General features: G+C 65.9%; 43 protein-coding genes, 1 tRNA gene and 1 other RNA gene. 29 read left to right on the plus strand and 16 right to left on the minus strand.

Translation table 11 applies throughout. The annotated features are described in order from the left end of the window. Nucleotides 1-450: 450 nt before the first annotated feature. The gene (locus tag PHE40_RS00930; RefSeq protein ID WP_299956694.1) at nucleotides 451-777 is read right to left on the minus strand and encodes an FYDLN acid domain-containing protein; all 327 of its coding nucleotides are present in this window, start codon (nucleotides 775-777) and stop codon (nucleotides 451-453) included. Nucleotides 778-875: 98 nt separating this feature from the next. Here PHE40_RS00930 and aroA point away from each other — a divergent pair, with 98 nt between their 5' ends. Together aroA and cmk are read left to right on the plus strand one after the other, a co-directional pair. Further along, nucleotides 876-2210: a 3-phosphoshikimate 1-carboxyvinyltransferase gene (gene aroA / locus PHE40_RS00935; RefSeq protein ID WP_299956697.1), complete on the plus strand. Its 1335-nt coding sequence runs from the start codon at nucleotides 876-878 to the stop codon at nucleotides 2208-2210. After that, the gene (gene cmk, locus PHE40_RS00940; RefSeq protein WP_299956699.1) at nucleotides 2207-2827 is read left to right on the plus strand and encodes a (d)CMP kinase; all 621 of its coding nucleotides are present in this window, start codon (nucleotides 2207-2209) and stop codon (nucleotides 2825-2827) included. The genes aroA and cmk overlap by 4 nt, the downstream gene beginning before the upstream one ends. A 90-nt stretch (nucleotides 2828-2917) precedes the next feature. Here cmk and PHE40_RS00945 read toward each other — a convergent pair whose 3' ends face one another. Together PHE40_RS00945 and PHE40_RS00950 are read right to left on the minus strand one after the other, a co-directional pair. Next, nucleotides 2918-5713 (minus strand): AsmA family protein, encoded by a 2796-nt coding sequence (locus PHE40_RS00945; RefSeq protein WP_299956702.1) that lies wholly within the window; start codon nucleotides 5711-5713, stop codon nucleotides 2918-2920. Further along, nucleotides 5710-9297, minus strand: a complete 3588-nt coding sequence (locus PHE40_RS00950) for a hydantoinase B/oxoprolinase family protein (RefSeq protein ID WP_299956705.1) — start codon at nucleotides 9295-9297, stop codon at nucleotides 5710-5712. Before PHE40_RS00950 ends, PHE40_RS00945 begins: the two co-directional genes overlap by 4 nt. Nucleotides 9298-9378: 81 nt before the next feature. Between PHE40_RS00950 and PHE40_RS00955 the strand changes: the two genes are divergently transcribed. The 20 genes from PHE40_RS00955 to lpxC all read left to right on the plus strand — a co-directional run bounded on the left by PHE40_RS00955 (nucleotide 9379) and on the right by lpxC (nucleotide 31049). Next, the gene (locus tag PHE40_RS00955) at nucleotides 9379-10152 is read left to right on the plus strand and encodes a TerB family tellurite resistance protein (RefSeq protein WP_299956708.1); all 774 of its coding nucleotides are present in this window, start codon (nucleotides 9379-9381) and stop codon (nucleotides 10150-10152) included. Continuing rightward, nucleotides 10149-10817 carry an N-acetylmuramoyl-L-alanine amidase gene (locus tag PHE40_RS00960; protein WP_299956710.1) on the plus strand — a complete coding sequence of 223 codons (669 nt, stop codon included), beginning with the start codon at nucleotides 10149-10151 and terminating at the stop codon, nucleotides 10815-10817. The genes PHE40_RS00955 and PHE40_RS00960 overlap by 4 nt, the downstream gene beginning before the upstream one ends. 21 nt (nucleotides 10818-10838) lie before the next feature. Then, nucleotides 10839-11229: RNase P RNA component class A (rnpB, locus tag PHE40_RS00965), an RNA gene on the plus strand. Nucleotides 11230-11438: 209 nt separating this feature from the next. Further along, nucleotides 11439-11876: a division/cell wall cluster transcriptional repressor MraZ gene (locus tag PHE40_RS00970; RefSeq protein WP_299956713.1), complete on the plus strand. Its 438-nt coding sequence runs from the start codon at nucleotides 11439-11441 to the stop codon at nucleotides 11874-11876. Next, nucleotides 11873-12808: a 16S rRNA (cytosine(1402)-N(4))-methyltransferase RsmH gene (gene rsmH, locus PHE40_RS00975; RefSeq protein WP_299956716.1), complete on the plus strand. Its 936-nt coding sequence runs from the start codon at nucleotides 11873-11875 to the stop codon at nucleotides 12806-12808. Before PHE40_RS00970 ends, rsmH begins: the two co-directional genes overlap by 4 nt. Beyond that, nucleotides 12805-13581 (plus strand): hypothetical protein, encoded by a 777-nt coding sequence (locus PHE40_RS00980; protein WP_299956719.1) that lies wholly within the window; start codon nucleotides 12805-12807, stop codon nucleotides 13579-13581. Before rsmH ends, PHE40_RS00980 begins: the two co-directional genes overlap by 4 nt. Continuing rightward, nucleotides 13578-15617 (plus strand): penicillin-binding protein 2, encoded by a 2040-nt coding sequence (locus PHE40_RS00985; protein ID WP_299956722.1) that lies wholly within the window; start codon nucleotides 13578-13580, stop codon nucleotides 15615-15617. The genes PHE40_RS00980 and PHE40_RS00985 overlap by 4 nt, the downstream gene beginning before the upstream one ends. Then, complete coding sequence (locus PHE40_RS00990) at nucleotides 15604-17004, plus strand: UDP-N-acetylmuramoyl-L-alanyl-D-glutamate--2,6-diaminopimelate ligase (RefSeq protein ID WP_299956725.1); 1401 nt, start codon at nucleotides 15604-15606, stop codon at nucleotides 17002-17004. Before PHE40_RS00985 ends, PHE40_RS00990 begins: the two co-directional genes overlap by 14 nt. After that, complete coding sequence (gene murF, locus PHE40_RS00995) at nucleotides 17001-18344, plus strand: UDP-N-acetylmuramoyl-tripeptide--D-alanyl-D-alanine ligase (protein WP_299956727.1); 1344 nt, start codon at nucleotides 17001-17003, stop codon at nucleotides 18342-18344. The genes PHE40_RS00990 and murF overlap by 4 nt, the downstream gene beginning before the upstream one ends. Then, on the plus strand, nucleotides 18344-19432 hold the full coding sequence (gene mraY / locus PHE40_RS01000) for a phospho-N-acetylmuramoyl-pentapeptide-transferase (protein ID WP_299956730.1): 1089 nt from the start codon (nucleotides 18344-18346) through the stop codon (nucleotides 19430-19432). Before murF ends, mraY begins: the two co-directional genes overlap by 1 nt. Then, nucleotides 19429-20724 carry a UDP-N-acetylmuramoyl-L-alanine--D-glutamate ligase gene (murD, locus tag PHE40_RS01005; protein ID WP_299956732.1) on the plus strand — a complete coding sequence of 432 codons (1296 nt, stop codon included), beginning with the start codon at nucleotides 19429-19431 and terminating at the stop codon, nucleotides 20722-20724. The genes mraY and murD overlap by 4 nt, the downstream gene beginning before the upstream one ends. Beyond that, entirely contained in the window at nucleotides 20724-21845 is a 1122-nt protein-coding gene (locus PHE40_RS01010) for an FtsW/RodA/SpoVE family cell cycle protein (protein WP_299956734.1), read from the plus strand. Before murD ends, PHE40_RS01010 begins: the two co-directional genes overlap by 1 nt. Then, a complete protein-coding gene (gene murG / locus PHE40_RS01015) occupies nucleotides 21842-22933 on the plus strand; it encodes an undecaprenyldiphospho-muramoylpentapeptide beta-N-acetylglucosaminyltransferase (protein ID WP_299956736.1) in 1092 nt (363 codons plus the stop codon). The genes PHE40_RS01010 and murG overlap by 4 nt, the downstream gene beginning before the upstream one ends. Continuing rightward, nucleotides 22930-24363 carry a UDP-N-acetylmuramate--L-alanine ligase gene (gene murC, locus PHE40_RS01020; RefSeq protein WP_299956738.1) on the plus strand — a complete coding sequence of 478 codons (1434 nt, stop codon included), beginning with the start codon at nucleotides 22930-22932 and terminating at the stop codon, nucleotides 24361-24363. Before murG ends, murC begins: the two co-directional genes overlap by 4 nt. Next, entirely contained in the window at nucleotides 24363-25256 is an 894-nt protein-coding gene (murB, locus tag PHE40_RS01025) for a UDP-N-acetylmuramate dehydrogenase (RefSeq protein WP_299956740.1), read from the plus strand. Before murC ends, murB begins: the two co-directional genes overlap by 1 nt. Beyond that, nucleotides 25253-26158, plus strand: coding sequence for a D-alanine--D-alanine ligase (locus PHE40_RS01030; protein ID WP_299956742.1), 906 nt, complete (start codon nucleotides 25253-25255; stop codon nucleotides 26156-26158). Before murB ends, PHE40_RS01030 begins: the two co-directional genes overlap by 4 nt. Continuing rightward, complete coding sequence (locus PHE40_RS01035; protein ID WP_299956744.1) at nucleotides 26146-27096, plus strand: cell division protein FtsQ/DivIB; 951 nt, start codon at nucleotides 26146-26148, stop codon at nucleotides 27094-27096. Before PHE40_RS01030 ends, PHE40_RS01035 begins: the two co-directional genes overlap by 13 nt. A 16-nt stretch (nucleotides 27097-27112) precedes the next feature. Then, nucleotides 27113-28420, plus strand: coding sequence for a cell division protein FtsA (gene ftsA, locus PHE40_RS01040; RefSeq protein WP_408838263.1), 1308 nt, complete (start codon nucleotides 27113-27115; stop codon nucleotides 28418-28420). Between the two features lie 48 nt (nucleotides 28421-28468). Further along, complete coding sequence (gene ftsZ, locus PHE40_RS01045; protein WP_299956745.1) at nucleotides 28469-29932, plus strand: cell division protein FtsZ; 1464 nt, start codon at nucleotides 28469-28471, stop codon at nucleotides 29930-29932. A 175-nt stretch (nucleotides 29933-30107) separates the two neighbouring features. Continuing rightward, nucleotides 30108-31049, plus strand: coding sequence for a UDP-3-O-acyl-N-acetylglucosamine deacetylase (lpxC, locus tag PHE40_RS01050; RefSeq protein ID WP_299956747.1), 942 nt, complete (start codon nucleotides 30108-30110; stop codon nucleotides 31047-31049). 71 nt (nucleotides 31050-31120) lie between these two features. Here lpxC and PHE40_RS01055 read toward each other — a convergent pair whose 3' ends face one another. The 11 genes from PHE40_RS01055 to PHE40_RS01105 all read right to left on the minus strand — a co-directional run bounded on the left by PHE40_RS01055 (nucleotide 31121) and on the right by PHE40_RS01105 (nucleotide 46265). Then, complete coding sequence (locus tag PHE40_RS01055; RefSeq protein WP_299956750.1) at nucleotides 31121-33832, minus strand: DEAD/DEAH box helicase; 2712 nt, start codon at nucleotides 33830-33832, stop codon at nucleotides 31121-31123. A gap of 152 nt (nucleotides 33833-33984) precedes the next feature. Then, nucleotides 33985-35649: an NAD+ synthase gene (locus PHE40_RS01060; protein WP_299956753.1), complete on the minus strand. Its 1665-nt coding sequence runs from the start codon at nucleotides 35647-35649 to the stop codon at nucleotides 33985-33987. Nucleotides 35650-35711: 62 nt separating this feature from the next. Continuing rightward, a complete protein-coding gene (locus PHE40_RS01065; protein ID WP_299956756.1) occupies nucleotides 35712-36854 on the minus strand; it encodes a nicotinate phosphoribosyltransferase in 1143 nt (380 codons plus the stop codon). Next, nucleotides 36851-38242: a class II 3-deoxy-7-phosphoheptulonate synthase gene (locus PHE40_RS01070; RefSeq protein WP_299956759.1), complete on the minus strand. Its 1392-nt coding sequence runs from the start codon at nucleotides 38240-38242 to the stop codon at nucleotides 36851-36853. The genes PHE40_RS01065 and PHE40_RS01070 overlap by 4 nt, the downstream gene beginning before the upstream one ends. A gap of 54 nt (nucleotides 38243-38296) precedes the next feature. Beyond that, nucleotides 38297-39664, minus strand: coding sequence for a glutathione-disulfide reductase (gene gorA / locus PHE40_RS01075; protein ID WP_299956762.1), 1368 nt, complete (start codon nucleotides 39662-39664; stop codon nucleotides 38297-38299). A 170-nt stretch (nucleotides 39665-39834) separates the two neighbouring features. Further along, nucleotides 39835-40650 (minus strand): aminotransferase class IV, encoded by an 816-nt coding sequence (locus tag PHE40_RS01080; protein WP_299956765.1) that lies wholly within the window; start codon nucleotides 40648-40650, stop codon nucleotides 39835-39837. After that, nucleotides 40643-41944, minus strand: a complete 1302-nt coding sequence (gene pabB / locus PHE40_RS01085; protein WP_299956768.1) for an aminodeoxychorismate synthase component I — start codon at nucleotides 41942-41944, stop codon at nucleotides 40643-40645. The genes PHE40_RS01080 and pabB overlap by 8 nt, the downstream gene beginning before the upstream one ends. A gap of 11 nt (nucleotides 41945-41955) precedes the next feature. Next, nucleotides 41956-42801: a carboxylating nicotinate-nucleotide diphosphorylase gene (gene nadC / locus PHE40_RS01090; protein WP_299956771.1), complete on the minus strand. Its 846-nt coding sequence runs from the start codon at nucleotides 42799-42801 to the stop codon at nucleotides 41956-41958. After that, nucleotides 42798-44261 (minus strand): L-aspartate oxidase, encoded by a 1464-nt coding sequence (locus PHE40_RS01095; RefSeq protein ID WP_299956774.1) that lies wholly within the window; start codon nucleotides 44259-44261, stop codon nucleotides 42798-42800. Before PHE40_RS01095 ends, nadC begins: the two co-directional genes overlap by 4 nt. Further along, nucleotides 44258-45226 carry a quinolinate synthase NadA gene (gene nadA / locus PHE40_RS01100; protein WP_299956777.1) on the minus strand — a complete coding sequence of 323 codons (969 nt, stop codon included), beginning with the start codon at nucleotides 45224-45226 and terminating at the stop codon, nucleotides 44258-44260. Before nadA ends, PHE40_RS01095 begins: the two co-directional genes overlap by 4 nt. A 100-nt stretch (nucleotides 45227-45326) precedes the next feature. Continuing rightward, nucleotides 45327-46265: an NrtR DNA-binding winged helix domain-containing protein gene (locus PHE40_RS01105; RefSeq protein ID WP_299956780.1), complete on the minus strand. Its 939-nt coding sequence runs from the start codon at nucleotides 46263-46265 to the stop codon at nucleotides 45327-45329. A gap of 144 nt (nucleotides 46266-46409) precedes the next feature. On the opposite strand from PHE40_RS01105, the gene PHE40_RS01110 reads away from it, so the two are divergent. Beyond that, nucleotides 46410-46955: a glutathione peroxidase gene (locus tag PHE40_RS01110; protein WP_299956783.1), complete on the plus strand. Its 546-nt coding sequence runs from the start codon at nucleotides 46410-46412 to the stop codon at nucleotides 46953-46955. A 10-nt stretch (nucleotides 46956-46965) separates the two neighbouring features. On the opposite strand, the gene PHE40_RS01115 is transcribed toward PHE40_RS01110, so the two are convergent. After that, a complete protein-coding gene (locus tag PHE40_RS01115) occupies nucleotides 46966-47178 on the minus strand; it encodes a hypothetical protein (RefSeq protein ID WP_299956785.1) in 213 nt (70 codons plus the stop codon). A 140-nt stretch (nucleotides 47179-47318) separates the two neighbouring features. Continuing rightward, entirely contained in the window at nucleotides 47319-48056 is a 738-nt protein-coding gene (locus PHE40_RS01120) for an SDR family oxidoreductase (RefSeq protein ID WP_299956788.1), read from the minus strand. Between the two features lie 38 nt (nucleotides 48057-48094). Here PHE40_RS01120 and PHE40_RS01125 point away from each other — a divergent pair, with 38 nt between their 5' ends. From PHE40_RS01125 to PHE40_RS01150, 6 genes are all read left to right on the plus strand, one after another. After that, on the plus strand, nucleotides 48095-48997 hold the full coding sequence (locus PHE40_RS01125) for a YicC/YloC family endoribonuclease (RefSeq protein WP_299956791.1): 903 nt from the start codon (nucleotides 48095-48097) through the stop codon (nucleotides 48995-48997). Further along, a complete protein-coding gene (gene gmk / locus PHE40_RS01130; protein WP_299956794.1) occupies nucleotides 48990-49589 on the plus strand; it encodes a guanylate kinase in 600 nt (199 codons plus the stop codon). Before PHE40_RS01125 ends, gmk begins: the two co-directional genes overlap by 8 nt. Nucleotides 49590-49707: 118 nt before the next feature. Continuing rightward, entirely contained in the window at nucleotides 49708-52431 is a 2724-nt protein-coding gene (gene gyrA / locus PHE40_RS01135; protein ID WP_299956797.1) for a DNA gyrase subunit A, read from the plus strand. After that, nucleotides 52424-52927 (plus strand): pantetheine-phosphate adenylyltransferase, encoded by a 504-nt coding sequence (gene coaD, locus PHE40_RS01140; RefSeq protein WP_299956799.1) that lies wholly within the window; start codon nucleotides 52424-52426, stop codon nucleotides 52925-52927. The genes gyrA and coaD overlap by 8 nt, the downstream gene beginning before the upstream one ends. 65 nt (nucleotides 52928-52992) lie before the next feature. Beyond that, nucleotides 52993-53481 (plus strand): peptidylprolyl isomerase, encoded by a 489-nt coding sequence (locus tag PHE40_RS01145; RefSeq protein ID WP_291425826.1) that lies wholly within the window; start codon nucleotides 52993-52995, stop codon nucleotides 53479-53481. A 113-nt stretch (nucleotides 53482-53594) separates the two neighbouring features. Continuing rightward, nucleotides 53595-53669: transfer RNA gene (locus tag PHE40_RS01150), tRNA-Lys, on the plus strand. Nucleotides 53670-53727 lie beyond the last annotated feature (58 nt).

A 53727-nucleotide genomic window follows, 5' to 3' on the forward strand; every position in this document is an offset into this window, starting at 1 on the left:
TGGTATAAGCTCTTGATTTTGCGCGCGGCCGCCCCACCAGCCCCGCGCGCATACCAGTCAGCCTTAAGGCTGACTGGTATAACATCGCCCAAGCCGCAGGCATATTCAGCCGGATCATCGCGCGAAACATTGCACGGCAATATCAATTGGCATCGCCGGATGGCGAAACCGATTGACCCAGCCATGCCGGGTAGCGGCCCTGGGTTGTCCTTGGCCGAGGCGAGAGAACGGCTACGCCAGTCTCGCCGGCTTCGCACCAATCGCACGGGAAAGCGGCAACTGGCGCTGCAAACGCTCTACTCAAAGCAGGATGGCATTGGGGCAAAAAAGCCGCTTGATCACAACGGATACTCTAGCCAGGCGCTCCGGCCCGGATAACGCCTGAAATAAAAAACCTCCGGTCAGCGCAATGGGCGACGGCCGGAGGTTTTTTGTGGCCGGATAAACGGTTTAGCGTTCGGCGTCGTCGGATTCTGGCTGCACGTCGATATCGGCGTCGAGCACGTCGGCATCGTCGTCCAGATCGTCATCTTCCAGGATATCCTCATCGTCACCGTCATCGACGACCTCGACATCCACATCGTCCGGGTTAACCGCCGCCGGTTTGATGACTTTCTTCACTTCCTCGGGCAGCGGCGCGGCGCGCTTGAGGCGCGGCTGCTCGGCAGGCTGCTCGGTCGCGCATTTCGGGCAGACCGCCGGCTCTTTGCCGAGATCGAAAAACCGAGCCCCGCAGGACACGCAGGTGTGTTTTGATCCTAGTTCCGGTTTCGCCATGCCCAACCTCTGCTCTGAACGCGATTTCAACAAGGGCGGCGCGATGCCATGCCCAGCCAGCTATGTCAAACCGCTAAGCTTATGCTAAGCGGCGCGGCATGGAGACTCAACCCGCACGGCCATTGGCTGCCAACCGTCCCAAAAACCCGCTCATCGGGGAAATCGCTGTTCCCGGCGACAAATCGATCAGCCACCGGGCCTTGATGTTCGGCGCCCTGGCGGTTGGCCAGACGCGCATAACAGGGCTGCTGGAGGGGGAGGATGTTTTGCGCACCGCCGCCGCGATGCGCGCCCTGGGCGCCGAGATTACCCGCGATGGCGCCGACTGGCTGGTATCGGGCCGGGGAATCGGCGGGCTGACGCCGCCGGAGGATGTGCTGGACATGGGCAATTCCGGCACCGCGGCGCGGCTGCTGACGGGAATTCTGGCAACGCATGATTTTTCCTCGGTGATGACCGGCGATGCGAGCCTGCGCAAGAGGCCGATGGGACGGGTGATAGAGCCGCTCAAGGCTTCCGGGGCGGTGTTCATCGCCCGGGAGGGGAATAGGCTGCCGTTGACCATCCAGGGCGCGCGGGATGCCCTGCCGATTACCTATCGGTTGCCGGTGGCCTCGGCGCAAGTAAAATCGGCGATTTTGCTGGCGGGGCTGAATGCCCGGGGCATCACCGAGGTGGAGGAGCCGGAGCCGACGCGCGACCATTCGGAGAACATGCTCACGCATTTTGGCGCGCAGGTGCAGGTGACGCAGGCCGGGCGGGGGCGTTTGATCCGACTGACCGGCCAGCCGGAGCTGCGCGCGGCCGATGTGGCGGTGCCGGGTGATCCCTCCTCGGCGGCGTTTCCGCTGGTGGCGGGGCTGTTGGTGCCGGGCTCGAAGCTGGTGATCAGCGGTGTCGGGCTGAATCCGCTGCGCACCGGGTTGTTTGATACTTTGCGTGAGATGGGCGCGGCGCTGGAGATCCGCAATTTCCGGATTCAGGGTGGCGAGAGCGTTGGCGATATTCATGTTGAGCATACCGCGCTGGTGGCGGTTGATGTGCCTGCTGCGCGGGCGCCGAGCATGATTGATGAATATCCGGTGCTGGCGGTGGCTTGCGCCTGCGCGCGCGGGGTGTCGCGGTTCCGGGGGTTGTCGGAGCTGCGGGTGAAGGAGAGCGACCGGCTGGCCTCAACCGCCGCCATGCTGCGGGCGGGGGCCGTGCGGGTCGAGATCGAGGGGGACGACCTGATCGTGCATGGCAGCGCGCAGCCCGCGGGCGGCGGGCTGGTGGAGACCCATATGGACCACCGGCTGGCGATGAGCGCGCTGGTGTTCGGCCAGGCCACCCGCGCGCCGATGCGCATTGACGATGCGCGTTTCATCGATACCTCGTTTCCGGGGTTTGTGACGCTGATGCGCCGGCTGGGCGCGGATATTCTGGCGCCATGATCATCGCCATCGACGGCCCAGCGGCGGCGGGCAAGGGCACGCTGGCGCGCCGGATCGCGGCGGCGCTGGGGTTGCCGTATCTCGACACCGGGCTGCTCTACCGCGCGGTGGGGCGGCTGGTGCTGGAGGCGGGGGGTGATCCGGCTGACCCGGTGGCGGCAACGGCGGCGGCGCGGGCGCTGCGGGCGGAGGATTTCGCCAGGGGCGATCTGCGCGATGCGGCGGCGAGCAAGGCGGCGAGCCAGGTGGCGTCAATCCCTGAGGTGCGGGCGGCGCTGCTGGCGTTTCAGCGGCGGTTCGGCAATGAAAACGGCGCGGTGCTGGATGGGCGCGATATCGGGACGATTATTTTCCCCGAGGCTGAGATAAAATTATTCGTGACGGCGAGCCTGGCGGCGCGGGCGGGACGGCGGCATGCCGAGCTGCGGGCCAAGGGCGATGAGGTGACGCTGGAGGCGGTGCGCGCCGATCTGGCGGCGCGTGATGAGGCGGATGCCAGGCGGGCGGCGGCGCCACTGGTGGCCGCGGCAGATGCGATTTTGTTTGATACCACCGAGATGGATGCGGATGCGGCGTTTAGCCGCGCGCTGGCGTTGATAAAAGCGCGCGCCGGGTAGCGGGCGCTTCACGGGGAGCGTTTGTGAGGATTTTTACATAATACCAGCCCGCCACCAAACCCAGAGAGTCAAGCTCTTGGCGGGCTGGTATTATTGCGGCGGCGCGGGGATTGGCGGTGCAGGAAGCGGCGGCGCGGGGGGCACCCAGTCCAGAGCGGGTTTGAGCCGCGGATATTGTTTCGGCTTTGTCCAACTGCCGAGCAACATGGTGTTGATGGTAAGCGGCGGGGTGACGCGGGGGCTTAGGGCCAGGCGCAGGGCGAGGGTATTGCCAAAAACATCGATACTGCCGGTGGCGCTGGCGTTGCCCGCCGGGCTGGTGAGGCTGGCGTTGCTCAAAGTGCAGTTGCCATGGCTGAATGTGCCAGAGAACGCCAGAGCGGTGAAGCTGGTGGCGCCGCTGGTCAGTGCGGTGTGCAGGGCTTTGGCGCGGTCTGGCGTGTGCAGGGCATGGGCCAGCCCGGCGAGGGTGAAGCCGTTAAGCTGGCCATTGCCGGCATCCAGGCTGAGGCTGCCGCCAAGCGTGGCGGCCCAGGTTTTGGGGGTGTAGCCGCTGGCGGTGAGGGCGGCTGAGGCGTTAAAATTTCCGGAGAGCTTGTAGGGGAAGGCCAGCGGCAGGTTGAGCTGCGTGGAGTCGATATGGCTGGCGGTGAACTGCGCTGTCAGCGCCGGGGGCTGGTTGCCGGCGGTGGTTGCCGTGAGGCTGCCAGCCAGCGTGCCGCCTGCGAGACTGGCCTGGGAGAGCGCCAGGGTGAGGCGGCTGCCGGGGGCGAAAGTGAGGCTGGCGGCGGTGGCGCCGAGGATGGGCTTGCCGCCGTAGAGCACGCGGTCCGCCGTGATGCTGATTTTGCCCTGGGCGGCGGCGAGCGCGGACCAGGGCGGCGCGTAACCGGCTGGGATGGGTGGCAGGGCGAGGGTGCCGGCGGCGATCTGGCCGGAGATGATGCCCTTGTTGCTCATGAGCTGGCCGTCTGCCATGAGGCTGCCGAAGGAGAGGATGAAATTTGGCAGGCCGAAGCTGGTTGGAACGGCCATGAAATCAGCCCGCAGCGCGATGGAGCCGGCGCCGGGATAGGTGAGCCCCTGCGAGAGACCGAAGATGTTGAGCGCGGCGATGGCGCTTGGGTGCTGCAAGGAGATGGCGCCCGAGGCGCTGGGCTGGATGAGGTTGATGACCGGGGTGGCGGTGAGGGTGAAGGCGCCCAGGGTGGCGACGGCGCTGGCGGCGAGCGCATTGGCCGGGCCACGGGCGGCCAGGGTGAGGTTGAGGCGCGGTTGCACCAGGGCGGCGGGCAGGTGCGGCCAGGAAGCGGGCGCCAGCGCGGCCAGCGGGGCGGCGGAGGGCAGCGAGAGGAAGCCGCGCGCGGCGGTGATGTTGCCCTGGGCATCCAGCGTGACGCTGCCGGCGGCGAGACCGCCCAGCATGTTGGCGGAGATGCGGCGGATGTTGAGCTGGTGGTTCAACGCGCCGTCCAGCAACAGATGCGTGAGAGGCAGCGGGCCGAGCGTGGCGTGCGCGGCGGTGATCTGGCCGTCGGCGGTGAAATGGCCGGGACGCTGGCCGCGCCAGGATAGCAGGGGGGTGAGGTCCAGACGGTCAAAATTGAGGGCGCCGGTGGCGTGGTGGCCGGTGATGATGAGGCCGCCGGAGAGATGGCTGGGGCCCAGGCTGCCGGTGAGGTTGTTCAGGTAAAGCTGGCTGGTGGTGCCCGAAAGGCCGGTGGAGAGCGTAGCCGAGGTCCAGGCCGGGGGTGGGGCGAGGCCGTAGGCGGCGAGCAGGCTGGGCAGATCCGGGCTGTTGAGGCTGGCATGGCCGGTGATTGCTCCGGCGGTGGAGATTTGCAGGCTGGCGGCCAGGGTGGTGGCGCCGGGCAATGTGGCCTTCAGGGATTGCACGTTCAGGCCGTTGGGGGAGAGGTTGAGGCTGGTGGTGAGCGCGGGAAGGCTCTGGCCGTTGTAGGTGATGTTGCTGGCGGTGAGCGCGAGCGTTGCGGGCAGGCTGGGCCAGGCCGGGAGCAGCTGTTGCAGGAGCAGATGTTGCAGTGGCGTGAGGTCAAGATTGCGGGCGTCCAGCGTGGCGGTGAGGGCGGGCTGGGAGAAATCCAGCGCGGCGCTGCCGGTGAGGCTGGCTTTGGCGATGTTGAGATGCAGGGCATCGGCGGTGGCCGCGGTGGCGGTGACGGTGAGATTGGCGTTGCCGGAGGTGCCGGGGGCGGTGAGGCTGAGCTGGCCGGTTAAGGTGCTGTCGCCGCCGAGGGTGCCAGAGAGGTTGAGGCTGAGCGGGCCGTTGCCGGCGGTGAGCGAGAGCGGCGCGGCGCCGGTGAGGGCGGTGGCGCCCAGTGCGGCCGTGAGGTTGAGCTTGTTGCCTTGCAGATTGCCGGTGCCCGAGATGGTGACGGCGCCGTTGGCGCCGGTGAAGAGATCGGCATCAACATTGGCGAAATGCACGCTGCCGAGGCTGATGGCGCCGTGGTGGATCTGTGCGTGCAGGGCGGCAAGCCAGCCGGGGAGCGCGATGGATTTGGGGCCGCCGGGCAATGGCCAGGGGAAGGCGATTGTGGGGCTCTCCAGGGTGAGGGTTTGCGCGCTGAGCTGGCCGTGCAGCAGGGCGGGCAGGGAGATGTCCAGTGTGAGGGCGCGGGCGGTGATGACCTCGTTGTCTGGCCCGGTGATGGTGATCTGCCCGGCGTTGAGCTCAGGCGAGGGCAGCAGGCTGAGGGTGAGTTTGCCCGCGATGTGGACTTGCCGGCCGGTGAGGCTGGAGGCCAGTTGTTCGATGCGGGCGCGGTGCGCGCTGGAGGCGACGAAGCCGGGCAGCGCCAGCACGGCGGCGGCGGCAGCGGCGAGGAGGCCGAGGGGGATGAGCCAGAGGAGTTTTTTGTTCACGGCAGATTATAGCCGCCGCCGCCGGGAGTTTTGATGACAAAGGCGTCACCCGCGTTGAGCTGCGCCTGGGCGCAGCCTGGCAGGTAGTCGCGCGTGCCATTGGCGCGATCGATATATTGCTCGCCGCGCGCGCCGGGGGCGGCGCCGTGCAGGCCAAAGGGGGCGATGGTGCGCCGGGAGGCGACGATGGTGGCGGTCATGGGTTCCAGGAAGCGGATTTTGCGTACGGCGCCGTTGCCGCCCGTGAAGGTGCCGGCACCACCTGAGCCCTGGCGGATGGAAAACTCTTCAACGCGGACAGGATAGCGCAGCTCCAGGATTTCAGGGTCAGTGATGCGGGTGTTGGTCATATGCGTATGGACGGCAGAGGTGCCATGAAATGAGGGACCAGCGCCAGAGCCGCCACAGATTGTTTCGTAATACTGTAGTTTGGCGCCGCCGAACAGGAAGTTGTTCATGGTGCCCTGGGCGCTGGCGCAGGCGTCCATCGCGCCGAGCAAGGCGGCGGTGAGGGCCTGGGAGACCTCGGTGTTGCCGGCCACCACGGCGCGGCCGGGCGGCGGGGAGAGAAAGCTGTTCTCGGGGATGATGATGGTGAGTGGCTTGAGGCAGCCCTCGTTGAGGGGGATGTCAGCTCCGGTGAGGCAGCGGAAGGCATAGAGCACGCAGGCGGTGGTAACGGCGGGCGGGGCGTTGAAATTACCGGGATCGGCCGGGCCGGTGCCGGTGAAATCAATCGTGGCGCTGGAGGTTGTGCGCTCGATGGTGATTTTGAGCTTGAGGGGGGCGCCGCTGTCCATCGTGTAGGTGAAATCAGCGTCGTGGAGTTTGGCGATGACCTGGCGGATCGCGGCTTCGGCGTTGTGCATGACGTGGCCCATGTAGGCGTGCACCACGTCCCAGCCGTAGCGGGCGATGATGGTTGTTAGCGCATTGGCGGCGGTGGCGTTGGCGGCGATCTGGGCTTTGATGTCGGCGATGTTCTGGTCCGGGTTGCGGGCGGGGTGGCGCGCGGCGGCGAGTAGGGCGCGGAACGCGTTTTCCTGAAAGACGCCGCCTGAGATGAGGTGAAAATTGTCGATCACAACCCCTTCTTCTTCAAGCGTTTTGGAAAATGGCGGGGTGGAGCCGGGGGTGAGGCCGCCGATGTCGGCATGGTGGGCGCGGCAGGCGGTGAAGAAGCGGATTTTTGTCCCCGCTTCGTCGAAGACGGGGGTGATGAGGGTGATGTCCGGCAGGTGGGTGCCGCCGGCGTAGGGGTTGTTGAGGGCGATGGCGTCGCCGGGTTTGAGGGTGGCGGTGCGCCGGGCGATGACATGGCGGACGGAAGCGCCCATGGCGCCGAGGTGGACGGGGACATGCGGGGCGTTGGCGACAAGCCCGCCGGTTGAATCGAATATGGCGCAGGAGAAATCAAGTCGTTCCTTGATGTTCACGCTCTGGGCGGTGTTGCGCAGCACGGTGCCGGCCTGTTCGGCGATGGCCATGAAGAGGTTGTTGAAAAGCTCGAGCAGCACCGGGTCCGGCCGGGAGGGGTCGGCGATAAGGGTGGCTGCGCGCGGGGTGGTGCGGCGCAGGATGCAATGGTTTTGCGCGGTGATGGTGGCGCTCCAGCCGGGTTCGATGATGGTGGTGGCGTTCTGTTCGCGCAGTATGGCCGGGCCGGGGATTATGGTGCCGGCGCCCAGGGCGCCGCGGTCATAAACTGGGGTGGCGAGGGGATTTCCGCCGGTGAAGATATTGACGCTCTCCAGCGGGGCGGGGTGGGGTTTGGCGGAAATTTCCGGCTCGGGAACATGCGCGCCGGGGGCTGTGGCTTCAACCACCACGGCCTCCGCGACGAGGGGTTTTTCCGGCGTGGTGAAGCCGAAGAGGCGCTGGTGGGCGGCGGCGAATTGCCCGGCCATTTGCGCGTGGGTGGTGAGCGGGACGGGCAGGGCTGTGTCAGTGCCCGCATAACGCAGCAAAACGGTGGTGGCCGTGGTGATTTGCGCGCCGGGGTTCTGGCCGCGCAGGGCGGTGGCGGCGTTTTCCGCCAGGGTGGCCGCGGTGGCGGTGAGGAGGGCGATGCATTCGGGCGTGAAGGGGTGTTCAACCGCCTGGTCGCGGACCAGGCTGAAATCAGCCAGGCCGATGCCATAGGCGGAGAGCACACCGGCGAGAGGGTGGATGAAGATGGTGTCGATGCCTAGCTCGTCAGCCACAAGGCAGGCGTGCTGGCCGCCCGCGCCGCCGAAGCAGGCGAGGGTGAAATCCGCCGGGTTGATGCCGCGTTGCACGGTGATCTGGCGGATGGCGTGGGCCATGTTGGCGACGGCGATGCGGATGAAGCCCTCGGCCAGGGATTGCGGGGTGGTCGGGGCGCCGGTGGCGGTGGCGACCTGTTGCGCCAGGGCGGTGAATTTTGCATGCACGATGGCGGTGTCGAGCGGTTCATCGCCATTGGGGCCGAAGATGGCTGGGAAATGATGGGGGAGGATTTTGCCGAGCAGGATGTTCGCGTCGGTGATGGTGAGCGGGCCGCCCTTGCGGTAGGCGGCGGGGCCGGGGTTGGCGCCGGCACTTTCGGGGCCAACGCGCAGGCGCGCGCCGTCAAAACTGAGGATGGAGCCGCCGCCGGCGGCCACGGTGTTGATGGCGAGCATGGGGGCGCGCAGGCGCACGCCGGCGATCTCGGTCTCGAAGGCATGGGCGAAACCGTTGTCGTAGAGGGCGGCGTCGGTGCTGGTGCCGCCCATGTCAAACCCGATGACGCGGTGGAACCCGGCCTGGGCGGCGGTGCGTGCCGCGCCGGTGATGCCGCCCGCGGGGCCGGAGAGGATGGCATCCTTGCCGGAGAAGTTTTCCGCGCTGGCGAGGCCGCCGTGCGATTGCATGAAATACAAAGGCGCGTGGTTTAAGCCCTGGGAAACCTGGGCGATGTAATGTTTCAGGATCGGAGAGAGGTAGGCGTCGGCCATGGTGGTGTCCCCGCGCGGGACGAGGCGGAGCAGGGGGCTGGCGATATGCGAGAGGGAGATGCTGGTGAAACCGGCCTGGGCGGCGAGTTCGCCGAGGCGCTGTTCCTGCTCCGGGTATTTCCAGGCGTGGATGAGAACGATGGCGACGGAGACGATGCCGCGCGCGCGGGCGGCGCGCAGGGTTTGCAGGGCGGCGGCCTCGTCCAGCGGTTCGATGATGGCGCCGTCAGCGCCGGTGCGGGCGGAGACCTCGGCCACCATTGTGTAGAGCATGCTGGGGCGCTTGATTTCGAGGTCGAACAGGCGGGGGCGGGACTGGTTGCCGATGCGCAGCAGATCCGCGAAGCCGCGGTTGACCAGCAGCAGGGCGGGCGCGCCCTTGCGCTCCAGCAGCGCGTTGGTGGCGACAGTGGTGCCCATTTTGACCTGAACGATAGCCCCGGGTGGAATCGGCGCTCCAGGGGGCAGGCCGAGGCAGGCGGCGATGCCGGCCAGGGCGGCGTCCTGGTAGTGTTCAGGGTTCTCGGAGAGGAGTTTCCGGGTGGTGATCTGGCCCGAGGGGGCGCGGGCCACGATATCAGTGAAGGTGCCGCCGCGATCGATCCAGAATTGCCAGCCTGTCATATATTCCGCCGTGAGAGATGGTGTGGTTGATGTATGATTGCCGGGTTGGGTTCAAGGGCCAGGCTATGTTAGGTTGGGCATATGGCGATTTGGGGCAAGATTATCGGAGGTATGGCGGGCTTTGCCATGGGCGGGCCGGTGGGCGCGCTGTTTGGCGCGGCGATGGGCCATGCCGCCGATGAGGGGAGTTTGAACGGATTCAATTTCGCGGGCCGGCCGTTGCCTTTTGAGCGCGCGCGGGCGGCTGCCATGCTGGGGCGGCGTGACCAGATTTTTGCGGTTGGCGTGACGGTGCTGGCGGCCAAGCTGGCGAAATGCGACGGCCCGGTGGGGCGTGTGGAGATAGATGCGTTCCGGCGCAGTTTTGCCATCCCCGAGGGCAGCGTGGCCGAGGTGGGGCGGCTGTTTGACAGCGCGCGCGAGTCGGCGGCCGGGTTTGAGAGTTATGCCGTGCAGCTCGGCCAGGCGTTTTCGGACAGCCCGGGTATATTGGAGCAGGTGCTGGGCGGGTTGTACCAGATCGCGCGGGCGGATGGCCCGGTGAATGCGGCGGAGGCGGATTTTCTCGCCCGCGTGGCGCAGGGCTTCGGGCTGGATTTGGACGCGGCGCAGCGTGCCGCGCGCGGCGGCGCGATGGCCCCGCCGCCAGTTGAGGATTCCTATGCCGTGCTGGGATTGAAACCGCAGGCCACGAAAGAGGAGATCCGCGCGCGGTGGAAGACTTTGATGCGCGAGAACCATCCGGATACGCTGGCGGCCAAGGCGATGCCCGCCGAAGCGATGAAGAAGGCCTCTGACCGGGTGGCGCGGATCAACGCGGCGTATGACGCTATCAAGCGCGAGCGGAAGCTTTGATTTCAGCGCCTTCGCCGAATTTTGACGAACGGCCGGGCGGGGTTGCGTTTCTGGTGCTGCATTATACCGGCATGCGGACCGCCGAGGCGGCGATTGCGCGGTTGCGCGACCCCGTCGCCAAGGTTTCGGCGCATTATGTGGTGGACGAGGATGGGGCGGTTTATGCCCTGGTGGCCGAGGAGAAGCGCGCCTGGCACGCGGGGGCGAGCTTTTGGCGCGGGGTGAGCGGGCTGAATGATGCTTCAATCGGCATTGAGATCGTCAATCCGGGGCATGAATTTGGCTATCGCGCGTTTCCCGAGCGCCAGATGGCGGCGGTGACGGCGTTGTGCCTGGAGGTGCTGGGCCGCTGGCCTGCGATTGTGGCGCGCAATGTGGTGGGACATTCCGATATCGCGCCGGACCGCAAGCAGGACCCCGGCGAATTGTTCGGCTGGCGCGCGCTGGCGGCGGCGGGGGTTGGGCTGTGGAGCGAGAGGTTCGCGCCGCCGGGCGATTTGCGCGATGATCTGGCGGCGATCGGCTATGATACGCGCTTTGCCGCGCGCGATGTGATTTTGGCGTTTCAGCGGCATTTTTTGCCGGCGCATCTGAGCGGGGCGGCCGATGCCTTGACGGCCGGGCGCGCGGCGGCGCTGCGGGCGCTGATTGACGCGCGGGCCTGAAAAGGTGCTATGAGCGCGCATCCAGACGGTTGGACGGCCGCTGGCGGGGCAACCCGCTGGAGGAAAGTCCGGGCTCCACGGAAATACGGTGCCGGCTAACAGCCGGCGGGGGCGACCCCAGGGACAGTGCCACAGAAAACAAACCGCCGCGGCTTGTCCGGGGTAAGGGTGAAACGGTGCGGTAAGAGCGCACCGCAACCCTGGTGACAGGGTTGGCAGGGTAAACCCCACCGGGAGCAAGACCGAATAGGGGCGGCCGGCGTTGTATCTCAGGATATGAGCGCGGGGGTGTTTTCGACCCGCCGCCCGGGTTGGTCGCGTTGAGGCGGGCCGCAAGGTCCGTCCCAGAGGAATGGCCGTCCAGCATCGTTAAAGATGTGGACAGAACCCGGCTTACAGACCGTCTGGATAGTCTCTGCCGCAGAGTTTAATCCCGGCAAGGAATGAGAACAAAACATAAACATCAAGTCTGAAACTTCGCAGGCGGGGCCGTGGTGAATCTGGTCGAATCGAGGCCGTATCAACTTGATTATCTTTGACGTGGGGGGTTAGAACATGATAGTGGGGAGAAATCCCATGTGATCCCATGCGGGATATGTGAAGCCCCAACGAGAACCCCCAATGTCGCTGTTTTTTGGCAAGCATGAGAATCGATTGGACGTGAAGGGGCGGGTTTCCATTCCGGCGCCTTTCCGCGCGATTCTGAAAAGCGAGCCGGGGGCGATTCCGCTGGTTTTGTGCCCCTCGCATATCAAGGGCTGCATCGAGGCCTGGGCGCCTTCGGCTTATGCGGAGATGGCGCGCAAGGAACTCAGCAAATACGACCGGCTGGACGCGGCCTATGATGAGACCGTCTCGCGCTTGTTCACTGACGCGTGGCAGTTGGAGACCGATAAGGAAGGGCGGATTGTGCTGCCGCCCGGCGCGCTGGCGCTGACCGGGATTAAAGACGCGGTGGCGTTTTTCGGCCGGGGCGATAATTTTCATATATGGGAGCCGGCGGCGGGGGCGGCGCATCTGGCGGCCGCGCGCGCGGCCGTACCGGGGCGGCAGGCGTGAGCGGGTTCACTCACATTCCGGTGTTGCGCGATGAGGCGGTGGCGATGCTGCGCCCGCGCGACGGCGGCGTTTATCTGGACGGCACGTTTGGCGGCGGCGGCTATGCGCGGGCGATTCTCAACGCCGCCGATTGCCGCTTGTTTGCCATTGACCGCGACCCGGCGGCGGTGGCGCGCGCGCGGGAGATGGCCCGGGAGCACCCTGGCCGTTTTGAAATTTTCCAAGGCAGAATCAGTGAGCTTGTAAAATTGTTGGGCGAGGTGGGGGTTGGCTATCTGGATGGCGCGGTGTTCGACTTGGGAGTTTCGTCCTACCAGATTGATGATGCGGCGCGCGGGTTTTCGTTTCGCCAGAACGGACCTTTGGACATGCAGATGGGCAGCGCGCAGCTGACGGCGGCGGTGCTGGTTAACACGCTACCCGAATCCGAACTCGCTGATATACTCTATGAATTCGGGGATGAGAAAGCGTCCCGCCGGATTGCGAAAGCCGTTGTCGAGCGGCGGAAAGTGGAGAAATTTGTGGCAACGGCGGATCTTGCCGGGGTGATACGCAGCGTTGTGCGGCCGGACAAGTCAGGAATCGATCCTGCCACCAGGAGTTTTCAGGCGTTGCGTATTGCGGTGAATGATGAGCTTGGAGATATTGCGGCGGCCCTGGAGCAGGCGGCGGCGCTGCTGGCGCCGGGCGGGCGGCTGGTGGTGGTGAGCTTCCATTCGCTGGAAGACCGCATTGTGAAGAAATTTTTCGCGCAGGAGAGCGGGCGCGCGCCAGGGGCTTCGCGCCATGATCCGGCGGCGATGCAGGGTGGCGCGGCGGCGCGATTCAGGTTGTTGACGGGCAGCGCGGTGGTGCCGGGGGCGGCGGAGGTGAAGGCCAATCCGCGGGCGCGCAGCGCCAAGCTGCGGGCGATGGAAAGGCTGGTGGCATGATCCGGCCGATCACCCTGCTCAGCGCCATCCTGTTTGTGGTTTCGGGCGCGTATCTGTTTTTGGTGAAGCATCATGCGCAGATGCTCGATGACCAGATTGCCGCGGTAACGCAGGCGACCCGGCTGGACCAGCAGCGCATCCGCGTGTTGCATGCGCAGTGGGCGCTGGAGGCTGATCCCTCGCGGCTGGCCCAGCTTTCAACGCAGTTCACCGCCTTGCAGCCAATGAAGCCGAGCCAGCTGGTGACGCTGGCCGCGCTGGGCAGCGTGTTGCCCGCGCCCGGCAGTGCGGCGCCTGGGCCCAACCCGTTGGATGCGGCGCCGGTGTTGCCGGTGCCCGTGCCGATGCCAGCGGCTGTGGCCTCCGCGGCGCAACCGGCGGCGGTGCAGACGGCGGCGGTGCAGACGGCGGCGGTGCAGACGGCGCAACGGGTGGTGCAACCCGTAAGGCGCGCGGTGGTTCATCTGGCCCGCGCTGCCCAGCTTCCCCGCAGAGTGGATAAGGCCGTGGTGCACCTCGCCAGCGCCGATGAGCAGCCGCGCAGTCTGCTGGGCCAGGCGCATATGCCGCATGTGCGCCGCAACCCCGCCATGACGCATGAATATGCCGAAAATCGCGCCGCATACAGCCAGCCGCCGCTGGTGCCGGCGCGGCCGCCGATGGGGGCGCAGGTGATGTCCGTGCGGGCGGTGGCGCAGGCGGCGCCGATGATCGCGCCGCAGGATGATGGGGGCTCGCTGCTGGGGATGGCGCAGAGCGGGAGCGGCAATTGACATTGACTTTGCGGCCTGAGCCGCCGCCGGCGCGCCGCAAGGGTGCGCCGGAGCGCGGTGCTGTGCCGATGATGGAGCATGTGAGGGTCACCTCGCCGGATTTGGACCAGCGGGCGGCGCTGGAGAAGGCGCATGTGCGCTTGCTGCTGGGCGCGCTGATGTTTGCCCTGTTGTTTGGTGTGCTGGCGCTGCGGCTGACCTATGCCACCATCTGGCACCCGATTTTGCCGAGCCAGGCGCAGCTGGCGGCGATGCAGCCGGAGCTGGATGTGACCCCGCCGCCGCCGGGGCGCGCGGATATAACCGACCGCAATGGCACGATTCTGGCGGTATCGTTGCCGGGGGCGGAATTATACGCCGATCCGCGCCAGGTGACGGACCCGGCCGGGGCGGCGGCGCGGCTGGCCACGGTGCTGACCGGGCTGGACGTGCCGGAGACGGAGAAGAAGCTCGCCTCGGGCAAGGACTTTGTGTACCTGGACCGCAAGCTGACGCCGCCGGAGGAGCTGGCGGTGAATCAACTCGGCATTCCGGGCGTGTATTTTGAGGACAGCGAGAAGCGGCATTATCCTGATGGTGATCTGGCCTCGCATATTCTGGGCGGGGTGACTGTCGGCGGAACCGGCATTGCGGGGGTTGAGGAGTATTTTAATAAGCGTCTGACCAGCGATCCGGCGCCGCTGGCGCTCTCCATCGATGCGGGGATTCAGAGCATCGTGCATCACGAGCTGGCATCGGCGGTGAAGGAGTTTAAGGCGCCGGGGGGCTGCGCGATTGTGATGAACGCGCGTACCGGCGAGATTCTGGCGATGTCCAGCCTGCCGGATTATGATGTCAATAATTTTGGCGCGGCGAGCCACGACAGCCAGTTCAACAAATGCGTCAACGGTGATTACGAGCCGGGCAGCGTGTTCAAGCTGCAGACCATCTCCATGGCGCTGGATTCGGGGATGATCCATTACTGGGATTACTTCGATACCACGCATCCGCTGCGGGTAGGGCGCTTTACCATAACGGATTTTGAGCCGGCGCATGTGTGGATGGCGGTGCCGCAGATTCTCAATGTGTCGTCGAACATCGGCGCGTCGCGGATCGCAACGATTTTGGGGCCGAAGGTGGAGCAGGCTTGGCTGGCCAAGCAGGGCTTCCTCAAGCCGCTGGACGTGCAGCTGCCGGGACCGCCGATGCCGCAATATCCGCCGCTGAACCAGTGGGGGCTGGCGACAACGATGACAGTTTCGTTTGGCGCGGGCATTTCGGTTAGTCCGCTGGCGCTGGTGACCGGGGTGCTGCCAATCGTGAACGGCGGGATCAGGTATAATCCGACATTGCTGGCGGTGAACCCGAACGGGCCGCAGCCGCAGGGGGTGCGGGTGATGAAGCAGAGCACATCGGAACTGATGCGCAAGCTGATGACCAATGTGGTGCTCTCGGGCACGGGCACCTATGCCTCGGTGCCGGGTTATGTGGTGGGCGGCAAGACCGGGACGGCGCAGGTGGTGGGGCCGAACGGGCGGTATCTGCTGCATACCAATAATGCCTCGTTCATGGCGGCGTTTCCGATGCAGGACCCACAATATGTGATCTATGTGCTGGTGCTGCAGCCGCATCCGGACGCGACGACGTATGGGTTTACCACGGGCGGGTATATCGCCGCGCCGGCAGTGGGGCGGATTATCGCGCGGATCGGGCCGATGCTGGGTATTTTGCCGGCGGCGGGCGACCAGCTGGCGGCGCTGGATGCCGCCTGGACCGTGCCATTGCAGCCCACGCCGCCGCCGGGCGAGAGCGGGCTGGGGCCGGGTAACCCGCTGCCGCCGGGGGCCAATGCGTTCGCCTATGAGCTGATGGGTAAGAAGCCGCCGCCAACGCCCGCGCAGCCTGCGCCAGAGAAAGCGGCCAAAGGGCCGGCGCCGCTGCTCTCGGCCTCGCACGCCAGGCGCCGTGTGCGTAACGGCGTGATGGCGCCCGTGTATCCATTGCCGGGCAGCCATATGACTGAGCTTGAGAGCGGAGCCGGGCATGAGGAGTCCTGAATTGAAAGGCGTGAGCGGCATTACGGCCGACAGCCGGGCGGTGCGGCCGGGGTTTTTATTCGTGGCGCTGCCGGGGGTGAAGGCCGATGGGCGGCGGTTTATCGCCGAGGCGGTGGCGCGCGGCGCTGTGGCCGTATTGGCGCCGCAGGGGACGCACTGGCCGCCCGGCGTACCCCCGCGTCCGCTGTATTGCGCCGAGGCGCCGCGCGCGCGGCTGGCGGAGCTGGCGGTGGAGCTGGCGGGCAAGATGCCCGAACGGCTGGTGGCGGTGACAGGGACTAACGGCAAGACCAGCACGGTGGATTTCCTGCGCCAGATTTGCGCCGCCGCCGGGCGCCAGGCGGCCTCGCTGGGGACGCTGGGGGTGATCGCGCCGGGGGTGCCGCTTACCGGCTCGCTGACGACGCCGGACCCGGTGACGCTGGCGAATACGCTGGCGATGCTGGCGGCGCGCGCCTTCACGGATGTAGCGCTGGAGGCGTCCAGCCATGGGATCGAGCAGAGCCGACTGGATGGGCTGCGCTTTGCCGCCGCGGGGTTCACGAACCTGACGCGCGACCATCTGGACTATCATGGTTCGATGGAGGCCTACCGGGCGGCGAAGCTGCGGTTGTTCGAGGTGCTGCTGCCGCGCGGGGCGGCGGTGCGGGCGATGGCGGATATGGATGGGGAGACGCTGGGGCGGCTACGCGAGATCGCGGCGCGGCGGGGGTTGGATTTTGCCCCGGTGGAGGTTACGCGGGTTGCCGCGCGCCCGGATGGGCAGGAGGTTTTTGCCGGCGGGCGGCAGGTGAGTCTACATCTGCCGGGGCGGTTTCAGGCGGATAACGCGGTGCTGGCGGCGGCCTTGGCCGAGACCGTGGGGGTGGTGGGGGCGCTTGAGTATTTGCCGCAGTTACAGGGGGTTCGGGGGAGACTTGAACGTGCGCTGGTGCTGGATAACGGCGCGGCGGCCTATGTGGATTACGCGCATACGCCCGATGCGATCGCGCGGGTGCTGAGCGCGCTGCGCCCGCATGCTTTGGGCCGGCTGGTGATCGTGTTCGGCGCGGGCGGCGACCGCGATGCGGGCAAGCGGCCGCTGATGGGCGAGCAGGCGGCGAAGCTGGCGGATGTGGCGATTGTGACCGACGACAATCCGCGCAGCGAGGACCCGGCGCTGATCCGCGCGGCGATTATGGCGGCGTGCCCCGGCGGGATTGAGATTGGGGACCGGCGGGCGGCGATTGCCGCCGGGCTGAGTGAGCTGCGCGCGGGGGATGTTCTGGTGGTGGCCGGAAAAGGCCATGAGCAGGGGCAGATTGTGCAGGGCGAGGTGATACCTTTTGACGATGCCTCGGTGATCCGCGAGCTGGCGGCCGCGCGCGAACAAGGGACTTCGCCATGAGCGCGCTTTGGAGTGCGGCGCAATTGCGCGCGGTGTTTGGCGCGCAGGCGGGCTGGGATGTGAGCGGGATCAGCATCGATACGCGCACGCTGGCGCCGGGGGATTTGTTCGTGGCGCTGCACGGCGCGCGCGATGGGCATGAATTTGTTGAAGCCGCGTTTGCCAAGGGGGCGGCGGCGGCGGCGGTCTCAAAGCCCATGCCGGGCCGGGTGATCGTGGTGGAGGACACATTGCGGGCGCTGGAGCGCCTGGGCGCCGCGGCGCGGACCCGGACGGGCGCGAAGATCGTGGCGGTGACGGGCAGTGTCGGCAAGACCACGGCCAAGGAGATGCTGCGCCGGGCTTTGAGCGCCTTTGGCCTGGTGCACGCGGCGGAGGCGAGCTTCAACAACCATATCGGCGTGCCGCTCACCCTGGCGCGGATGCCAAGCGATGCGGCGTTCGGGGTGTTCGAGATCGGCATGAACCATCCGGGGGAAATTGCGCCGCTGGCGGGGCTGGTGCGGCCGGATGTGGCGATGATCACCTGTGTGGACCGGGCGCATCTGGGTTTGATGGGCTCGCAGGAGGCGATCGCGCAAGAGAAGGCGGCGGTTTATAGCGGGCTGGTGCCGGGCGGGATGGCGGTGCTGCCGGGGGATTCGATGTTTCTGCCGCTGCTGCGCGCGGCGGTGCCGCGCGGGTGCGAGGCGCTGGTGTTCGGCGAGGGCGCGGTGGATGCGCGCTTGGTTGAGTTGAGGAATACCGCGCAAGCCTCTGAGATTGCGGCGGAAATTTCGGGCGTTCCGGTGTGGTTCGGGCTGGCCGCGCCGGGGCGGCATATGGCGATGAACGCGCTCGCGGTGCTGGCGGTGGCGGCCGGGCTGGGGCTGGATGTGGCGCGCACGGCGGCGGCGCTGGATGGCTTCGCGCCGGTCTCCGGCCGGGGGGCGCGGCGGGCGATTGCCGTGCCGGGCGGGGCGGCGGTTTTGCTCGATGAGAGCTACAATGCCTCCGGGGCCTCGGTGCGCGCCGCATTGGGGGTTCTGGCGTTGCAGCCGGGGCGGCATGTGGCCGTGCTGGGGGACATGCTGGAGTTGGGGGAACACGCGCAAGCGGAACATCTGGGGCTGCTGCCCGCGGTTCTGGCGGGGGCGGATGTCGTTTTTACCTGCGGGGCGCAGTGTAACGCTTTGTTCGACTCGCTGCCGCGGTCCAAGCAGGGCGCGCATGCAGCTGACGCAGCCACCCTGGCGCCGCTGGTGAAAGCCGCGCTGCGCGCGGGGGACACCGTGCTGGTGAAAGGCAGTTACGGCAGCCGCATGCGTGATGTTGTCTCGGTTCTGGAAAGCCCCGCCTGATGTTGTATGCGATTCTCTTCCCCATGGCTGGGCATGTGCATGTGTTCAACCTGTTCCGCTACATTACGTTCCGGGCGGGCGGGGCGTGCCTGACGGCGCTGATCATCAGCTTCTGGGCCGGGCCGAGGGTGATCCGGTATCTGAAATCCGTGCAGCGCCATGGGCAACCGATTCGCACCGATGGGCCGGAGCGGCATCTGATTGAGAAAAAAGGCACGCCGACGATGGGCGGGGTGCTGATTCTGATCGCAATGGGACTCTCGACGCTGATTTGGGCGGACCTGCATAACGGCTACATCTGGGGGGTGCTGCTGGTGACCTTCGGCTATGGCGGCATTGGCTTCGCCGATGATTTCCTGAAGCTGACCAAGCGCAACACCAAGGGGGTTCCCGGCCGGGTCAAGCTGGTGGCGCAGGCGGGGATTGGGCTGGTGGCCGCGGTGTGGATGACGCGGCTGATGCCAGCGCCGCTAGGCAGCGAGCTGGCGCTGCCGATGCTCAAGAACGTGCTGATACCGTTCGGGATTTTCTTTCCCCTGGTGGCGATGTTCGTGATGATGGGGGCGTCCAACGCGGTGAACCTGACCGATGGGCTGGACGGGCTGGCGATTGTGCCGACGATGATCGCGGCAGCGGTGTTCGGGCTGATCGCGTATCTGGTGGGCAACAAGATTTTCGCCGGGTACTTGGAGATTAATTTTATTCCAGGTTCTGGCGAGTTGACCGTGTTTCTCTCCGCGCTGGTTGGCGCGGGGCTGGGGTTTTTATGGTTCAACGCGCCGCCGGCGGCGGTGTTCATGGGCGATACGGGCTCGCTCTCCTTGGGCGGGGCGCTCGGCGCCGTGGCGGTGGCGACGAAGAACGAGATCGTGCTGGCGATTGTTGGCGGGTTGTTCGTGGTGGAGACGGTTTCAGTCATCGTGCAAGTGTTTTGGTATAAGCGCACGGGGCGGCGGGTGTTTCTGATGGCGCCGCTGCACCACCATTTTGAAAAGAAGGGCTGGGCGGAGCCGACGATTGTGATCCGGTTCTGGATTATCGCCATGATTCTGGGTTTGGTGGGTCTGGCCACGTTGAAAATACGATGAATTACGCTCCGGTATTTGCTGGGATGCGCTTTGCCGTGCTCGGGCTGGGCAAGGCTGGGATGCCCGCGGCTTGCGCGTTGCGCGACATGGGCGCGCAGGTGATTGTGTGGGATGACGCGCCGGGCGCGCGCGCGGCGGCGGCGGGGTTCGTGGTGGAGAAGCCCTCGGCGGTTGCGGGGCGGCTGGATGGGCTGGTGCTCTCGCCCGGAATTGCGCACAAATTGCCCAAAGCGCATGACCAAGCCGCCTGGGCGCTGGCGCATGGCGTGCCGGTGCTCACCGATGCGGAGCTGCTGTTCCGCGCGGTGCGGGGCAGCGGGAGCAAGGCGCGCTTTGCCGGGATTACCGGGACCAACGGGAAATCCACCACCACGGCGCTGCTGGCGCATATTCTCGATGCGGCGGGGGTGCCCAACGCGGCGGGGGCGAATCTGGGGCCGGCGGCGCTGAGCTTGCCGCTGCTGCCGGACAACGGTGTTTATGTGCTCGAGATGTCCAGCTATATGTTGGAGAGACTCGCAAGCCTGCGCTTCGATGTCGCGGTTATGCTGAATTTGTCCCCCGACCATCTGGACCGCCATGGCGGAATGGCAGGCTACGCGGCCGCCAAGCGTGCGATTTTCGCGCGCCAGGATGCGGGTTGCGTGGCGGTGGTTGGTGTGGATGACGCCCCCTCCCGCGAGATGGCGGGCTGGCTGGATGAGCAAGCGGCGCGGGTGGTGCGGATTTCCGGCGTGGGTGGGGCAACCGGGGCGCAGGCGCTGCCGGGCGAGCATAACGCGCAGAATGCGGCGGCGGCGGCGGCGGCGGCGCGGGCGCTGGGGGTGGATGAGGCGGCGATTGCGCGCGCGATTGCGAGCTTCCCCGGCCTCGCGCACCGCCAGCAGGAGGTGGCGCTGCGCGAGGGTGTGCATTTTATCAATGACAGCAAGGCGACCAATGCGGACGCGGCGGCCCGCGCCATGGGCTGCTATGCGCGCTTTGTGTGGATTGCGGGCGGCGTCGCCAAGGCCGGGGGGATTGATGATCTGGCGCCGTATTTCATGCGGATCGAGAAGGCGTTTCTGATCGGGCGCGATGGGCCGGCGTTTGCCGCCACGCTGAGCGCGCACGGGGTGGAGAACGATGTGGCGGGGACGCTGGAGACCGCGGTGCCGCTTGCGTTTGAGGCGGCCAAGGCGAACGGCGCGGGGGTGGTATTGTTCTCGCCCGCGGCCGCGAGTTTTGACCAGTTCACGAATTTTGAGGCGCGCGGCGCGCGGTTTGCCGCGCTGGCGAAAGGGGGCGTGTGATGCCGCCGCTCTCACGCGCCGATACATCGGTGATCGGCCGCTGGTGGTGGAGCGTGGACCGGGTGACGCTGGTTGCGCTCGCGGTGCTGATCGGCATCGGCTATGTGCTGGCGCTGGCGGCGACGCCAGGGATCTCCATGCGTCTGACCGATCCGCATACAGTGGCGATGCTGCGGCAGATTTTCTTTCTCGCCGTGGGCGGGGTGGTGATGCTGGGCATGTCCATGCTCTCGTTGCGGCAGGTGAAGCTGAGTGCGCTGGGGCTTGGGATTGTGTTCTTCTTTCTCACCGGTTTCACGCTGGTGCATGGCGTGGAGGTGGATGGCGCGCACCGGTGGATTTCACTGCCCGGGTTCACCATTCAGCCGAGCGAGTTTCTGCGCCCCGGTTTTATCATCATCACCGCCTGGCTGATCGCGGAATCGCGGCGCACACCGGGGTTTCCAGGCAAGCGGGCGGCGCTGGGGGTGTTTTTGATCGCGGCGCTGATGCTGAAAATGCAGCCTGATATCGGCATGACGTTTTTGTTCACCATGGTGGTGTTCTCGCAGTTTTATCTCGACGGCATGGAGATGAAATGGGTGAGCGTGGCGGCGGGGCTGGTGGTGCTCGCCTTCATCTGGGCGTTCTTGTTCATCTCGCATGTTCATACGCGCGTGGAATTATTCCTGCATCCAACAAAGACTTCAGCTTATCAGGCGCTCACCGCGCTCTCGGCGTTTGGAAATGGCGGGATGTTTGGCCTGGGACCGGGCGAGGGGCAGGTTAAGCATTATCTGCCAGATGCACGGGCGGATTTCGTGTTTGCCGTGGCGGGAGAGGAGTTCGGGCTGTTTTTCTGCGGGTTCATCATTTTCGTGTTCGCGGCCATTGTGATACGCGCGCTGGTGCGCTTGCTGGCGGAGCCGAATTTGTTCGTGGTGCTGGCGGCGGGCGGGTTGATCGTGGGCTTTGGCCTGCAGGCGTTTGTGAACATGGCCTCTTCGCTCTCGCTGATTCCAACCAAGGGGATGACGCTGCCGTTCATATCCTACGGCGGCAGCTCGGTGCTGGCGATATCAATTCAGATGGGATATTTGCTGGCACTGACGCGAAGACGCCACCAGGGTGAGTACCCATGAGCGCGCCGGTGGTGATCGCGGCCGGCGGCACGGGGGGGCATTTTTTTCCGGCTGAGGCGCTTGCGGTGGCGCTGCTGGCGCGCGGCGTGCGCGTGGTGCTGCTGACTGATGCGCGCTCGGGCGGATTGTCCTCGGCGGTGTTTGCCAAGGCGGAGCGGCATGTAATCGCGGGGGCGGGGCTCTCTGGCCGGAGTTTACGCAGTGCGCTGGAGGGCGCCGTGGCCTTGGCGCGGGGTGTGTTCCAGGCGCGGAAAATTTTGCGGACGTTGCAGCCGGGCGTGGTGGTGGCGTTTGGCGGATATCCGGCTGTGCCGCCGGTGGTGGCGGCGGTTTTGCTGGGGCGGCGGCCAAGGATTTTTCTGCATGAACAGAATGCGGTGCTGGGGCGGGCGAACCGGCTGCTGGCGCGCCTCGCCGATGTGCTGGTGCTGAGTTTTGAGAAGACCTTGGCGGTGCCTGCGGGGGTTAAAACCGTGCTGCTCGGCAATCCGGTGCGCCCGGCGGTGGTGGCGCTGCATGGGCAGGGATATGCGCCGCCGGATGAGAAAATTGAGTTGTTGATTTTGGGCGGCTCGCTGGGGGCGAAGGTTTTCGGCTCGTTGATGCCGCAGGCGCTGGCTTTGCTGCCGGCGGCGCTGCGGGCGCGGCTGGTGGTGAGCCAGCAGTGCCGGACGGAAGAACTGGGCGCGGCGCGTGTGGCGCTGAAGGATGCGGGGATTGAGGCGGAGCTGGCGCCGTTTTTCAACGATGTGGCAACGCGCTTGCAGCGGGCGCATCTGGTGATTGCGCGTGCCGGGGCTTCGAGCGTGGCGGAAATCGCGGTGGCGGGCCGGCCGGCCATTTTCATTCCGCTGCCCAGCGCCATTGATGACCACCAGCGTGCCAATGCGGATGCGCTGGTGGATGCGCACGCCGCGTGGCGGCTGGACCAGGCCGGGCTGAGCGCCCAGGCGCTGGCTGATAAAATTGAAAGTATTCTGATGAATCCTGAGGATTTGATGAAAGCGGCGCAAGCGGCCGCGAGCGCGGGGCGCGCGGATGCGGCGGAGCGGCTGGCGGGGTTGGTGATGGAAGGTGCGGGCGCATGAGGGCGTTGCCGCTTTCCATCGGGACGATTCATTTTGTCGGCATCGGCGGGATTGGCATGTCCGGCATTGCAGAGGTGCTACATGAGCTGGGCTATGCCGTGCAGGGCAGCGATATTGCCGAGAACGCGAATGTGGCGCGGCTGCGCGCGGCGGGGATCAGGGTTGCGGTGGGGCATGATGCGAAGAACCTGGGTGATGCCCAGGTGGTGGTGATTTCCACAGCCGTGCCCAAGGATAATCCCGAAGTGGTGGCGGCGCGGCGCAAGCTGATCCCGGTGGTGCGGCGCGCGGAGATGCTGGCGGAGTTGATGCGGCTGAAATGGGCCGTGGCGATCGGCGGCACGCACGGCAAGACGACGACGACCTCGCTGGTGGCGGCGGTGCTGGAAGGGGGTGGGTTTGACCCCACCGTGATCAACGGCGGCATCATCAACGCCTATAGCAGCAACACCCGCTTGGGGGCGGGTGACTGGATGGTGGTGGAGGCTGACGAGTCCGACGGGAGTTTCCTGCGGCTTCCGGCGGTGATCACGATCGTGACGAACATGGACCCGGAGCATCTGGACCATTGGGGCACGCGCGAGGCGATGGAGGCGGGCTACCGGCAGTTTGTCGCGAACATTCCATTTTATGGCTTCGCGGTTTTGTGCATCGATCATCCGGCGGTGCAGCAGATGATCCCGGCACTCTCGGATCATCGGGTGATTACCTATGGGTTTTCGCCGCAGGCGGATGTGCGCGCGGAGCGGATCATCTCCAGCAAGGATGGCGCGACCTTCGAGGTAAGGTTCTCCGACCGGGTTTCGGAGCGGGCGCGCCGTATGGGGCCGTTCCGCCTGCCGATGCTGGGCAATCACAATGTCTCTAACGCGGTGGCGGCGATCGCGGTGGCGGCCGAGATGGATGTTCCCGAAGCGCAGATTAAGGCGGCGCTGGCGAATTTCGCAGGGGTGAAGCGGCGCTTCTCCAAAACCGGCGAGGCGGGCGGGATTACGGTGATTGATGACTACGGGCATCATCCGGTGGAGATCGCCGCGGTGTTGAAGGCGGCGCGGCAGGCGGGCGCGCGCGATGTGGTGGCCGTGGTGCAGCCGCACCGCTTCACGCGGTTGCAGTCGCTGTTTGAGGAGTTTTGCACCTGCATGAACGATGCGGGGACGGTGATCGTGGCGGATGTGTATGCCGCGGGTGAGGCGCCGATTGAGGGCGTGGACCGCGATGCGCTGGTTGAAGGGTTGCGCGCGCGCGGGCACCGGCAGGTGGTGGCGCTGACGGATCCGTCGCATCTGGCGGAGATGGTGCATGCCATCGCGCGGCACGGTGATTTCGTGGTCTGCCTGGGTGCGGGCAGCATCACGCATTGGGCGGCGGCGCTGCCAGCGCAGTTGCAGGGGTTGCAGGATGCGGCGCGTCCAAGGGGGCGGCTGTGATGATGGGCCTGGCCTTGCCGGAAATTCGCGGCCGCGTGGCGCCGGGGGCGGTTTTGGCGCCGATGACGTGGTTTCGTGTGGGCGGGCCTGCGGAGTTTTTGGTGCGCCCGGCGGATGTGGCGGATTTATGCGCGTTCTTGCGGGCGTTGCCGCTGGAGATGCCGGTGAGCGTGATCGGCGCGGCATCGAACCTGATTGTGCGCGATGGCGGGATCAACGGTGTTGTCATCAAGCTGGCGCGCGGGTTTGGCGAGATCGTGGTCGAGAATGACGGGATGATCGCCGGGGCGGCGGCTCTGGATGTGACGGTGGCGGAACATGCGGCGGCGGCGGGGCTGGCGGGGCTGGAGTTTCTCTCCGGCATTCCTGGGACCATCGGCGGCGCGGTGGCGATGAACGCGGGCGCCTACGGTGGGGATATGGCGCAGGTGCTCGACTGGGTGGAGATTGTGACGCGCGCGGGTGAGTTGGTGCGCGTGGAGGCGCATGTGCTGGGCCTGAGCTATCGCCATGCGAATTTGCCCGCCGATGCGGTGGTGGTGCGGGCCCGCTTACGCGCGCGCCAGGGTGATGCGCAGGCAATTGCGGCGAAGATGGCGCAGATAAAAACCAGCCGCGAGGCGAGCCAGCCGGTGCGCGCACGCACGGGAGGCTCGACCTTCGCCAATCCGCCTGACCAGAAGGCCTGGGAGATGATTGATGCCGCCGGGTGCCGGGGATTGCGCCGCGGCGGAGCGCAGGTTTCGGAACTTCATTGTAATTTCCTGATCAATACCGGAGAGGCTACGGCGGCGGATCTGGAGGGGCTGGGCGAGGATGTGCGCGCGCGCGTGCAGCGCAACGCAGGGGTTTCGCTGCGCTGGGAAATTAAACGGATTGGAGTGCCCGGATGATGCGTGTTGCGGTTTTGCTGGGGGGCATGTCCGCCGAGCGTGAGGTTTCGTTGCGCTCGGGCGCGCAGGTGATCGCGGCGCTGCGCAGCGCCGGGTTCGAGGTGCTGCCGGTGGAAGTGGGCGAGGATCTGCGTGCGGTAATCGCGGCGCTCACCCCCGCGCCGGATGTGGTGTTCAACGCCCTGCACGGGCGTTTTGGCGAGGATGGCACGATTCAGGGTGTGCTGGATTACCTGGGGATTCCCTACACGCATTCGGGCGTGCGGGCCTCCGCGCTGGCGATGGACAAGGCCGCGGCCAAGGCGGTGTTCGCGCATGCCGGGCTGCCGGTGGCGCCGCATCGGGTGATCGACATCGCGGAGTTGGCCGAGCATGACCCGCTGCCGCCGCCCTATGTGGTGAAGCCGGTGAATGAAGGCTCCTCGGTGGGGGTTTATATCGTGCAGCCGGGCGGCAACAACCGGGCGCAAATTGTGAAGGAATGGCATTACGGTCTGGCGATGGCCGAGCAGTTCGTGCCGGGGCGGGAGCTGACCGTGGGCGTGCTGGAGGACCGCGCGCTGGTGGTGACGGAAATACTCTCCGAAGAGAGTTTTTATGATTACCACGCCAAATATGCCGCCGGCGGTTCGCGCCATGTGGTGCCGGCGGATATTCCCGCCGAGGTGGCGCAGCAGGCGCGCGATGTGGCGTTGGCGGCGCACCGGGCGCTGGGGTGCCGCGGCGCGAGCCGGGCGGATTTGCGCTACGACGATGCGAGCGGGCGGCTGGTGTTGTTGGAGGTGAACACGCAGCCGGGGATGACGCCCACCTCGCTGCTGCCCGAACAGGCGGCCTATGTGGGCATGGATTTCCGCGCGCTTTGCGCCTGGATGGTGGAGCGGGCGGCATGCCGCGTGTAGGCGCCACCGCGCGGGCCACGATTCCCGCCGCGCCACCGCGCGCGCGGGCGAAAAAGACCGCCGCGCCGCAGGACCGGCTGAGCACGCGCAAGCTCTATTTGCGGCGGGTGAAGCGCAGCCTGAAGCCTGGGCTATGGGTGCTGGGCGCGGTTTCGGTGCTGATCGTGGGGGGGGAGCTGGTGCGCTCGCTGCCCTCCGTCGCTTCCGCGCCGGCGCCCGCGCGGGTGAGCGGGCATCATGGCGGTTTTGGCCTGGCGGCGCTAGGGGCCGATGTCGGGCTGAGGATTTCAAAAATCGAGGTGCAGGGCGCGCAGACGGTAGACCCGGCGGCGTTGCGGGCGGCCATCGGCGTGCAGCCGGGCGAGCCGGCGCTGGGGTTTTCCCTGGGCGCTGTGCAGGCCCGCGTGGAACAGCTGGGGCCGGTACAGAGCGCCACGGTGGAGCGCGTGCTGCCAGGAACATTGATTGTGAACATCACCGAGCGGAATGCTTTTGCCATCTGGCAGACCGGCGGCGCCAACGGCGCGCCGGTGCATTTCGTGTTGATCGACAAAAATGGCAAGGTGATCGCCGGCCAGGATGCGGCGGCGGCGAAACGGCGGGAGCCCTCGTTGCTGCTGCTCACGGGGGCGGATGCGCCGCAGTATGCGGCGGCGCTGATGAATGAGCTGAAGAGCGTGCCCGCGCTGGCTTCGCGGGTGACTGCGGCGGAGCGAGTGGATGGGTTGCGCTGGAATTTGATCCTGAAAGACCAGACACTGGTGAAGCTGCCGGTTGAGGGCGAGCAAGAGGCGATCAACCAGCTTGGCGCCTTGCAGGCCAGCATGCAGCTGCTCGACCGGCCGGTTGAGGTGATCGACCTGCGACAGGCGGGTAAATTGGTGGTGCGCCCCTATCCAGCGGCGGCGCCTGCTTCGGCCAAGGACAGCCACACATGAAAAAGGGCAGGCGCGCATGAATGATCTTTCTCGCCGGGGCGCGCCGGAGCGCGCGATGAAGCCGCTGCCGGAGGAGACGCTGCGTGGCAAGATGCTGCGATCGGGGCCGTTTGGCGTGCTGGATATCGGCTCGTCGAAAATTGCTTGCCTGATCGGGCGGGCGGAATCCGATGGGCGGCTGCGCGCTCTGGGCTTTGGCTGGCAGAAGAGCCGGGGGATTAAATCCGGCGGCATTGTGGACCTGGAAGAGGCGGAGAAGGCGATTCGCGCGGCGGTGGGCGCGGCCGAGGAGGCCGCCGATATGCGGCTGAAGTCGGTTTATGTGAACCTCTCCTGCGGGCAGCCGGAATCGCGTTTGTTCAATGTGCAATGGCCGGTGGATGGCCGCGCGGTGACCGCAGATGACATCAAGCGCGTGGTACGCGAGGCGCGCGCGCGCGCGGCGGCTGAGGGGCGGGCGACGATCCATGCGCTGCCGTTGAGTTTTTCCACCGATGAAACTGATGGCGTGCTCGATCCGCGCGGGTTGTTTTGCGATACGCTCTCGGCGCAGCTGCATGTGGTGGATGCGGGCAACACGGCGTTGCGCACGCTCTCGGCCTGTTTGTCGCGCTGCGAGCTGGATATTGCGGCGCTGGTGTCGGCGCCGCTGGCGGCGGGGCTGGCATCGCTGGTGGGCGATGAGCGCGAGCTGGGGGCGACGGTGATCGACATGGGCGGGGGCACCACCTCGATGGCCGTGTTCTCCGAGGGGCAGGTGGTGCATACGGCGCAGATTCCGCTGGGGGGCATTCATGTCACCAATGACATCGCGCGGGGATTCTCCACCTCAGTCGTGCATGCGGAGCGGTTGAAGGCGCTGTTCGGCAACTGCCAGGGCAGCCCCGATGATGAGCGCGAGCTGCTGCCGGTGCCGCAGGTGGGCGAGGATGAGCACCAGATCGCGAAAATGCCGCGTTCCATGCTGATCAGCGTAATCCGGCCGCGAATCGAGGAGATTTTCGAGCTGGTGAAGGACCGGCTGGAAACCGGCGGCTACGGCGATGCGGGCGGCACGCGCGTGGTGCTGACCGGCGGCGCCTCGCAACTGGGCGGCGTGCGTGAACTTAGCGCGCAGATACTGGAGCGTAACGTAAGGCTGGGCCGGCCGGGCGGGGTGATCGGGCTGCCTAATTCGGCGAGCGCGCCCAACTTCGCGACGCTGGTGGGATTGCTGGCTTTTGCTGCCGGCGAAGGCCAGACCATGCAGGATATTAATTTCGAGAATGAGCGGGGCGGCGGCTGGTTCCGCGGCCTCGTCGATTTTTTAAAAAATCGTGTTTGACATGAAAACGAAGTGTTCTTTACCGATACTGCCTTGAGGAGATAACCGATGACCCTGAACCTGACGATCCAGAAGACGTCGACCACCGACTTCACGCCGCGGATTACCGTGTTCGGCGTTGGTGGCGGTGGATGTAATGCCGTTAATAATATGATCTCGCTGCAACTGCCGGGCGTGGATTTTGTGGTGGCGAATACGGACGCGCAGCAGTTGCAACGCTCGCTGGCGGAAAAGCGCATTCAACTCGGGCCGCATCTCACCCAGGGCAACGGTGCTGGCGGGCGGCCGGAAGTTGGCAAGGCATCGGCCGATGAGGCGGCGGACGATCTGGCGCGGCATCTGGAAGATACGCATATGGTGTTCATCACCGCCGGCATGGGCGGCGGCACCGGCACCGGCGCCGCGCCGGTGATCGCGCGGATGGCACGCGAGCGTAACATTCTGACCGTTGGTGTTGTCACCAAGCCGTTTGCCTTCGAGGGCAAGAAGCGCATGCGCGCCGCCGAGGAAGGCATTGCCGAGCTGCAGGCCTATGTCGATACCCTGATCGTGATCCCCAACCAGAACCTCTTCAAGGTCGCCAATGAGCGGACCGGCTGGAAAGAGGCTTTCGAGATGGCCGATAACGTCCTCTACATGGGCGTGCGCGGCGTGACCGATTTGATGGTGCTGCCCGGTATCGTGAACCTCGACTATGCCGATATCCGTTCGGTGATGTCAGTCATGGGCAAGGCGATGATGGGCACCGGCGAGGCCGAGGGCGAGGACCGCGCGATTCGCGCCGCCGAAGCCGCGATCAGCAATCCGTTGCTGGAAGATACCAATATGCGCGGGGCGCATGGTCTGCTCATCAACATCACCGGCGGTTCGGATGTGACGCTCTTCGAGGTTGACCAGGCGGCGCACCGGATTGGCGAGGAAGTCGACAAGGATGCGAACATCATGTTCGGCATGTCGCTCGATGAGAGCATGGCGGGGCGGATCCGGGTGTCGGTCGTTGCGACTGGAATTGACAGCGAGCCGCAGCAGATGCCGAAGCTGCAGGTGGTGAATGGCGGGGCCGAGCCGGCCGCGTTTCCGACGCAGGCCGTGAGCCAGAACGCCGGGCAGCCGCATCAGGGCGCGCCGCAGATGATGCAGATGCCCCAGGGCGGGAGCGTTTCCCGCCCGGCAGGCTATGTGCCCGAGCCGCCGAACGCGCCGCTGGTTTCCAAGGCTTATGGCGGCCAGGAGCTGGAACTCGGTGAGCCAGCCGCGCCCATGCCCGTGCGCCCGGTACCGGTGATGCGCGCGGCTGTGATGCCTGAACCCCAGCGCCCGGCCGAACCGCCGCGCAGCACGAGCATTTTCAAATCCGTGTTCGGGTTTGGCAGCTCCAAAGCGGCGGCGCCCGTGCAGCCGCACCGCCAGGAGCCGGCCGTGCATACCGAAGCGCCGCGCCCGGCCGTGCGCCCAGCACAGCTCGATGAGACCGGGTTGGACATTCCGGCGTTTTTGCGTCGGAACAACTAACCCCCCCCCGGCGGGTTCGCTGCGCCGTTGTGAAGCACCGGGCCGGAGACGGCTCGGTGTTTTTTTGTTTATTGGATTCATATTGTTATGGCGACATAATTGGAAATAATGATTGACTGGCGGTGGCACGGGACGGCGGCTAGACAGTAAGATGTTATTAATGATGGACCCAAAAATGTCGTCTTTGCGTGACAGATACAGCTTTACCGGCAGCGAACGCGCCCTGGCCCCGCGCCGGACGTTGAAGACGGCGATTTCCGCCATCGGGCATGGGCTGCATAACGGCGCGGATGTGACGTTGCGGCTGGTGCCGGCCGAGCCGGGGGCGGGGATTGAGTTTCATCGCACTGATTTGGATGTGCGAATTCCCGCGCGGTTTGACCATGTGAACGATACGCGGTTGTGCACCGTGGTGAGCGTGGGCGCGGCGCGGGTGGGGACCATTGAGCATTTGATGGCGGCGTTGGCGGCGAGCGGTGTGGATGATCTGGTGATCGAGGTTGACGCCGCGGAGGTGCCGATTTTTGATGGCTCGGCCGCGCCGTTTCTGCGCCTGATTGAAAGTGCCGGCGTGGTTGCGCATGGCGGCTTGCGCGAGAGCCTGGAAATTTTGCGCACGGTGCGCGTGGAGCAGGATGGCGCCTTCGCCGAGCTGCGCCCGCATGGCGCCGGTGGGGCGGGGTTTGAGCTTTCGCTGGCCATTGAGTTCGCGGCCTCTGCGATCGGCGCGCAGGCGTATAGTTTTCAGCTGACGGCGGAGAGTTTCGCCGCTGAAATCGCCGCGGCGCGGACCTTCGCGCAGGCGGCCGAGATTGAGGCGCTGCGCAAGGTTGGCCTGGCGCGCGGCGGTAGTTTGGAAAACGCGATCGTCGTGGATGGCGCGAATATTTTGAACCCGGAAGGGTTGCGGTTTGCCGATGAGTTCGTGCGGCACAAACTGCTTGACGTGGTGGGCGATCTGGCGCTGGCCGGGGCGCCGATCTGCGGCCGGTTTGTGGGCAGCCGCACCGGGCATGCGCTGAATAACCAGCTATTGCGCGCTGTGTTCGCGGATCAGGCGAATTACCGGCTGACGCGCGGCTCGTTGGTGGTGGCGCGCCAGCTTTCGGCGGCCTGAGCCGCAAGCAAGGTTCGGGTATCCGGCGAACGGCCCAGGTGTTTCCCGGGCCGTTTTTTATTGCGCGATTTTCAGGCGGCTTGCGCGGCGGTTTCCTCGGCGTGTTGAGGTTCCTTGCCGAAGAGGAAGTCGATGTCATCAGCGTTGAAGGCGAGGCCACCGGCTTCGGAGAAGGCGATGCTGGCGAGTTCGGCCTTGCGTTGTTGCAGCTCCAGAATGCGCTCTTCCACCGTATCGACCGCGATCATCTTGTAGACGAACACGGATTTGGTCTGGCCGATACGGTGCGCGCGGTCTGATGCCTGGTTTTCCACCGCCGGGTTCCACCAGGGGTCGTAATGGATCACGGTGTCGGCGGAGGTGAGGTTGAGGCCGCGGCCGCCGGCTTTCAGCGAGATGAGGAACAGCGGGACTTCACCGGCCTCGAAGGCGCGGACCGGCTCGGCGCGGTCGCGCGTGTCGCCGCGCAGCTCCACATAGGGGACGCCCGCTTCAACGAGGCGAGGCTTGATGAGGTCCAGCATGGAGGTGAACTGCGAGAACACCAGAATGCGCCGGCCTTCGGGGATCAACTCGCCGATCATTTCCATCAGGTCGTCGAGCTTGGCGGAGCTCTCCGTGCCGCGATTGCCGCCGCCGAGTTTGACCAGGCGCGGGTCGCAACAGGCCTGGCGGAGTTTGAGCAGGGCATCGAGCACGATGACGCGGCTCTGCGCCAGGGTACGCTCGGCCATCTGGTCGCGCACGGTCTCATACAGGGTGCCGCGGATGGTTTCGTAGAGCTCGCGCTGGTCGGGTGCCAGGGAGATGCGGCGCAGGATGGTGTGCTTGGGCGGCAGCTCGGTTGCGACCTCTGATTTGGTGCGGCGCATGATAAAGGGGGCGATGCGCGAGACGAGCTGGGCGCGGCAGACCGGATCGCCGTTTTTCTCGATGGGGGTGCGGAAGCGTTTGGTGAAGCCACGGCGGTCGCCCAGCAGGCCGGGCATGAGAAAGGCAAACTGCGACCACAATTCGTCGAGATTGTTTTCGATCGGCGTGCCCGAGAGGCAGAGCCGGTGTGAGGTGTTGAGCTGGCAGACCGAACGGGTGGCCCGGGCATCGGGGCTCTTGATGGCCTGAGCCTCGTCGAGGGCGACGATGTGCCAGGGGATCTGCTTCATTTCCTCGATGTCGCGCGTCAGGACCGTATAGGTAGTGATGACGACGTTGATGTCATCAAGCTGCTCGCGGCGCTCATGGCGCTCCATGCCGTGCAGCACGGCAACTTTGAGATGCGGGGCGAATTTGGCCAGCTCGGCGGTCCAGTTGGCGACCAGGCTGGTGGGCACGACGATGAGCGCTGGGGTGGTGAGCCGGCCTTCGGCGTGGTCAACACAGATATGGGCGATGGTCTGCGCGGTTTTGCCAAGGCCCATGTCGTCGGCCAGGAAGCCGCCGAGGCCGTGGCCGGCGAGGTGTTGCAACCAGTCCACGCCGTGCTGCTGGTAGGGGCGCAGGTGGCCCCGGAATTCCTCGGGCACCACGACCGGGATGATCTCAGGCTCGCCGCGGAAACGCTCGACATAGGCTTCAATGGTGGCGGCGTTCTGCCAGCTGGTGGTGAGAACATCCTCCAGCTCCAGCACCGTGGCGGCGGCGCCGACGGGCAGGACCAGGGCTTTTTCAGCGGTGCGGCCTGCGGCTTCGATGAGGTCGCCCATGACGGAGAGTAGGCGGCGGATGCGCTCGGCTGGAAGTTTGATGACGCGGCCGTCATCCATGCTGGTGATGATCTCATCCCCCACGATCTGCGCGGCCTCATAGCCGCCGCGCGCCAGCAGGTGTTCGAGAATGGGCAGCAGGGGGTGGCGCACGCCATCAATCTCGATGCCGAATTCGAGGCTGAAGCTGCCTTTGATGGCATCCTTCACCGTGACGTCGATATTGCCGACGTTCTCGGCCAGCTGCGGGCCGAAATTGGCCTCGATGCTGCTCTGCCAGCCAAGCGCCGTGAGCTCGGGGACGCGCACGGCGACGAAATGGTGCCACTGGGCGGCGGCGGTTTCGCCGCGAAAGACGAGGACGCGCTGGCCACGGGCGGATTTGCCATCGGCGACGCGCATCTGCACGAAATTATCGGGGCGCAGAGCGTCAAGCGCGGCGGCTTCGGCGGCGGTGTCGCGCCGGATGAAGACGATATGGCCGCCGGATTTGACGCGGATGAACTGGGCGTCGTCGGCGCCGTCAACGCGCACGCCGGCATAATCAAAGTCGAGCGTCAGCACGTCGATGCTGCGCGGGCGGCCGAATTCATCGGGCGCCTGCAGGCGGCGCAGGCGCAGCACCGGGGTGCAGGGGCGTTCCAGCACGGTGGCGCCGGGCTCGGGCGCTTCGGGCAAGACGGGGGCAATGTTGGCGGCGCGCGGGCGGCGGCCACTGGGGCGGATGCGGGTTGGCGGCGGGGCGAAGGGGCGCTCATGCGCGGGGATGATGGTGTCAATCAGCGATTTGGGCGCGGCCTTGCGCAGCACGGGGAAGCACTCCAGCGCCTTGAGCGCGGTGGCGGCGAGGTGCTTGCACTTGCTTTCGCCGCAGCTGCATTCGCGCTCGGCGAAGGAGATGCGCTGGCCCATGGTGATAGGGGTGATTTTGGTGGTCCACTTGGCGCCCATCTGGTTGGTGCCGGTGATGGTCTCGCCATCCAGGGTTACATCGGTCATCTCGGCCATGAACCGGCTGCTGGTGAGAATCTTGGAATCGAATACTTTTTCCAGATCTTCAGCGGAGTACGCAACCGGCATCAAGCTAACCCTTCAATCCTTTTCGCGCGGCCAGGCTTGGCGCGCGTCCAGCCCGCCGCGCGGCGGGCCAAAGGGTCTCATAGCCGATATTGTGGAAAAGGGCAGGGGGAAAAGAAAGAATTTTACGCGGGCATGGCTGAATTGTGAGGCAACTATTTTAATAAATTCGTAAACCCGTTGGTCATCGGGTAGCGGCGGTCACGCCCGAAGGCGCGCAGCGAAATTTTAACGCCGGGGGGAGATTGGCGGCGCTTGTATTCGGCGCGGTCGAGCAGTTTCCAGATCCGCAGGACGGTGGCGCGCTCAAACCCCTCGGCGGCGACATCCTCGATGCTGGCTTCACCCTCGATGAGGCGGTGCAGGATGCCGTCGAGAATGTCATAAGGGGGCAGGGAGTCCTGGTCGGTCTGATTTTCCCGCAGCTCGGCACTGGGCGCCTTGGTGATGATGCGCTCTGGCATGGCCGGGGCGCGCGGGCAGAGCGTGCCGGCGGGGCTGTGCGCGTTGCGCCAGCGCGAAAGCTCGAAAACCGTGGTTTTGTAAATATCCTTGAGGACGGAGTAGCCGCCGCACATATCGCCATAAAGTGTGGCGTAGCCGACTGACATTTCCGACTTGTTGCCGGTGGTGAGCAGCATGGGGCCGAATTTGTTGGACAGCGCCATGAGGATGATGCCGCGCGTGCGCGATTGCAGGTTTTCCTCGGTGATGTCGGGTTCACGGCCGGTGAAGGCGGGGGCGAGGGCCTGGGCGAAGGCATTCATGGCACCGGAGATGGGGATGGTCTCATAGGGGACGCCCAGCATTTGGGCGCAGGCGGTGGCGTCTTCCAGGGAGTGCGCGGAGGTGTAGGGGCTGGGCAGCATGACGGCGCGCACCCGCTCCGACCCTAGCGCATCAGCCGCGACGGCGGCGGAGATGGCGGAATCAATGCCCCCCGAGAGGCCCAGGACCACGCCGGGGAAGCCGTTTTTGTTCACATAGTCGCGCAGGCCCATCATCATCGCCTGGTAGATCAGCTCCAGCCGGTGCGGCTCGGGCGCGAAGCTGGTTTGGGCGCAGATCAGGCCGGTGGCCGTGCGGGTCCAATGGGTGAGGGTGAGGGATTCGGCGAAATGCGGGAGCTGGGCGGCGAGGCCGCAGTCGGCGTTGAGGACAAAGGAGGCGCCGTCAAAGACGATTTCATCCTGCCCGCCGGTGAGCGCGGCGAAGATATAGGGCAGGCCGGTTTCGGCGATGCGCTGGGCGGCGAGCGCGATGCGGGTGTGCTGCTTGCCGTCCTCAAAGGGGGAGCCGTTGATGGAGAGCAGAAGCTCGGCCCCGGAATCGGCCAGGGTTTTGGGGACGGTTGGGAACCACCAGTCCTCGCAGATCATCAGGCCGAGGGAGACGCCGCGGAAGTTGATTGGCATGGGGACCGGGCCGGGCGCGAAGACGCGCTTTTCGTCGAACACGCCGTAGTTGGGGAGTTCGTGTTTTTTGCGCCGCGCGATGATCTTGCCGCCATCGAGCACGAAGGCGGCGTTGTAGAGGCTGGTGCCCTCGCGCCAGGGGGTGCCGATGATGAGGCCGGGGCCGCCATCGGCTGTGTCCAGCGCCAGCGCCTCGGCGGCGGCCTCGCAAGCGGCGACGAAGGCGGGTTTGAGCACCAGATCCTCCGGTGGGTAGCCGGAGATGGAGAGTTCGGGCGTGATGAGCAGGTCCGCCCCCATGGCGGCGGCCTGGCGGCGGGCGGCGCGGATGGCGGCGGTGTTTTTATCGATGGCGCCGAGGTGCAGGTTGAGCTGGGCGATGGCGATTTTAAGTGTGGTGGTCATGGTGATGCCCGTCTGGTTAATGCGGGGGGGTGCCGGCTTGCGCCGGCCTAGCGGCGTGAAGGTCAGCCTGGGTCACGTTTGGCTGGGCGGAGCAAGAATTCGCGGCCGATTTTAACCATCGGCTCGCCATCATAGGCGATGATATCAGCCGTGGCATAGGTCTCTGACCAGATTTCGGGGATGAAGCTGCCGGTGCCGACCACGTCGATCGGCGTGCTGGCATCGGCCATAACGCTGCATTTTTCCACGCCGAAGCCCGAGCTGGCGACGATGCGCACACGCTCGAAACCGGCCTGGTTGAGGGATACGCGCATCTTCCAGATGGCGGCAGCCGAGACGCCGGTGCCGATGAGGTAGCGCAGTTCGTTCTGGCTGCGGTAGCGGCGGAGCGCACCGGGGGCGTGGCGCTCCAGCACGGCGTAGCTCTCCTGCGGGTCGAGCCCTTCGAGAAACCGGCCGCCGTGGGTGTCCAGCCGGACGGCCATGCGCCCGGCATGGGCCATTTTGGAGAAATGGCGGCAGACGGCCAGCGCGTCGGTGATCTCGCGGCCAAAATAATCAACCAGCACGGTGAGGTCGTCATCGGGGAAGGTTTCGGCGAACATTTCCGCGGCCCGCAGGGTGGAGCCAGCGTAGCCGATGAGGGCGTGTGGCATGGTGCCATAGCCGGTGGGCGCGCCGAAATAATGCGCTGTCCAATCGTTGGCGTTGCCGATGAAGCCTTTGGCGCCCTCTGCCTTGGCGGCGCGCGAGCCGACGGCGGCGGCGTAGGCCATGATCTCCTGCATCTCGGCCCCGGCGCAGTGGCGTGCGTCCATCGCCAGGAAGGCGGTTTGGGGCAAGGCGACGCACATCTGGAAGGCGTTGTGGGCAGCGACGCAGGCGGCGCCGATTTTTTGCAGGATCAGGGTTTCGAGGTCAGTGAGGGCCAGCATGCTGCCGGTGATATAGACCAGCGGCTCGCCCGCGCCGACCCATTCGCCCTCTTTGTGCATCAGCTCGATTTCAAAGGTTTCGCCGCGTGCGGTGGCCACGGCGTTCAGCCAGTCCACCATCAGCGCCGGGGCGCACACCACCGGGCGGCGGAGAAACACCGCGTAGGTGACGCGCTTGTCCCCGAAGCGGGCGATGACCGCGCGCGTGCGGTTAAAATAGGCATCCGTGCGCGCGGTGATTTCCGCCTCGTTGAGCGGGGAAAGGCTCATGCGCTTGGGCGCTTGGCCCGGCGGGTTTTCAGCTCCTCGGCGAGGAAGAAGGCGAGTTCCAGCGCCTGTTCGGCGTTCAGCCGCGGGTCACAGGAGGTCTCGTAGCGGTTGGCGAGATCGGCTTCAGAGAGGCCGCGCGCGCCGCCGGTGCATTCGGTGACGTCCTGCCCCGTCATTTCCATGTGTGCGCCGCCGGCGATGGTGCCTTCGGTGGCATGGGCGGCGAAGAAGCTCTTCAGCTCGGAGACGATGGCCTCATAGCGCCGGGTTTTAAGCTTTTGCGCGGTGCTGATGGTGTTGCCGTGCATGGGGTCGCACATCCAGACCGGGGTGCGCCCGGCGGCTTTGACCGCGCGCAGCAGGGCGGGGAGCTTTTCCTCCACCTTATCGGCGCCCATGCGGGAAATAAGGGAGAGGCGGCCAGGCTCGTTGCTGGGGTCCAGCCGGTCCATCAGGCGCAGCAGGTCGTCCGCCTCCATGCTGGGGCCGACCTTCATGCCGATCGGGTTGCGGATGCCGCGCATGAACTCGACATGCGCGCCGTCCAGCTGGCGGGTGCGGTCGCCGATCCACAGGTAATGCGCCGAGCAGGCGTAATAGTCGCCGGAGGTGGAATCCAGCCGGGTGAGGGCCTGCTCGTAGGGCAGCAGGAGGGATTCGTGACTGGTATAGAAATCAGTCTCGCGGATTTGCGGTGCGGAGATGCTGGTGAGGCCGCAGGCGCCCATGAAGGCCAGAGTCTCATCGATGCGCGCCGAGAGGTCGCGGTAGCGCGCGGCCAGGGGCGATTTCTCGACGAAATCAAGGTTCCAGCGGTGGACTTCATGCAGGTCGGCATAGCCGCCGGAGGCAAAGGCGCGCAGCAGGTTGAGCGTGCCGGCGGACTGGAAATAGCCGAATTCCATACGCGTGGGGTCGGGGATGCGGGCCTGGGCGGAGAATTCCGGGCCGTTGACGATGTCGCCACGGTAGGAGGGCAGGGAAACGCCGTCGATCGTCTCGGTGTCCGAGGACCGTGGCTTGGCGAACTGGCCGGCCATGCGGCCGAGTTTAACCACCGGCATGGAGCCGCCAAAGCTGAGCACTACGGCCATTTGCAGCAGGACGCGGAAGGTGTCGCGGATGATGTTGGCGGTGAAGTCGCCAAAACTCTCCGCGCAGTCACCGCCCTGGAGCACGAAGGCTTGGCCGGAGGCGGCGTGGCCGAGCTGCGCCTTCAGGCGGCGGGCCTCGCCTGCGAACACCAGGGGCGGAAAACGGGTCAGCCGCGCTTCCATCGCCGCCAGCTTGGCCTCGTCGGGGTAGCTTGGCACCTGGCGGATGGGGCAGTTGCGCCAGCTCGCGGGGGTCCAGCCGGGGGTGAAATGGGCTGGGGTGATCGTGTCCATTGGGTCTCCAGAGTCCTCGTTGGGGGGCATTATCGCGCGATTTTGCCGTGCTGGCTACTTGGGGGGCGTCTTTGGTCCGGCAACCCTGGTCTGACTACGCAGGGTGACGAATTCTTCCGCCGCTGTGGGGTGGATGCCGATGGTGCGGTCGAAGTCGGCCTTGGTCGCCCCGGCGGTGATGGCGATGGCGATGCCCTGCATGATTTCCGGCGCGTCCTCGCCCAGCATATGCGCGCCGATGATTTTATCGGTGGCGGCGTCTGCCAGCAGTTTCATGATGGTTTTGCGCGGACGGCGCGAGAGGGCGTGGCGCATGGGGGTGAAGCGGGTGAGGAAGACCTTGGTGTCGCCGCGCGCGGCGGCTTGCTCTTCGGTGAGGCCGACTGTGGCGACCGGCGGGATGGAGAAGACCGCCGTGGGGACATTCTCCAGGCTGATGCTGCGCTTCTTGTTGCCAAAGAGCGTGTCGGCCAGGGCGTGGCCCTCGGCGGTGGCGACGGGGGTGAGGTTCAGGCGGTCGGTCACATCGCCGATGGCGTAGATATGGGGGGTGGAGGTGGCGAGGTTTTCGTCGATATGGATGGCGCCGGAGGGGGTGGTTTTCACGCCCGCGGCGGCGAGATTGAGGCCCGAGACATTGGGCGCGCGGCCGGTTGCGAAAAAAACGAGATCCACCTCCAGCACGCTGCCATCAGAGAGGGTGACATGTTTGGCGCCGTTTGCCGCGTGGATGGATTGCGGCGTGGTGCCGGGGTGCAGGATGACGCCGTTTTGCGCCAGCTCCAGGGCGAGGCCCTCGCGGATGTCGGCATCGAACCCGCGCAGCGGCAGGGGCTGGCGGTAGATGAGGTGGGTTTGCGCGCCCAACCCGGCGAATACGCCCGCGAATTCCACCGCGATGTAGCCGCTGCCAACGATGGCGACGCGCTTTGGCATGGCGGGGAGGTAGAAGGCGTCATCGGAGACGATGGCCAGCTCCGCGCCGGGAATGGGCAGGCTGGTGGGGTGGCCGCCGGTGGCGATGACGATTTTTTGGGCCGTGATGCGCTGGCCGCCGGCATCGAGGGTGTGGGCGTCGATGAAGCTGGCTTTGGCCTCGAAGATGGTGGCGCCGGCCTGGTCGAGCAGGCGCTTGTAGATGCCGTTGAGGCGGGTGATCTCAGTGTCCTTGGCGGCCAGCAGGGCGGACCAGTCATGCTGGCCTTTGGGCGTGTCCCAGCCGAAGCCGCGCGCGTCTTGCGCCAGGGCGCCGTATTCCGCCGCCATGACCAGGAATTTTTTCGGCACGCAGCCGATGTTGACGCAGGTGCCGCCCCAGAAGCGGGATTCGGCGACGCCGACACGCGCGCCATGCCCCGCCGCGATGCGCGCGCAGCGCACACCAGCCGAGCCGCCGCCGATCACGAATAGGTCAAAATCCAATTTATGCTCCTGAACTGAGATTAGCCGCACCGCGCGGCGGCGGCTATTATGAATTCTGATCTCTAAGGCTGCGGCCAGGGTTTGGGTGCCCGGGCGAGTCTGCGCCTGTTGTCCATCATCCCCTGAGTTGGCTCAAGGCCCTCAAGGCGGATTTTCCGGCAAAACATTCCTTACCGCGCCGCCTCCCAAACCAAGCGCAGCGCCTGCGCCGCGGCTGCATTGGTTTGCAGCGCCTGGCCGTCCAGCATGGTCAGCATCCGCACCGAGAGGGCGTTGCCAAGGCAGACACAGGCGGCGCTGAACAAGCTCTCTGGGGGCAACGGCGCTTCATGCGCGAGGCCGCAGGCCAGGAGGCGTGCGCGCAATGTGCCCGCCAGCGCGCCATCGCGCACGGGAGGCGTTGCCCAGCTGCCGTTTTGCAGCACAAAGAGATTGGCGGCGCTGGCGGCAACGGCGTCACCCTTGGTGTTCAGCATGATCGCATCCTCCGCGCCGCGCGCCGCCGCTTCCCGCCGGGCGATGATGCTGTCCAGATAGTTCAGGGATTTGATGTGCGAGAGCGGAGAGAATTCGTTGCGGCGGGTGCTCTGGCAAATAATGGCGGAAATTTCAGGCGCGGCGGCGATGAAGGGGGCGCAGGTGATGAGGAGCGTGGGCGTGGGGTTGGCCGGCGGCAACAGGCCGCGCGGCCCGGCGCCACGTGTGAGCGTTATGCGCAGTGTGGCGTTCTGGAGGGCGCTGGCGGCGAGCAAGGCGCTGATGGCGGTCTGAAACTGCGCGCCGCTGAGTGGCACGGCGAGGCCGAGTTGGTCCGCGCCTTGGCGCAGCCGCGCCAGATGCAGAGGCAGATGCCGGGGCGCGCCGTTGGCCACGCGGATCGTCTCGAATATGCCGTCACCCAGGGTGAAGCCGCGGTCGGCAGGGCTGATGAGCGCGCGATCAACCGGACACAGCGCGCCGTTCAGCCAGGCAAACGGCTCAGCCACCGCAAACCCCAAGCATTGGAGCGGCCTTTACGCGCATTTCCTCATACTCCGCATCCGGTTGGCTGTCGGCCACGATGCCGCCGCCCGCCTGCATCAGAACATGGGCGGGGGTCACGATCAACGTGCGGATGATGATGGAACTGTCCATCGCGCCATCAAAACCGATCCAGGCGATGATGCCGCAATAGGGCCCGCGGCGGCAGGGTTCCAATTCGTCGATGATCTGCATGGCGCGGATTTTCGGCGCCCCGGTGATCGAGCCGCCAGGCAGGGTGGCGCGCAGCAGGTCGATGGCGCCAAGCCCGGGGCGCAACCGGGCGGTGACGCTGGAGACCAGATGATGCACCGAGGCGAAGCTCTCGACCTTGCAAAGCTCCGGCACGCGCACGCTGCCGATTTGTGCGGCGCGGCCGATATCATGGCGGAGCAGATCGGTGATCATCAGGTTTTCGGCACGGTCCTTCGGGCTTTGCGCAAGCGCGGCGGCAAGGGCTGCATCGCGCCGCGCATCGGCATGGCGCGGGCGTGTGCCTTTAATCGGCCGGGTCTCGATCTCGCCGCCGGGCGAGAGGCTGATGAAACGTTCCGGTGAGGCGCTGAGCAGCGCGAGGCCCTCGCCGCAGTCCAGATAGGCGGCGAACGGCGCCGGGCTGGCTTGGCGCAAGGCGAGGTAGAGAGCGGCGGGATCAAGCTGCGCGGGCCGCGGGGCGGTGTGCCGCAGGGTGAAGTTCGCCTGATAGATGTCCCCCGCGCGGATGTAGGCGAGAATTCGCTCCACCTGGGCGATGTAGTCATCGCGTCTCATGTCCGCCTGCCAATGGAGTTTGGGCAATGGCGCGGGTGAGGGAGTTTGCGTCAGGCGGACGAGGAGGGTATCGGCGCGGGCGGCGGTTTCCTGCCCGGGGCGGTCCCGCATGATCAGCCAGCAGCGCCGCGCGGCGTGGTCAAAGCCGAGCAGCGTATCGTAAAAACCGATGGCCATATCAGGAAGGTTCATCGAGTTGCCATGGCGTGAGGCGACCGGCTCCAGCCCCAGCCCCAGATCGTAGCTGAAAAACCCGGCCGCGCCGCCGGTGAAGGGCAGGGGGCCGGGGATTGGCGTGTGGCGGGCCAATTCTTCCGCCACCTGGGCGAGTTGCGCGCCGCGCAGGACTTTGAAGGGATCGACGCAAATATAGCTGAAACGGCTGCGGGCATCACCGGCGGCGGCGCTGTCCAGAAAGGCGATATGCGGCGCCGGCATCAAGGCGGCAAAGCAATCCTGCGGCGCGCGCCAGGGGATTTCGTGAATCACCAGCAGGCGGCTCAGCTCACGCGGACAAAATCAAGTCCGATGTCCAGAACCTTCGCGCTATGGGTTAGCCAGCCCGCCGAGATCAGCTCCACCCCGGTTTCCGCGATGGCGGCGGCGCTCGCGGGGGTGATTCGGCCGGAGGCTTCGGCGATGGCGCGGCCATTTATCATCGCCACCGCCTGGCGAAGCTGCGCTGTGTCCATATTGTCCAGCAGCACGGCGTCCACGCCTTCGTGCAGCACCTCTTGCAACTGCGCCAGCGTGTCCACCTCAATTTCGATTTTCACGAGATGCCCGGCGGCACGTTTGGCCGCGCGCAGGGCCGGGGCGATGCCACCGGCCAGGGCGATGTGATTGTCCTTGATGAGGATCGCATCATCAAGGCCGAAGCGATGGTTGGCGCCGCCGCCGCACCGCACCGCGTATTTTTGCGCAAAGCGCAGCCCCGGCGTGGTTTTGCGCGTGCAGGTGATGCGCGCCTTGGTGTGGGTGATGGCATCGGCAATGCCGCGCGTGGCGGTGGCAATGCCCGAGAGCGGGCCAAGGAAATTCAGCGCGACGCGCTCGGCGGTTAAAATGCCGCGGGCCGAGCCGGAGATTTCCGCGATCACTTCGCCAGGCGTGACGCGCGAGGCATCCGGAAGTTTTGCGGTGAAGACAATGCTGCGGTCGATCAGGCCAAAGGCGGCGCGCGCGAAATCCAGCCCGGCCACCACGCCGGGGTCGCGCGCGACGAGTGTGCAAACGGCCTGGCGCTCGGGCGGCACCACGGCCTCGGTGGTGATATCTCCGGCGCGGCCGAGATCTTCCAGCAATCCCTCCCGCACCGCTTGTTCAACGAGAAGATAAGGGATCATGCGTTCAGTCCTGTATCGGCAAGGCCGGAAAGATTGATGGTGGATGAGGTTGCCTGCGCTGGGTCGGTGTGCGGAAAATCCGCGCGGGTATGCGCGCCGCGACTCTCGCGCCGGCGCAGGGCCGATTGCGCCATGAGCAGCGCCACCAGCGCGGCATCAGACTGCGCGGCGAGCGGGCGCAACCGCGCCACGGCGGCTTCAAGCTCCGGCGCGTTGCGATAAATACCCAGGCTCTGGCTGCAAATTTCACGCACAACCGGTGCCTGCCGGGACGCCTGCCGCGCAGGCAGCGGGGCATCCGTGGCCTCTGCCGTGCGTCCGCTCACGGCCTGCGCCACGATGCGCCCGGTCACCATCGCTTCCAGCAATGAGTTGCTGGCAAGGCGGTTGGCGCCATGCAGCCCGGTCGCGGCGGCCTCGCCGCAGGCGAACAAACCCGTCACGCTGCTTTCGCAATCGGCGTTCACCGCGATGCCGCCCATATGGTAATGGGCAGCGGGGCGCACCGGGATCGGCTGGGTCGCAGGGTCGATCCCTTGCGCGCGGCAAGTGGTGAAAATGCCTGGGAATTTCTTCGGTGGCACCCGCCGCGCATCAAGAAAAACGCTGTCATTCGCTGCATATTTTGCCGCCACCGCGCGCGCGACGATGTCTCGTGCCGCAAGGTCCAAGCCATTCATGAACCGCGTGCCCGCGTTGTCGATGAACACAGCGCCCTCCCCGCGCACGGCTTCGCTCACCAGCGGCATCGGGTCCAGCCCGCAGGAAAGAGCCGTGGGGTGGAACTGCACGAATTCCATATCGCGCAGATCGGCCCCCGCCCTGGCGGCCAGCGCCAGACCGGTGCCGGTGGCGCCCAGCGGATTAGTGGTGTGCGCGAATAGCCCGCCGGCGCCGCCGGTGGCGATCACCGCGCAAGTGGTGGCGATGCTGAGCGCGCCGGCGGGCGTTGCGGCATGCACGGCGCAAACCCTGTTGCCGCGCACGGCAAGTTCGGTGACCAGGGTGTGTTCGTGTATCGTGATGTGTTCCGCAGCGCGCACGGCGTTGATCAGCACGCGCATCACCTCGGCGCCGGTGGCGTCCTTGGCGTGGACGATGCGGCGGCGTGAGTGCGCGGCCTCCAGCCCGAGCGCCAGCGTGCCGTTCGCATGGCGGCCAAAATCCGCGCCGCGCCGGGTGAGGAAATCAATCGCCCAAGGCCCGGCCTCGATAATCCTGCGCACCACCGCGGCGTCGCACAGCCCGGCGCCGGCGCTCAAGGTATCCTGCGTGTGCATGGCAAAATCGTCATCCGGACCAACCGCCGCGGCAACGCCGCCCTGTGCCCAGCCGCTGGCGGTCTCAAACCCCAGCGTGCCGCCGCACAGCAGCACCACCGGGCGCGGCGCCAGGCAGAGCGCCGCCATCAACCCCGCGGCGCCGCCGCCGATGATTACCGGGCAGCCATGCGCGCTCATTGCACCGCGAGCATGCGTTCCACCGACAATCGCGCGCGCGCCATCAATGCGGGTTCAATTTCCACCTGCGTTTGCATTGTCTCCAGGCATTCACGGATGTTTGGCAGCGTGATCCGCTTCATGTGCGGGCAGAGGTTGCAGGGGCGGATGAACTCGGTGCCCGGATGGCCGGCGGCAACATTATCGCTCATCGAACATTCGGTGATCAGCACCACGCGGGCGGGCTTCTCGCGCGCCACATAATCGCTCATGGCGGCGGTGGAACCCGCAAAGTCCGACACCGCGACAACATCCGGCGGACATTCGGGATGCGCCAGCACGGTCAGGCCGGGGTGGGCGGCGCGCAGGTTCGCAATCTCCTGCGGGGTGAAGCGCTCATGCACCTCGCAATGCCCGGCCCAGGTGATGATTTTCACATGGGTCTGCGCCGCGATGTTCTGCGCCAGGTATTCATCGGGCAGCATGATCACTTCCGGCACGCCCAGGCTCTCGACAATTTTCTTCGCATTGCCCGAGGTGCAGCAGATGTCGGACTCCGCCTTCACCGCCGCCGAGGTGTTCACATACGCCACCACCGGCACGCCGGGATGGCGCTGGCGCAGCAGGCGAATATCCGCGGCGGTGATGCTCTCAGCCAGCGAGCAGCCGGCCCGCGTATCGGGGATCAGCACGGTCTTCGCGGGGTTCAGCAGTTTCGCGGTTTCAGCCATGAAGTGCACGCCCGCCAGCACGATCACGTCAGCATCGGCGTTCATCGCCTCGCGCGCCAGCAGCAGGCTGTCGCCAACAATATCGGCAACACCGTGGAAAATTTCCGGCGTCTGGTAATTATGCGCCAGGATCACCGCGTTGCGCTCGCGCTTGAGGCGGTGGATCGCCTCGATATCAGGTGAGAACAGCGCCCATTCGATGGGGGGAATCACGCGGCTAACGCGCTGGTAGAGCTGGGTAAGATCCAACGGCATGGTACATCCAATAATGCTCAAATTGAGCATAAATAGGTCAGAAAAAAACGGGCGCGCGCCCGGTCGTACAGCCGCTTATACTGGCCTTGAGCATAACCCGTCAAGCGCGCGGGAGCGGCGGCTTGGTTCCGGCGTAGGCGCGCTCCTGGAGGATATCAGCGCGGAACCTGAACAGCTTGGCCGGGCGCCCGCCGGTGGCCCCGGCCATCTGGCCGGTTTCCTCGACCAGCGCCTGCTGTTCAACCAGGCGGCGGAAGTTTTGTTTATGGAGGAGCTGCCCGGCCAGTGCCTCCACGCTGCGTTGCAGGTCCAGCAGAGTGAAGCTGGGGGGCATCAGCTCGAACACCACCGGGCGGTAGGTGATTTTGGCGCGCAGCCGGGCGATGCCGGTGGCCAGGATCCGCCGGTGGTCCTGGCGCATGGCGTGGCCAAGCCGGGGGGCCGGGGTGGTGTGGCAGGCAATGCCGTCGCGCGCCGCCTCGGACACCAGCCCCGCCTCGTAGAGCAGCTCATAGCGTTGCAGCACCAGCTCCTCGTTCCAGCGCCGGCCTTCCAGGCCAAAAGCGATGGCGGCGCGTTGCTTGCGCGCGCGGCGCGCCGCCGGGTTGGCGCCGGCCTGCGCCCAGGCCCGCAGCGCGGCGGGCAGGGGGGCTGGCAGATCCGCGCCTTGGCGGTGGTCCTCCCAGGGAAAATAATCATACCAGTTGCGCCAGCTGGCGCCGCCGTCCAGCGTTTTTGGCTGCTCGCGGGTCAGCGCCAGATAGGAGATCGAAATCGCGCGGCCAAAGCCCCCCAGCGCGGCGTTGCGGTCGTTATCGGCGAATGTGTAGAGCTGTTCGACATAGCCCAGCGGATGATGCGTCTGGCGTTCCACCCAGGAGCGCGTGCCTGCCTGTAGCGAGCGATGCTCGGGCGAAAGTGGGCCGGAGGGCAGGGAGGTACCCTCCGCAATGGTCAGCACGCGCGGCGTCCCGGCCGTGACCGCGACCAGAACGGCAATCAGCTCAGCACTTACGGAACCAGGCCGGTTTTCGATCATGGGCTTATTTCGCAGATGGCGGCGGGCGCTGGCAAGGCCGGGTGCGGCCATTGCGCGCATTGAAAATCCGCGCTGGGGCAATATGTATCGCGGGCGGCGGCGCTCACCTGCCACGCGCGACATAACATCAGAAAGGGGAACAGCATGGCGGCCGCGATTTATGACATTCCGTTGAAGAGCATCGAGGGCAAGGCGGCGAACCTTGGCGATTACAAGGGCAAGGTGCTGCTGGTGGTGAATGTCGCCTCCAAATGCGGGCTGACCCCGCAGTATGAGGGGTTGCAGAAGCTTTACGCCGAGAAGCATGACGCCGGGCTGGAAGTGCTGGGGTTTCCCGCGAATAATTTTAAGGAACAGGAGCCGGGGAGCGAGGCGGAGATCGCCAGTTTTTGCAGCACCACCTACGATGTGCAATTTCCGCTGTTCAGCAAAATCTCGGTGGCGGGGGCGGATAAGCATCCGTTGTATCAGGCGTTGACAGCAGCCAAGCCGCAAGCTGAGGGCGGCGATGCCTTCCGCACCCGGCTGGAGGGTTTTGGCATCGCCACCAACCCGGCGCCCGAGGTGCTGTGGAATTTCGAGAAATTCGTCGTCGGCCGCGATGGTGAGGTCGTCGCCCGTTTCACGCCGGATGTGGCGGCTGATGACTCGCGCCTGCGCGCCGCGCTGGATGCCGCGCTGGCGGCCTGAATCCAGCTATTTAGTGGTAGGTGTAAAGATAGCCGGCGGTCTCATCGGGACCGGCGGTTGTTTTTTCGGACGCGGGCGCGGCGCGGCGTTCAATCGGCCGCGCGGCGACGAACTGGGTTTTCACCGATGGCGCGGGAACGCTGTGGCTTTGCACCGCTTGGACAGGACGGTGGAAGCGCGGCACGGCCCAGAGGATAAAACCGCGGGATGGTTTGCTGGTCATCGTGGATGCCTCATGGTTGTGCCGCTGGTTTAGGCGGTCATACTCAAGGTGTATAGTGAATTTTTGTGATAAAATCATTAAGAATCAGATAATTGAAGAAATGCATCCAAGCCCTTCGGGCGCCCGCAGGCGGGGCTGGCTTAGCTCTGCGCGGGTTTTCCCGGCACGCGGGTAAATAGCGATTTCGGGGCGAAATTGGCCACCCAGGCCAGGGCGGCGAACCATAGTGGAAAGGTGATGACGCCGCGCCCCGCCGCGATGCCCTGGATGATCCGCCGCGCGGCTTCATCGGCGCCGAGCATGCCTGGCATCGGGTAGGGGTTTTTCGCGGTCATCGGTGTACGGATGAAGCCCGGGCGCACCAGGGTCAGCGCGACGCCCTCGCGCGCGGCGCCTGGGCTGGCGGCGCGCACCCAGAAATCCAGCGCGGCCTTGGCGGCGCTATAGGCGGGGGAGGTGGGCAGCGCGATCAGCCCGGCGATGGAGCCGATGATGACGATGCGCGGCGTTTTGCGCGCCATCGCGGGCAAAACGGTGTTGAACACACCATCCAGATTGGTGGCGAACACGCGGCGGATCTGCTCTTCCTGCTCACGGTTGGCCAGGCCCGGTCCGGCGGAGACCCCGGCATTGGCGATCATCAGGTCAAGCTGTTCCAGCCCCGCCACCCAACCGGCTATTTCCTCCCGGCTGGTGACATCGGCCACCGCCTGTGTAACCCGCGCGCCCTTGGCCTGCGCGGCGGCGGCGGTTTGGGCGAGGCGCGCAGCATCGCGCCCGGCCAGATGCAGTGTGATCCCTGGGGCCGCGTAACCCAGGGCAAGGGCCTGTCCCAGCCCGCTGGAGGCGCCGGTGATCGCGATGCTCTGATACTGCATATGGGCAGCGTAGCAGCCTCCTGCTAAGAGGCCAGCCCATGAACGCAAAAACCTCAATCGCCTCGATGACCGGCTTCTCGCGCACCCACGGGCAGGCCGGCCCTGTCTCCTGGATATGGGAGCTGCGCAGCGTCAACGGCAAAGGGCTGGATATCAAGCTCCGCCTGCCCGGCGGGCTGGATGCGCTGGAGTTCCCCCTGCGTGACCTCGCCGCCAGGCGGCTGAAGCGCGGGAATGTTTCCGGCACCCTCACCTTAAAGCGCGATGCGGTCTCGGGCATAATGCCCGATCTCGCGGTGCTGGAGCGGGTCAAGGAGCTGGCGATCGACCTGGCGGATAACATCCCCGGCGCGCTGCCCCCGCGCGCCGAGCTGCTGCTGGGTCTGCCGGGCGTGATGCGTAGTGTCTCCGCGCAGGATGATACCGAGGCGGAGCAGGCCGTCCTGGCCACCGCCGTGCAGGCGGGGTTCACCGGGGCGCTGGTGCAGCTGGTTGAGGCGCGCGCGGGCGAGGGGGCGCGGCTGGCGGGAATCGCCGCGGCGCTACTGGGCGAGATCGAGGCGCTGCACGCCGCCGCCGCGGTGGAGGCGGCAACTCAGCCAGCCTTGCACAAGGCCCGGCTCACCGCGCAGCTGGCGGAAATCCTGGGCGCCACCCCGGCGCTGCCGGAGGAGCGGATCGCGCAGGAAATCGCCTTGCTGGCCACCAAATCGGACGTGCGCGAAGAGCTGGACCGGCTGCACGCGCATATCGGCGCCGCCCGCGCGCTGCTGGCCGAGGGTACGGGCATCGGCCGGAAGCTGGATTTTCTGATGCAGGAGTTCAACCGCGAGGCGAATACGCTGTGCAGCAAATCCGCCTCGCTGGCGCTCACCTCCATCGGCCTCTCGTTGAAGGCCGCGATTGAGCAGCTGCGCGAGCAGGTGCAAAACATTGAGTAACCGGCGCGGGCTTTGCCTGGTGCTGGCCGCGCCCTCGGGGGCGGGCAAAACCACGCTCTCACGCGCGCTGCTGGAGCAGGACGACGCGCTCTCACTCTCGGTGAGCGTGACCACGCGCGCGCGCCGCCCCGGCGAGCAAGAGGGCAAGCATTATTATTTCATCAGCCAGGAGCGGTTTGATGAAATGGCGGCGGCGGGCGAACTGCTGGAATATGCCCGCGTGTTCGGCCGCTCTTACGGCACGCCGCGCGGCCCGGTGGAGGCGGCGCTGAGCGCCGGGCAGGACGTGATGTTCGATATCGACTGGCAGGGGTTTCGCCAGCTGCGCGCGGCCATGCCGGGCGATGTCGTGGGCGTGTTCATCAAGCCGCCCTCGCTGGAGGTGTTGCACCACCGGCTGACCAAGCGCGGCGATGCGCCGGAGCAGGTGGCGGAGCGGATGCGCCATGCCGAGGCGGAAATCTCCCATGCCGGGGAGTTTGACTATATCGTCGAGAATCACGACCTGGATGTGGCGCTGGCGGACCTGCGCGCGATTCTGCGCGCCTGCCGGCTGGAGACGCGGCGGCAGGCGGCGCGGCCCGGTTTGTAAATATGCCAGGTTTATGCTATGAACCGGCCTGAACTCAGGATAAAATTATTAATGATATCAGTATGTTATCGCCTGTCCGGCGAGTCTTGCTCCGCCGTTGTCCGCGACCTGATCTGACATGAGCGATATAACCGAGGAGCCCGGCGCGGAACCATTGCCGCTGCGCGGTACGGAGCCTGTGGCCATCGAGCAGGAGATGCGCAAATCGTATCTCGACTATGCCATGTCCGTCATCGTCTCGCGCGCCCTGCCTGATGCGCGCGACGGGTTGAAACCCGTGCACCGGCGCATCCTTTACGCCATGAACGAGGCGGGCAATACGCCCGACAAGCCCTACCGCAAATCCGCGCGCATGACCGGTGACGTGATGGGCACCTACCATCCGCACGGCGACAGCGCGATTTATCTGGCCGCCGTGCGCATGGCGCAGGATTTTTCGATGCGCCTGCCGCTGATCGACGGCCAGGGCAATTTTGGCTCCATTGACGGCGACATGCCCGCCGCCATGCGTTACACCGAGATGCGGCTGGACCCGGCGGCGATGCTGCTGCTGTCTGATATCGACAAGGACACGGTCGATTTCCAGCCGAACTACGACGAGAGCGAGACCGAGCCGCGCGTGCTGCCGGCGGCTTTCCCCAACCTGCTCATCAATGGCTCCAACGGCATCGCCGTCGGCATGGCGACCAATATTCCGCCGCATAACCCGGCCGAGATCATGGATGCCACGCTGGCGCTGATCGCCAACCCCGAGATCACGCTGGAAGAATTGATGCAGATCGTCCCCGGGCCGGATTTCCCGACCGCGGGCATCATCCTGGGGCGCTCTGGCATCCGCGCCGCCTTTGAGACCGGGCGCGGCTCCATCACCATCCGCGCGCGCGCCGCCATCGAGCAGATCCGCAAGGACCGCGACGCCATCGTGGTCACCGAAATCCCGTATCAGGTGAACAAATCCACGCTGCTGGAGCGCATCGCCGAGCTGGTGCGCGCCAAGGACATCGAAGGCATCGCCGATCTGCGTGACGAGAGCGACCGTGACGGCATGCGCATTGTCATCGAGTTGAAGCGCGACGCCACCGCCGAGGTGGTGCTGAACCATCTCTACCGCTACACCAATCTGCAAACCAGCTTTGGCATCAACATGCTGGCGCTGGACCGTGGCAAGCCCCGGCAGATGGGACTCAAGGAACTGCTTGGCCTGTTCGTCGAATTCCGCGAAGAGGTGATCCTGCGGCGGGCCCGCTTCGAGCTGAACAAGGCGCGCGACCGCGCCCATCTGCTCATCGGCCTCGCCACCGCGGTTGCGAATATCGATGAAGTCATCAGGATCATTCGCGCCAGCCCGGATTCCAACACCGCCCGCGCGGCGCTGATGGAGCGGCACTGGCCGGCGGAAGATGTGGCGCCGCTGCTGGCGTTGATCGACGATGTAGGCAACACCATCACGCCCGAGAAAACCATGCGCCTGACCGATGCGCAGGCGCGCGGCATTCTGGAGCTGCGCCTGGCCCGCCTCACCGGGCTGGAGCGCGACAAAATCCAAGCCGAGCTGACCGAGGTTGCCGCGCGTATCACTGAATTGCTGGACATCATCGGCTCGCGCATCCGCCGCCTGGAGGTGATGCGCGAGGAGCTGGTGGCCGCGCGTGTAAAAATCGCCAATCCGCGCCGCTCCAGCATCGAGAATTTCGAGACCGAGACGGACGACGAAGCCCTGATCGAACCCGGGCAGATGGTTGTCACCATCACGCGCGATGGTTTCATCAAGCGCACGCCGCTGGATGTGTTCCGCGCGCAAAATCGCGGCGGGCGCGGGCGTTCGGCCACCTCCACCCGTGGCGACGATGTGGTGACCCGCAGCTTCAACGCGCACACGCATCAATACGTGCTGTTCTTCTCCTCCGGCGGCAAGGCCTTCCGCGAGAAAGTCTGGCGCCTGCCGGAAGCCACCACCACCGCCAAGGGGCGCGCGCTGGTTAATCTGTTGCCCGAGCTTGGTTCGGACGAGATCACCACCGTGCTGCCGCTGCCGCAGGATGAGGCGCTGTGGGAGAACCTGCACCTCGTTTTCGCCACCGCGAGCGGCGGTGTGCGGCGCAACAAGCTGTCGGACTTCAAGAACATGCGTGCCTCCGGGCTGATCGCGATGAAGCTGGACGAGGGCGACCGGCTCATCGGTGTCGCCACCTGCCGCGATGGCGACGATGCCTTCCTCGCCACCAAGCTCGGCCGCTGCATCCGTTTCCAGATCACCGACGAGACCCTGCGCGTGTTCTCCGGGCGTGATTCCGCGGGTGTGCGCGGCATCAGGCTCGGCGCGGATGATGAGGTGATGAGCCTCTCCGTGCTGCGCCATGTCGAGGCCACGCCGGACGAGCGCGCCGCCTATCTCAAATATGCCTCCGCGCAGCGGCGCATGGGCGATGAGGAAACCGAGGCGGGCGAGAGCGACGAGGCGGTGGCTGATATCGCCCTCTCTGAGACGCGAATTGCCGAGCTGGCGGCGGCGGAGGAAATTCTCATCACCGTCACCGATTCCGGCTTCGGCAAGCGCTCTTCGGCCTATGAATACCGTGTGACCGGGCGCGGCGGCCAGGGCATTGCCAACATCACGCTCAGCCCCAGGCGCAACGGCAAGGCGGTGGCGGCCAGCTTCCAGGTGCGCGAGGGCGACGATGTGATGCTGGTGACCGATGGCGGGCGGTTGATCCGCGTGCCGGTGGACCAGGTGCGCATCACCGGCCGTTCGGTGATGGGCGTCACCCTTTTCCGCCTGGATGACGATGAGCGTGTCACCAGCGTGTTCCCCGTACTGGAGCAGGAGGCCGAGGATGCCTGAAGCCCGCGTTGCCCTCTACCCTGGTACGTTCGACCCCGTGACCAACGGGCATCTGGACATTATCAGCCGCGCCGCCAGGCTGGTGGACCGGCTGGTGATCGGGCTTGGCATCAACGCCGGCAAGGAGCCGATTTTCAATCTGGAGGAGCGGATTGCGCTGATCGAGGATGAAGTTGCGCCGATCGCCGAGAAAACCGGCGCGGTGATCGAGGTGCGCGCCTTCAACGCGCTGCTGATCTCCTTCGCCGAGCAGATGGGCGCGAAGATGATCGTGCGGGGCTTGCGCGCGGTCTCCGATTTTGACTACGAATTCCAGATGGCGGGGATGAACTACCGGCTGGACCCGGGAATCGAGACAGTGTTTCTCATGGCCAGTGAACGCCATCAGTTCATCTCATCGCGCTTCGTGAAGGATATTGCTTTGCTGGGGGGGGATATTTCCTCCTTCGTGCCCAAGCTCACGCTGGAACGTACCCTTGCCAAACTGAGGAAATAACCATGTTGAAACGCCGGACCCTCATCAGCACTGCCGCTGCAACCCCTTTTTTAACGGAACTCGCCATGACTGAACCCGCCGCCGCCGCCACCTCCAACACCCTGCTGATGGAGCTGAAATACGGCACCGTGACCATCGAGCTGCGCCCGGACCTGGCGCCCAAGGCCGCCGAGCGCCTGCGCACGCTCACCGCCCAGGGCTATTATAACGGCTGCAAGTTCTTCCGCGTCATCGCGGGTTTCATGGCGCAGACCGGCGATGCCACCAACACCGGCATGGGCGGCTCCGACCTGCCAAACCTGCCGGCGGAATTCACACAGGACGCCAGCTTCCTCACCGGCACGGTGGGCATGGCCCGCACCTCGGACCCCAATTCCGCCAACAGTCAGTTCTTCATCTGCTTCGCCCCGGCGACCTTCCTGGACGGCAATTATACCATCGTGGGCCAGGTTACCGCCGGCATGGATTTCGTGCAGCAGATCAAGAAGGGCGATCCGCAGAGCGGCAAGGTGATCGACCCCGATTCGATCATCAAGATGACCCTGGCCGCTTAAAGCCAATCGGGGCGCATGATCAGGTTTTACCGGCATTTCCGGTAAAACCGGTCAGCAATCGGTTTGTGTCTATTGACGAGCAGGGGAAAAATCTGGTTCACCCCCTGCACGGAGAGCCTGTAGCTCAGTGGTAGAGCATTCGACTTTTAATCGAATGGCCGTGGGTTCGACCCCCACCGGGCTCACCAATATTTCCAGCAAACTATCCGAATGGCGCCGATGATTGAGTCATCATCGGCCGGTATC

This window comes from Acidocella sp., assembly GCF_028687955.1.
In the GTDB taxonomy this organism is placed as follows: Bacteria; Pseudomonadota; Alphaproteobacteria; order Acetobacterales; family Acetobacteraceae; genus Acidocella.

Bases quoted from the DNA above. Each gene is read 5' to 3' on its own strand.
- mraY (WP_299956730.1), top strand. From the start codon at position 18,344: ATGTTGTATGCGATTCTCTTCCCCATGGCTGGGCATGTGCATGTGTTC.
- coaD (WP_299956799.1), top strand. From the start codon at position 52,424: ATGCCTGAAGCCCGCGTTGCCCTCTACCCTGGTACGTTCGACCCCGTG.
- PHE40_RS01115 (WP_299956785.1), bottom strand. From the start codon at position 47,178: ATGACCAGCAAACCATCCCGCGGTTTTATCCTCTGGGCCGTGCCGCGC.
- PHE40_RS01055 (WP_299956750.1), bottom strand. From the start codon at position 33,832: ATGCCGGTTGCGTACTCCGCTGAAGATCTGGAAAAAGTATTCGATTCC.
- murB (WP_299956740.1), top strand. From the start codon at position 24,363: ATGATGGGCCTGGCCTTGCCGGAAATTCGCGGCCGCGTGGCGCCGGGG.
- cmk (WP_299956699.1), top strand. From the start codon at position 2,207: ATGATCATCGCCATCGACGGCCCAGCGGCGGCGGGCAAGGGCACGCTG.
- PHE40_RS00950 (WP_299956705.1), bottom strand. From the start codon at position 9,297: ATGACAGGCTGGCAATTCTGGATCGATCGCGGCGGCACCTTCACTGAT.
- aroA (WP_299956697.1), top strand. From the start codon at position 876: ATGGAGACTCAACCCGCACGGCCATTGGCTGCCAACCGTCCCAAAAAC.
- ftsA (WP_408838263.1), top strand. From the start codon at position 27,113: ATGAATGATCTTTCTCGCCGGGGCGCGCCGGAGCGCGCGATGAAGCCG.
- PHE40_RS01065 (WP_299956756.1), bottom strand. From the start codon at position 36,854: ATGAGCCTTTCCCCGCTCAACGAGGCGGAAATCACCGCGCGCACGGAT.
- PHE40_RS01125 (WP_299956791.1), top strand. From the start codon at position 48,095: ATGAACGCAAAAACCTCAATCGCCTCGATGACCGGCTTCTCGCGCACC.
- murD (WP_299956732.1), top strand. From the start codon at position 19,429: ATGAATTACGCTCCGGTATTTGCTGGGATGCGCTTTGCCGTGCTCGGG.
- nadA (WP_299956777.1), bottom strand. From the start codon at position 45,226: ATGCCGTTGGATCTTACCCAGCTCTACCAGCGCGTTAGCCGCGTGATT.
- PHE40_RS00980 (WP_299956719.1), top strand. From the start codon at position 12,805: ATGATCCGGCCGATCACCCTGCTCAGCGCCATCCTGTTTGTGGTTTCG.
- PHE40_RS01145 (WP_291425826.1), top strand. From the start codon at position 52,993: ATGACTGAACCCGCCGCCGCCGCCACCTCCAACACCCTGCTGATGGAG.
- gyrA (WP_299956797.1), top strand. From the start codon at position 49,708: ATGAGCGATATAACCGAGGAGCCCGGCGCGGAACCATTGCCGCTGCGC.
- murC (WP_299956738.1), top strand. From the start codon at position 22,930: ATGAGGGCGTTGCCGCTTTCCATCGGGACGATTCATTTTGTCGGCATC.
- murF (WP_299956727.1), top strand. From the start codon at position 17,001: ATGAGCGCGCTTTGGAGTGCGGCGCAATTGCGCGCGGTGTTTGGCGCG.
- PHE40_RS00955 (WP_299956708.1), top strand. From the start codon at position 9,379: ATGGCGATTTGGGGCAAGATTATCGGAGGTATGGCGGGCTTTGCCATG.
- PHE40_RS00930 (WP_299956694.1), bottom strand. From the start codon at position 777: ATGGCGAAACCGGAACTAGGATCAAAACACACCTGCGTGTCCTGCGGG.
- PHE40_RS01095 (WP_299956774.1), bottom strand. From the start codon at position 44,261: ATGAGCGCGCATGGCTGCCCGGTAATCATCGGCGGCGGCGCCGCGGGG.
- PHE40_RS01120 (WP_299956788.1), bottom strand. From the start codon at position 48,056: ATGCAGTATCAGAGCATCGCGATCACCGGCGCCTCCAGCGGGCTGGGA.
- PHE40_RS00970 (WP_299956713.1), top strand. From the start codon at position 11,439: ATGTCGCTGTTTTTTGGCAAGCATGAGAATCGATTGGACGTGAAGGGG.
- lpxC (WP_299956747.1), top strand. From the start codon at position 30,108: ATGTCGTCTTTGCGTGACAGATACAGCTTTACCGGCAGCGAACGCGCC.
- PHE40_RS00990 (WP_299956725.1), top strand. From the start codon at position 15,604: ATGAGGAGTCCTGAATTGAAAGGCGTGAGCGGCATTACGGCCGACAGC.
- PHE40_RS01105 (WP_299956780.1), bottom strand. From the start codon at position 46,265: ATGATCGAAAACCGGCCTGGTTCCGTAAGTGCTGAGCTGATTGCCGTT.
- nadC (WP_299956771.1), bottom strand. From the start codon at position 42,801: ATGATCCCTTATCTTCTCGTTGAACAAGCGGTGCGGGAGGGATTGCTG.
- PHE40_RS01030 (WP_299956742.1), top strand. From the start codon at position 25,253: ATGATGCGTGTTGCGGTTTTGCTGGGGGGCATGTCCGCCGAGCGTGAG.
- PHE40_RS01010 (WP_299956734.1), top strand. From the start codon at position 20,724: ATGCCGCCGCTCTCACGCGCCGATACATCGGTGATCGGCCGCTGGTGG.
- ftsZ (WP_299956745.1), top strand. From the start codon at position 28,469: ATGACCCTGAACCTGACGATCCAGAAGACGTCGACCACCGACTTCACG.
- PHE40_RS01060 (WP_299956753.1), bottom strand. From the start codon at position 35,649: ATGACCACCACACTTAAAATCGCCATCGCCCAGCTCAACCTGCACCTC.
- PHE40_RS01110 (WP_299956783.1), top strand. From the start codon at position 46,410: ATGGCGGCCGCGATTTATGACATTCCGTTGAAGAGCATCGAGGGCAAG.
- murG (WP_299956736.1), top strand. From the start codon at position 21,842: ATGAGCGCGCCGGTGGTGATCGCGGCCGGCGGCACGGGGGGGCATTTT.
- PHE40_RS01070 (WP_299956759.1), bottom strand. From the start codon at position 38,242: ATGGACACGATCACCCCAGCCCATTTCACCCCCGGCTGGACCCCCGCG.
- PHE40_RS01035 (WP_299956744.1), top strand. From the start codon at position 26,146: ATGCCGCGTGTAGGCGCCACCGCGCGGGCCACGATTCCCGCCGCGCCA.